The sequence below is a fragment of the Rhizobium sp. Root1220 genome (assembly GCF_001426265.1).
Lineage (GTDB): Bacteria > Pseudomonadota > Alphaproteobacteria > Rhizobiales > Rhizobiaceae > Rhizobium.
The window spans coordinates 1-57,671 of sequence record NZ_LMDG01000006.1 but is presented as its reverse complement, the minus strand read 5'-3'; the positions used below and the strand labels follow the sequence as shown (position 1 = coordinate 57,671).

At 59.2% G+C, this 57,671-nt stretch carries 48 protein-coding genes, 1 tRNA gene and 1 pseudogene (1 of these 50 running past the window's edge); 20 read left to right on the top strand and 30 right to left on the bottom strand.

All coding sequences use genetic code 11. From position 1 onward, the window contains the following. The 3 genes from ettA to ASC90_RS06815 all read right to left on the bottom strand — a co-directional run. On the bottom strand, window positions 1-1,253 hold the 5' portion of the coding sequence (gene ettA, locus ASC90_RS06825) for an energy-dependent translational throttle protein EttA (protein WP_056537314.1). It extends 397 nt beyond the left edge of the window; only the first 1,253 of its 1,650 coding nucleotides appear in the window; the start codon lies at window positions 1,251-1,253; the stop codon falls past the left edge of the window. 136 nt (window positions 1,254-1,389) lie between these two features. Further along, on the bottom strand, window positions 1,390-3,189 hold the full coding sequence (locus ASC90_RS06820) for a hypothetical protein (protein ID WP_056537310.1): 1,800 nt from the start codon (window positions 3,187-3,189) through the stop codon (window positions 1,390-1,392). A gap of 104 nt (window positions 3,190-3,293) precedes the next feature. Next, window positions 3,294-4,028 (bottom strand): ribonuclease, encoded by a 735-nt coding sequence (locus tag ASC90_RS06815; RefSeq protein WP_056537306.1) that lies wholly within the window; start codon window positions 4,026-4,028, stop codon window positions 3,294-3,296. A 158-nt stretch (window positions 4,029-4,186) separates the two neighbouring features. On the opposite strand from ASC90_RS06815, the gene ASC90_RS06810 reads away from it, so the two are divergent. The 4 genes from ASC90_RS06810 to ASC90_RS06795 are packed head-to-tail and all read left to right on the top strand — an operon-like array spanning window position 4,187 to window position 8,969. Then, entirely contained in the window at window positions 4,187-5,116 is a 930-nt protein-coding gene (locus ASC90_RS06810) for an alpha/beta hydrolase (protein ID WP_056537300.1), read from the top strand. A gap of 14 nt (window positions 5,117-5,130) precedes the next feature. Further along, complete coding sequence (locus ASC90_RS06805) at window positions 5,131-6,093, top strand: DMT family transporter (protein WP_056537297.1); 963 nt, start codon at window positions 5,131-5,133, stop codon at window positions 6,091-6,093. An 18-nt stretch (window positions 6,094-6,111) separates the two neighbouring features. After that, window positions 6,112-7,314: a CaiB/BaiF CoA-transferase family protein gene (locus ASC90_RS06800; protein WP_056537294.1), complete on the top strand. Its 1,203-nt coding sequence runs from the start codon at window positions 6,112-6,114 to the stop codon at window positions 7,312-7,314. Next, a complete protein-coding gene (locus ASC90_RS06795; RefSeq protein ID WP_056537291.1) occupies window positions 7,311-8,969 on the top strand; it encodes a thiamine pyrophosphate-binding protein in 1,659 nt (552 codons plus the stop codon). Before ASC90_RS06800 ends, ASC90_RS06795 begins: the two co-directional genes overlap by 4 nt. Window positions 8,970-9,008: 39 nt before the next feature. Here ASC90_RS06795 and ASC90_RS06790 read toward each other — a convergent pair whose 3' ends face one another. The 3 genes from ASC90_RS06790 to ASC90_RS06780 all read right to left on the bottom strand — a co-directional run bounded on the left by ASC90_RS06790 (window position 9,009) and on the right by ASC90_RS06780 (window position 10,668). Beyond that, window positions 9,009-9,350, bottom strand: a complete 342-nt coding sequence (locus ASC90_RS06790; RefSeq protein WP_056537288.1) for a RidA family protein — start codon at window positions 9,348-9,350, stop codon at window positions 9,009-9,011. Window positions 9,351-9,420: 70 nt separating this feature from the next. Continuing rightward, window positions 9,421-9,759, bottom strand: a complete 339-nt coding sequence (locus tag ASC90_RS06785; RefSeq protein WP_056537283.1) for a TIGR01244 family sulfur transferase — start codon at window positions 9,757-9,759, stop codon at window positions 9,421-9,423. Between the two features lie 69 nt (window positions 9,760-9,828). After that, a complete protein-coding gene (locus ASC90_RS06780; protein ID WP_056537281.1) occupies window positions 9,829-10,668 on the bottom strand; it encodes a DUF4432 family protein in 840 nt (279 codons plus the stop codon). Between the two features lie 256 nt (window positions 10,669-10,924). Here ASC90_RS06780 and ASC90_RS06775 point away from each other — a divergent pair, with 256 nt between their 5' ends. Then, window positions 10,925-12,277, top strand: coding sequence for a L,D-transpeptidase (locus ASC90_RS06775; protein WP_056537278.1), 1,353 nt, complete (start codon window positions 10,925-10,927; stop codon window positions 12,275-12,277). Between the two features lie 238 nt (window positions 12,278-12,515). Here the strand turns inward: ASC90_RS06775 and ASC90_RS06770 are convergent, their stop codons facing one another. From ASC90_RS06770 to ASC90_RS06745, 6 genes are all read right to left on the bottom strand, one after another. Next, the gene (locus ASC90_RS06770; RefSeq protein WP_056537274.1) at window positions 12,516-13,229 is read right to left on the bottom strand and encodes a ParA family protein; all 714 of its coding nucleotides are present in this window, start codon (window positions 13,227-13,229) and stop codon (window positions 12,516-12,518) included. 239 nt (window positions 13,230-13,468) lie between these two features. Next, window positions 13,469-14,620, bottom strand: coding sequence for an iron-containing alcohol dehydrogenase (locus ASC90_RS06765; protein WP_056537271.1), 1,152 nt, complete (start codon window positions 14,618-14,620; stop codon window positions 13,469-13,471). After that, complete coding sequence (locus tag ASC90_RS06760) at window positions 14,617-16,002, bottom strand: aldehyde dehydrogenase family protein (RefSeq protein ID WP_056537269.1); 1,386 nt, start codon at window positions 16,000-16,002, stop codon at window positions 14,617-14,619. The genes ASC90_RS06765 and ASC90_RS06760 overlap by 4 nt, the downstream gene beginning before the upstream one ends. Window positions 16,003-16,109: 107 nt before the next feature. Then, complete coding sequence (locus ASC90_RS06755; protein WP_056537267.1) at window positions 16,110-17,477, bottom strand: glutamine synthetase family protein; 1,368 nt, start codon at window positions 17,475-17,477, stop codon at window positions 16,110-16,112. Between the two features lie 149 nt (window positions 17,478-17,626). Then, on the bottom strand, window positions 17,627-19,174 hold the full coding sequence (locus tag ASC90_RS06750; protein WP_056537265.1) for an amino acid permease: 1,548 nt from the start codon (window positions 19,172-19,174) through the stop codon (window positions 17,627-17,629). A 127-nt stretch (window positions 19,175-19,301) separates the two neighbouring features. Beyond that, window positions 19,302-20,072: an N-formylglutamate amidohydrolase gene (locus ASC90_RS06745; RefSeq protein WP_056537262.1), complete on the bottom strand. Its 771-nt coding sequence runs from the start codon at window positions 20,070-20,072 to the stop codon at window positions 19,302-19,304. Window positions 20,073-20,248: 176 nt separating this feature from the next. Between ASC90_RS06745 and ASC90_RS06740 the strand changes: the two genes are divergently transcribed. The 5 genes from ASC90_RS06740 to ASC90_RS06720 all read left to right on the top strand — a co-directional run bounded on the left by ASC90_RS06740 (window position 20,249) and on the right by ASC90_RS06720 (window position 25,233). Next, window positions 20,249-21,121 (top strand): MurR/RpiR family transcriptional regulator, encoded by an 873-nt coding sequence (locus ASC90_RS06740; RefSeq protein WP_056537259.1) that lies wholly within the window; start codon window positions 20,249-20,251, stop codon window positions 21,119-21,121. Between the two features lie 181 nt (window positions 21,122-21,302). Beyond that, window positions 21,303-22,406 carry an ABC transporter substrate-binding protein gene (locus ASC90_RS06735; protein WP_056537256.1) on the top strand — a complete coding sequence of 368 codons (1,104 nt, stop codon included), beginning with the start codon at window positions 21,303-21,305 and terminating at the stop codon, window positions 22,404-22,406. Window positions 22,407-22,478: 72 nt separating this feature from the next. After that, complete coding sequence (locus tag ASC90_RS06730) at window positions 22,479-23,372, top strand: ABC transporter permease subunit (protein ID WP_056537253.1); 894 nt, start codon at window positions 22,479-22,481, stop codon at window positions 23,370-23,372. Then, window positions 23,369-24,157 (top strand): ABC transporter permease, encoded by a 789-nt coding sequence (locus ASC90_RS06725; protein ID WP_056537249.1) that lies wholly within the window; start codon window positions 23,369-23,371, stop codon window positions 24,155-24,157. Before ASC90_RS06730 ends, ASC90_RS06725 begins: the two co-directional genes overlap by 4 nt. Before the next feature lie 14 nt (window positions 24,158-24,171). Further along, window positions 24,172-25,233: an ABC transporter ATP-binding protein gene (locus ASC90_RS06720; RefSeq protein ID WP_056537244.1), complete on the top strand. Its 1,062-nt coding sequence runs from the start codon at window positions 24,172-24,174 to the stop codon at window positions 25,231-25,233. 299 nt (window positions 25,234-25,532) lie between these two features. Here the strand turns inward: ASC90_RS06720 and ASC90_RS06715 are convergent, their stop codons facing one another. From ASC90_RS06715 to ASC90_RS06695, 5 genes are all read right to left on the bottom strand, one after another. Continuing rightward, on the bottom strand, window positions 25,533-26,534 hold the full coding sequence (locus ASC90_RS06715; RefSeq protein WP_056537236.1) for an ABC transporter ATP-binding protein: 1,002 nt from the start codon (window positions 26,532-26,534) through the stop codon (window positions 25,533-25,535). A gap of 12 nt (window positions 26,535-26,546) precedes the next feature. After that, the gene (locus ASC90_RS06710) at window positions 26,547-27,611 is read right to left on the bottom strand and encodes a Gfo/Idh/MocA family oxidoreductase (RefSeq protein WP_056537232.1); all 1,065 of its coding nucleotides are present in this window, start codon (window positions 27,609-27,611) and stop codon (window positions 26,547-26,549) included. Continuing rightward, window positions 27,608-28,450 carry a carbohydrate ABC transporter permease gene (locus tag ASC90_RS06705; protein WP_056537227.1) on the bottom strand — a complete coding sequence of 281 codons (843 nt, stop codon included), beginning with the start codon at window positions 28,448-28,450 and terminating at the stop codon, window positions 27,608-27,610. The genes ASC90_RS06710 and ASC90_RS06705 overlap by 4 nt, the downstream gene beginning before the upstream one ends. Window positions 28,451-28,460: 10 nt before the next feature. Further along, window positions 28,461-29,408, bottom strand: coding sequence for a sugar ABC transporter permease (locus ASC90_RS06700; RefSeq protein WP_056537223.1), 948 nt, complete (start codon window positions 29,406-29,408; stop codon window positions 28,461-28,463). 222 nt (window positions 29,409-29,630) lie between these two features. Further along, window positions 29,631-30,890 carry an ABC transporter substrate-binding protein gene (locus tag ASC90_RS06695; RefSeq protein WP_056537219.1) on the bottom strand — a complete coding sequence of 420 codons (1,260 nt, stop codon included), beginning with the start codon at window positions 30,888-30,890 and terminating at the stop codon, window positions 29,631-29,633. 514 nt (window positions 30,891-31,404) lie between these two features. Between ASC90_RS06695 and ASC90_RS06690 the strand changes: the two genes are divergently transcribed. Genes ASC90_RS06690 through ASC90_RS06680 form a run of 3 tightly spaced genes read left to right on the top strand, consistent with a single transcriptional unit; the run spans window position 31,405 to window position 33,974 of the window. Further along, on the top strand, window positions 31,405-32,289 hold the full coding sequence (locus tag ASC90_RS06690) for a BadF/BadG/BcrA/BcrD ATPase family protein (RefSeq protein ID WP_056537216.1): 885 nt from the start codon (window positions 31,405-31,407) through the stop codon (window positions 32,287-32,289). Beyond that, the gene (locus tag ASC90_RS06685; protein ID WP_056537214.1) at window positions 32,286-33,050 is read left to right on the top strand and encodes a GntR family transcriptional regulator; all 765 of its coding nucleotides are present in this window, start codon (window positions 32,286-32,288) and stop codon (window positions 33,048-33,050) included. The genes ASC90_RS06690 and ASC90_RS06685 overlap by 4 nt, the downstream gene beginning before the upstream one ends. Before the next feature lie 51 nt (window positions 33,051-33,101). Then, on the top strand, window positions 33,102-33,974 hold the full coding sequence (locus ASC90_RS06680; RefSeq protein ID WP_056537496.1) for a hypothetical protein: 873 nt from the start codon (window positions 33,102-33,104) through the stop codon (window positions 33,972-33,974). A gap of 94 nt (window positions 33,975-34,068) precedes the next feature. Here the strand turns inward: ASC90_RS06680 and metH are convergent, their stop codons facing one another. Then, window positions 34,069-37,842 carry a methionine synthase gene (metH, locus tag ASC90_RS06675; RefSeq protein WP_056537211.1) on the bottom strand — a complete coding sequence of 1,258 codons (3,774 nt, stop codon included), beginning with the start codon at window positions 37,840-37,842 and terminating at the stop codon, window positions 34,069-34,071. A gap of 171 nt (window positions 37,843-38,013) precedes the next feature. On the opposite strand from metH, the gene ASC90_RS06670 reads away from it, so the two are divergent. Next, a complete protein-coding gene (locus ASC90_RS06670; protein ID WP_056537208.1) occupies window positions 38,014-39,270 on the top strand; it encodes an AGE family epimerase/isomerase in 1,257 nt (418 codons plus the stop codon). Window positions 39,271-39,364: 94 nt separating this feature from the next. Next, window positions 39,365-40,618, top strand: a complete 1,254-nt coding sequence (locus tag ASC90_RS06665) for a D-arabinono-1,4-lactone oxidase (protein ID WP_056537204.1) — start codon at window positions 39,365-39,367, stop codon at window positions 40,616-40,618. 103 nt (window positions 40,619-40,721) lie between these two features. On the opposite strand, the gene ASC90_RS06660 is transcribed toward ASC90_RS06665, so the two are convergent. The 7 genes from ASC90_RS06660 to ASC90_RS06630 all read right to left on the bottom strand — a co-directional run bounded on the left by ASC90_RS06660 (window position 40,722) and on the right by ASC90_RS06630 (window position 47,018). Continuing rightward, entirely contained in the window at window positions 40,722-41,213 is a 492-nt protein-coding gene (locus ASC90_RS06660; protein ID WP_056537201.1) for a heme-degrading domain-containing protein, read from the bottom strand. A gap of 87 nt (window positions 41,214-41,300) precedes the next feature. Next, a complete protein-coding gene (locus ASC90_RS06655) occupies window positions 41,301-41,912 on the bottom strand; it encodes a flavin reductase family protein (RefSeq protein ID WP_056537198.1) in 612 nt (203 codons plus the stop codon). Window positions 41,913-41,915: 3 nt separating this feature from the next. After that, window positions 41,916-42,656, bottom strand: a complete 741-nt coding sequence (locus ASC90_RS06650) for an aspartate/glutamate racemase family protein (protein ID WP_056537196.1) — start codon at window positions 42,654-42,656, stop codon at window positions 41,916-41,918. Between the two features lie 4 nt (window positions 42,657-42,660). After that, the gene (locus ASC90_RS06645) at window positions 42,661-43,482 is read right to left on the bottom strand and encodes an ABC transporter permease (protein ID WP_056537193.1); all 822 of its coding nucleotides are present in this window, start codon (window positions 43,480-43,482) and stop codon (window positions 42,661-42,663) included. Between the two features lies 1 nt (window position 43,483). After that, complete coding sequence (locus ASC90_RS06640; protein ID WP_056537190.1) at window positions 43,484-44,398, bottom strand: ABC transporter permease; 915 nt, start codon at window positions 44,396-44,398, stop codon at window positions 43,484-43,486. Window positions 44,399-44,607: 209 nt separating this feature from the next. After that, window positions 44,608-45,906, bottom strand: a complete 1,299-nt coding sequence (locus ASC90_RS06635; protein ID WP_056537187.1) for a PotD/PotF family extracellular solute-binding protein — start codon at window positions 45,904-45,906, stop codon at window positions 44,608-44,610. A gap of 29 nt (window positions 45,907-45,935) precedes the next feature. Beyond that, window positions 45,936-47,018 carry an ABC transporter ATP-binding protein gene (locus tag ASC90_RS06630; protein WP_056537186.1) on the bottom strand — a complete coding sequence of 361 codons (1,083 nt, stop codon included), beginning with the start codon at window positions 47,016-47,018 and terminating at the stop codon, window positions 45,936-45,938. Between the two features lie 266 nt (window positions 47,019-47,284). On the opposite strand from ASC90_RS06630, the gene ASC90_RS06625 reads away from it, so the two are divergent. Continuing rightward, a complete protein-coding gene (locus ASC90_RS06625) occupies window positions 47,285-47,998 on the top strand; it encodes a GntR family transcriptional regulator (RefSeq protein WP_056537184.1) in 714 nt (237 codons plus the stop codon). Between the two features lie 115 nt (window positions 47,999-48,113). On the opposite strand, the gene ASC90_RS06620 is transcribed toward ASC90_RS06625, so the two are convergent. Together ASC90_RS06620 and ASC90_RS06615 are read right to left on the bottom strand one after the other, a co-directional pair. After that, the gene (locus ASC90_RS06620; protein WP_056537183.1) at window positions 48,114-48,497 is read right to left on the bottom strand and encodes a hypothetical protein; all 384 of its coding nucleotides are present in this window, start codon (window positions 48,495-48,497) and stop codon (window positions 48,114-48,116) included. A 249-nt stretch (window positions 48,498-48,746) separates the two neighbouring features. Further along, window positions 48,747-49,457 (bottom strand): SIMPL domain-containing protein, encoded by a 711-nt coding sequence (locus ASC90_RS06615; protein ID WP_244480335.1) that lies wholly within the window; start codon window positions 49,455-49,457, stop codon window positions 48,747-48,749. Window positions 49,458-49,648: 191 nt separating this feature from the next. On the opposite strand from ASC90_RS06615, the gene ASC90_RS06610 reads away from it, so the two are divergent. Beyond that, window positions 49,649-49,724 (top strand) — tRNA-Ile (locus tag ASC90_RS06610). Between the two features lie 632 nt (window positions 49,725-50,356). Further along, a complete protein-coding gene (locus ASC90_RS06605) occupies window positions 50,357-50,902 on the top strand; it encodes a hypothetical protein (protein ID WP_056537177.1) in 546 nt (181 codons plus the stop codon). A gap of 192 nt (window positions 50,903-51,094) precedes the next feature. Here ASC90_RS06605 and ASC90_RS06600 read toward each other — a convergent pair whose 3' ends face one another. Next, window positions 51,095-52,198, bottom strand: a complete 1,104-nt coding sequence (locus ASC90_RS06600) for a DUF4139 domain-containing protein (RefSeq protein ID WP_056537174.1) — start codon at window positions 52,196-52,198, stop codon at window positions 51,095-51,097. Between the two features lie 579 nt (window positions 52,199-52,777). Between ASC90_RS06600 and ASC90_RS06595 the strand changes: the two genes are divergently transcribed. After that, window positions 52,778-54,040 (top strand): extracellular solute-binding protein, encoded by a 1,263-nt coding sequence (locus ASC90_RS06595; RefSeq protein ID WP_082519841.1) that lies wholly within the window; start codon window positions 52,778-52,780, stop codon window positions 54,038-54,040. Window positions 54,041-54,435: 395 nt separating this feature from the next. Here the strand turns inward: ASC90_RS06595 and ASC90_RS06590 are convergent. Beyond that, window positions 54,436-55,718, bottom strand: a pseudogene (locus tag ASC90_RS06590) (adenylate/guanylate cyclase domain-containing protein). Window positions 55,719-55,952: 234 nt separating this feature from the next. Continuing rightward, window positions 55,953-56,480: a MarR family transcriptional regulator gene (locus ASC90_RS06585; RefSeq protein WP_056537170.1), complete on the bottom strand. Its 528-nt coding sequence runs from the start codon at window positions 56,478-56,480 to the stop codon at window positions 55,953-55,955. 62 nt (window positions 56,481-56,542) lie between these two features. Here ASC90_RS06585 and ASC90_RS06580 point away from each other — a divergent pair, with 62 nt between their 5' ends. Then, complete coding sequence (locus tag ASC90_RS06580) at window positions 56,543-57,451, top strand: DMT family transporter (RefSeq protein ID WP_056537168.1); 909 nt, start codon at window positions 56,543-56,545, stop codon at window positions 57,449-57,451. Window positions 57,452-57,671 lie beyond the last annotated feature (220 nt).

Below are 57,671 nucleotides of genomic sequence, written 5' to 3'. Positions count from 1 at the left end.
GAGTTCATGTCGAACTTGCCAAGCTTGATGACTTCGGCACCGCCGGAAATTTCTTCCCAGACCGTCTTGCTTCCGTCGAGCGCGTCGCGGCTCTGGTCGACATAACCGAGATGCACGGTCTCGCCGATACGGACAGATCCGGCATCGGGTTTTTCCTGGCCGGTGATCATCTTGAATAGCGTCGTCTTGCCGGCGCCGTTAGGGCCGATGATGCCGACGATGCCGCCCGGTGGCAGCTTGATCGACAGGTCGTTGATCAGCGTGCGGCCTTCAAAGCCCTTGGTGATGCCTTCCATCTCGATAACGACGTTGCCGAGACGCTCAGACACCGGGATGATGATCTGTGCGTCACCGGGACGGATGCCTTCGGCGGCATCGACCAGCTGCTGGTAGGACTTGATACGGGCCTTGGACTTCGACTGACGCGCCTTCGGGCTGGAAGCGATCCATTCCTGTTCGCGCGAGATCGCCTTCTGACGACCGGCTTCTTCGCGGTTTTCCTGCAGCATGCGCTTGGCTTTCGCCTGCAGGTAGGCCGAGTAGTTGCCTTCGTAAGGAATTCCACGGCCGCGGTCGAGCTCGAGGATCCAGCCGGTGACGTTGTCGAGGAAGTAGCGATCGTGGGTGATCATCATCACGGCGCCGGGATAGGCGCGCAGGTGCTTTTCGAGCCACGCGATGGTTTCGGCGTCAAGGTGGTTCGTCGGTTCGTCGAGCAGCAGCAGGTCCGGCTGCGACAAGAGCAGGCGGCAGAGCGCGATACGACGACGCTCACCACCCGACAGCAGCGTCACGTCCGATTCCTTCGGCGGGCAGCGTAGGGCTTCCATCGCCATCTCGACCTGCTGTTCGAGGTCCCAGAGGTTCTGGCTGTCGATGATGTCCTGAAGCTTGGCGCCCTCTTCCGCGGTCTCGTCGGAATAGTTCATCATCAGCTCGTTGTAACGCTCGAGCACGGCGGTCTTGTCGGCTACGCCGACCATGACGTTTTCGAACGCGGTCTTCGTCGGATCGAGATGCGGCTCCTGCTCGAGATAGCCGACGGTCGCACCTTCGGCGAGCCAGGCTTCGCCGGTGAATTCCTTGTCTTGACCGGCGATGATGCGCAGCACGGTCGACTTACCGGCGCCGTTCGGACCGAGAATACCGATCTTGGCATCGGGGTAGAAGGACAGGTTAACGTTTTCGAGGATTTTCTTGGCGCCGTAGGACTTGTTGAGTCCCGACATGTGATAAATGAACTGACGTGCCATTGATGCGTTGCTCCGCGGGGAATTTCAGGTTTGCCGCTATGTAGGCGAATTGGGGCCGAGGAGCAACGCGCGGACGCCAAAAACCCTCGCCTTTTGTAAAGACGGCGCGCGACGACGGAACAGCCGGATGCACGAGCTAACGGAGCTGGGTATGGTCGATCCGAAACAGCTGGAAGTTGGATTTTCCCGGTGGATCGATACGGGTTAGCCCCGGCCAGGATTGCCCTGCGGCTAGCGCAGCGTAGAGCGGTGCCTCCTTCGGATCCACCTGCAGCGGAAAACGGCAAACAGCGACGTAGTCGAAAGGCTCCAGCGCCTGGCGACGAATGGCGGGGTCAGGCGATCGAAATGCTTCGAACATGCGCTTCATTCCAGGCGCAGCACGATGAAACGGCACTGCTCCGACCGAAAATCCGTCGCGCGCGGCAAAAAGGACCGGCAGCGCGATGCCTTGCGGGGCCGCTATGCGCCCCGGCCTGGCGGCGGCCAGGACAGAGAAATCCTGACCGGCGCAATCGCTGGCCGCCATGTAGTCGACCGCATCGAACTCGTGCTGCCCTACAGGAATCGCGAACCAAAGACCGAAGAGGCCGGCCAGTACCGAGACTGCCGCAAACACGGCACGTTTGCTCGCTCTGCGGGAATGGATCATGCTGGCGACGGCCAGCGGCAGGAAGACTGGAGCCAGAGCTATGGGGAAGCGAATATTGCGGGTGATGAAAACTGTAAGAACGAGCGCGCCCGCCACAACAGCAAAGCCAATTGCCGGCCCAACCGATCCGCCCTTGGCCTTTGCCACTATCGCTGGAAAAGCGAGAACCAAGAGGCCGGTCGTCAATGCTATGAGTGCTAGCAGATCATATTGGCCGTTTTGGTAGAAGTAGAAAATGCTGCGCTCCTGCCAGATGCGCGCAAACCAGAGTTCACGTGAAAGCGGGTCAATAATGCCATAGGGACCGGCAAGGCAGGAGGGAAACAGGACGGCGGCCCCCCAACAAACGCCCGACGCCGGAAGAGCCAGCCACAATGCCTTGTGCAATGGCTTGCCATGATCATCGTTGATCAGAGCACATACGGAAAGCACTACGGAAAACGCGACCGCGAGAAAGATATAGGGCGCCGAGAACGCGTCGCATTGCGTGGATATCGCACCGGTCGGGCCGACAAACGCCAACGCCGAAAACAGGATAACGCCGATCATTGCGGCAGACGCCGAGACAATCAAATCGCGAGCCTTCGCTACGCCTGCCACATAGCAAGCGATCAGGCCGGCATATGCGATGGTGACGAACGGAAGGCTTTCGAGACCAATGACCGTCGAGACTCCAGCGCCTGCACCCATCATCAAGCCACCAACTCTATCCCAGCGGACCAATCCCGCGACAGTCATCATCATCGCGATAATCTGCGCATTGTGATGGTCGACGCGGCCCGGCGCGAATTCCAACACACCTATGCTCATGAGCATGGTGATGAGCATGAGCAAAAGCGTATAGGCGAGTTGGGTGAAGGCGTGGCGGGCGATAAGACCGTGCACGGTGGAGGCGACCAGAAAGCAGAAAATGGCCAGCATCATCGGTGGCCAAATGAGGAAGGAAAGCGGGAGGGACGCTTCCAATGAAAGGAAGGGGGAAAGTAGCTTCACAATCAGGACATAGGGTAGGTCCACCAGCCGCGACCAGGGCGAAACATAGGTGTCCGGCGTGGCTATGAAAGGCAAGCTGAGATCAAACCAGCGCCCGTGCGGCGATAGCAGATAGCGAATCTGCAGCTCGCGCATCTGATCGTCGATGTCACCGACAAACAGAATGCCATCTGCAACATCGAACAAGACCATTGCCAGCGCCGTGCAATAGATGATGAGAACGGTGCGAAGCAAAGAGAAGCTGCGCGTGGCAGACTGTCTGTCTCCGGTCAATACCACAGCTGAATCCATGCGATGCCTTGCACCCAATCGCTACAATGCTGAAGAATACGCATCTCGGATTTAATATTGTCCTATGCCAGGCAGGCAAAAGACGACGCGATACTGTCAGGCAATCAGAATCCCGCAGCTTCCACCATGCCCTCGTCGCAGCCAAAGGACGTGCTGCCTGCGCCCTGGATGAGCTGGCGGAGAGCTGCACTCCTATCCTCGGTTGATTCCTTGGAAAGGCCGATCGTCAATTCGCTGATGACCCGGCTGCTGCCTCCACGCCGGCAACTCATTTTGACGCGGTCGCCCGCACCGGCACCGAAGCTCTTGTCGAAAGCGGCCTTGATCTCGCCGGCCGTCAGCGACTTGCCGATGTTGGCGGCGAAAAGCTCGCGGACAGCGGAAGCGTTCAACTCGCTCACAAGGCGAACCGCGGTACCAAAATACTCCTCGGCGCTTATTCCGGCGCACGTGCCGTGCTTGATCCACTCATGCCGTTCAAGGCCGGATTGCGTGCCGGGCATGACCTTGTCCAGCGCCGCTCTGTTTCCCGCGGAAAGCTCGACCGCCGGCAACTCGTTCCAATCGCCTTCCTTGTCCGCCGTTCGCAAACTGTCGGAAACGCCGCAGTAGTCTTTCCGCATCGGCCACAAGCCGTGCAGGGAGAAATTGGAGGCATCGAACCGGTCGTTCGTCTGGCTGGCGCATTCCGGCTTCCGATGGTTGGTTTCGCAGAATGCCGGCTGCCAACTCGCTGCAAGAATGAACACTGTCCGCTGACCGCCGTCCTGGGCATTGGCGATACCGGCCAAGGCGAATGCGACGAATACAAACACTGCGCGAAAAAACCGGTTGCTCATTCTCGCCCCCAAAACCAAGAACAATTCATGAACAACTAATCATGCCGAACCTGTTTCGGCAACCCTCAATCCATAGGGGAAGATATTCCGTCGTATAGAGACCACGGCATGTTGCATTTACCCTGCGATCTGGTCTTTTCGCCGCAACGGAGGAACGAATGTTCGCAGAAACGCAGCGCCTACAGGCAGCGGAAACCTCGCTTGCCTTTCATCATGAGCCGGCAACAGCTGACGCCGGTGGAATACTCGTCATTTCCCATGGGCTGGCGGAGCATTCGAAACGCTATGCCGGCTTCGCGCACGCCATGTCTGCCCGCGGTTACCATGTCTATGCCCACGATCATCGTGGGCATGGCGAAACAAGCGCCTCCGATGCGCCCATCGGCCAGTTTGCCCGGCGTAACGGTGTAGGCCGGGTGCTCGCTGATGTCGCGGCGATGCGCGACCATGCGGTCCAACAGCATCCCGGCTTGCCCGTCGTTCTGTTCGGTCATTCCATGGGCGGCTTGATCGCGCTCAACGCGGCCGTCACCTACCCCGACAAATTCGACGCCCTCGCGATATGGAACTCCAATTTCAATCCGGGGATCGCCGGTCGGGTGGCGCAGGCACTCCTGTTCGCGGAACGTGCGTTGAAGGGCTCCGATGTGCCAAGTGCGCTCCTGCCGAAGCTGACTTTCGAAACATGGGGCAAGGCGATCACCGATCGCCGCACGGATTTCGACTGGTTGTCGCGCAGCCCCGCCGAAGTGGATAAATACATAGCAGACCCCTTGTGCGGCTTCGACGCTTCCGTGTCCCTCTGGCTCGACCTTTTCGAACTGACTTTCCGGGCGCCGCAGCAGGCACAACTCGCCCGCCTTTCGAACCGAACACCGATCCATCTCGTCGGCGGCGGCAGGGATCCGGCAACAGCCAACGGAAAAGCGATCGTTTGGCTTTCAAAGCATTTGAAAGCGGCGGGCTTCTCTCGTATCACCACACAGATATATCAGGATATGCGCCACGAGACACTCAACGAGATTGGCGCCGACGCAGCCATTTCGGCCTTTGCCGATTGGTGTGACGACGCGATCGCGACGTCCTGAGAAGAAGGACCGCAATGAGCAGCAACAGCAACCATGCCCTCTCCGCGACCGCCTCTTCCGAGGTGATGATGGGCATCATGCTGATGTCCGTGTCTGTTCTCGTGTCGCCGATCATCGACATTTTCTCAAAGCTCGCCATCGCCACCATCCCGTCGGCGGAAATCACCGCCGCACGCTTTGCTGTGCAGGCCCTGTGCATGTTGCCGGTCGTGCTGTGGCGGAAGAATCTGGCCGAGATCACCTGGCGACAGAGCTTTTTCCACGCAATCCGCGGCGCCATCATCACTGTCTCGATGATCTCCTTCGTCACCACGTTGAAATACATGGCGGTGGCAGACGCAATTGCGATCTTCTTTGTCGAACCGATCATCCTGACGATCCTCAGCAGCATCTTCCTCAAGGAAGCGATCGGCTGGCGGCGCTACACGGCTTGCGGCGTCGGCTTCTTCGGCGCCGTCCTGATCATCCAGCCGAGCTTTCAGGAGGTCGGCTACGTCGCGCTGCTGCCCGTCGTCAGCGCGTTCTGCATTGCAATTTCGGCAATGATGAACCGCGCGCTTGCCCAGCGTGAGGATCCCTGGGTCATGCAGTTCCACATGGGGCTTTGGGGACTGCTCATCTGTGCCGTTCTGTTGTTCGTCGGCCACGGAAGCGGCTCTGACATTTTCGACCCGGTCATGCCGGACGGGCGCGCGGCTCTTTATCTTGTGGGCGTCGGCGTGACCGCAGCTATTGCCGGCATCCTCGGCGTCTATGCCTATCGCTCGGCGCCCGCCTCGACACTGGCACCCCTGCAGTATTTCGAGATCGTCTCTGCCACCGCCTTCGCCTGGCTGGTGTTTGGCGACTTCCCGGACGCTCTCAAATGGCTCGGCATCTTCATCATAATGGGATCTGGCTTTTACATCATCTGGCGCGAGCGCCGCTTTGCATCCAGACCGGTATCCGATACATCTCAATCGGCGCGAGCACCCTGATGTGACCGTGGGAGGAACATGACGGAGACCTGGCTCAAAAAGCCGCCACTGACCGGCATTCGTGTGATCGAGCTTGCCCGTGTGCTCGCCGGCCCATGGGCAGGCCAGATGCTTGCCGATCTTGGCGCCGACGTCATCAAGGTTGAAAACCCCGACGGCGGCGACGATACCCGGCAGTGGGGACCGCCCTTCGTTGAAGGCGCCGACGGCGAGAACCTCTCTGCCGCCTATTACCATTCCGCCAATCGCGGGAAGCGCTCCATTACGGCCGACCTGAGGAGCGCACAAGATCAGGCGCTGGTGCGCCGCCTTGTTGCCACGGCCGATGTCGTTGTCGAGAATTTTAAGGTCGGCGGGCTTGTCAAATACGGCCTCGACTACGACAGCTTGAAGACGACCAATCCGAAGCTGGTCTATTGCTCGATCACCGGATTCGGGCAGACCGGTCCCTATGCCAGCCTCGCTGGCTACGATTACATCGTGCAGGGCATGTCCGGGTTCATGTCGATAACGGGCGAGCCTGACGGTCAACCGATGAAGGCAGGCGTCGCGATCGCCGACATCTTTACCGGCATCTACGCCGTCTCGGCCATCGAGGCCGCCCTCATCCACGCGCTGAAAACAGGCGAAGGCCAGTTGGTCGATATGGCGCTGCTTGATGTGCAGTCGGCCGTGCTCGCCAACCAGAACATGAACTACCTGGTTTCGGGCCACGCCCCGACGCGGCTGGGAAACGCCCATCCGAACATCTCACCCTACGAGGTCGTTCCGGCATCCGACGGCTATCTCATTCTCGCGATCGGCAACGACGGCCAGTTCCGTCGGCTTTGTGCCATTCTCGGTCTTGAAACCCTGGCAGATGATGGCCGCTTCTCGACAAACAAGGCCCGCGTCGCCAATCGCGACGAGCTGCGTCGGCTGGTTTCGACCGAAACGCTGAAATGGCAGAAGGCCGACTTGCTCAGTGCCTGCGAGACGAATGCCGTTCCGGCAGGCGCGATCAATACGATCGAGGAGATGTTCGCTGATCCGCAAGTCCGGGCACGCGGCCTGCGCATAGACCTCGAGGACGCGGTCGGCACCGTCATTCCCGGTGTGAGGACGCCGGTGATATTGTCGCAGACACCATTGCGCTACGATCGGCCAAGTCCGCGATTGGGAGAGCATCAGGAGGAGGTTCTGGCGGAACTCGCCGAACTGGAGAGGAAGAAGGCATTATGAAAAGAACCGGCGGGGAACTGATCGTCGAGGCACTCAAAGCGAATGGCGTGAAACGCCTCTCCTGCGTGCCCGGCGAGAGTTTCCTCGCCGTTCTCGACGCGCTATACGACAGCGACATCGATGTGGTCGTCTGCCGCCAGGAAGGTGGTGCGGCGATGATGGCAGATGCATGGGGCCGGCTCACCGGCGAGCCCGGCATCTGCATGGTCACGCGCGGCCCGGGCGCCACGAACGCCTCTGCCGGCCTGCATATCGCTCGGCAGGATTCGATTCCGATGATCCTCTTCATCGGCCAGGTTCAGCGTGACGCGCGCGAGCGGGAGGCATTCCAGGAGGTTGAGTTCCGCCGCGCGTTCACCGAATTCGCCAAATGGGTGGGCGAAATCGACGATGCATCCCGCATCCCCGAGTTCGTCACCCGCGCCTTTGCCGTCGCGACCTCCGGCCGTCCCGGTCCCGTCGTCCTGTCACTGCCAGAGGACATGCTGCGCGACGAGGTCGAGGCCCCGCGTGCCAAGCGTTACGCCCGCGTCGAAGCACATCCCGGCAGCAGCCAGATCGATGACCTCTATCTGCGCTTGCTCAAAGCCGAGCACCCGATGGTCATCCTCGGCGGAACTCGTTGGGATGCCGATGCCGTGGCGGACTTCCAAGGCTTCGCCGATAGATTCAAGCTGCCGGTCGGCTGCTCCTTCCGCCGCCAGATGCTGTTCGATCACCTGCACCCGAGCTACGCCGGCGATGTCGGCATTGGCATCAACCCGACGCTCGCCAAGGAGATCAGGGAGAGCGATCTGCTGATCCTGCTCGGCAGCCGCATGTCGGAAATGCCGTCATCGGGCTACACCCTGATTGACATCCCCTATCCGCAGCAGGAACTCGTTCACATCTACCCCGACCCGTCAGAACTCGGCCACCTCTACCGGCCGGAGCTCGCAATCTGTGCCAGCCCGCAGGATTTCGTCGCCGCCCTTGCCGATCTCGAAGCGCCGACACAGGCACGTTGGGCCGAGCGCACCGAGCGCATGCACCAAGCCTACCTCGCCTGGTCCAAACCACCAGAAACCGGCCCCGGTAATGTCCAAATGGGACCGATCATGGAATGGCTCGAGGAAAACACCCGCGCCGACGCTATCTTCACCAACGGCGCCGGCAACTACTCGACCTGGCTGCACCGTTTCCACCGCTTCCGGCAGTTCAACACGCAGGCCGCCCCCACCTCCGGCTCCATGGGCTACGGCCTGCCCGCTGCTGTGGCTGCCAAGCGGCTATTCCCCGAGCGCGAGGTGATCTGCTTTGCCGGTGATGGCTGTTTCTTGATGCATGGGCAGGAGTTCGCAACGGCCGTACGTTACCGCCTGCCAATCATCTCTATCGTGATCAACAACGGCATCTACGGCACGATCCGCATGCATCAGGAGCGCGAATATCCCGGCCGCGTCAGCGGCACCGATCTCACCAACCCGGATTTCGCAGCGCTTGCCCGTGCCTACGGCGGCCACGGCGAAACGGTGGAGAAAACCGAGGACTTCGCCCCTGCCTTCGAGCGCGCCCGCGCCAGCGGCGTTCCCGCGATCATCGAGGTGAAGTTTGATCCGGAAGCGATTACGCCGACGCGCACGTTGTCGCAGATCGCTCAAACAAAAAGCCGGTGAGCGAACCCACCGGCTCTCCAAATCAAGATGGCGACGAACTTAGAGCGCAGCCGTGACGATGAATTCGACCTTGTACTTCGGCGCAGCGAGCTTGGCTTCGCTGGTTGCACGAGCAGGCGGGTTGGCCGGATCGACCCAGGCTTCCCATGCCGCGTTCATTTCAGCGAAATAAGCAATGTCGGAGAGATAGATGATCGTCTGCAGGATCTTCGACTTGCTGGAGCCCGATGCAGCAAGAAGACGGTCGACTTCAGCAAGCGCAGACTTGCACTGATCCGTGACGCTCTCGCCTTCGCCGACCTGGCCAGCGAGGTAAACGGTATTGCCGTGGATGACTGCGCCGCTCATGCGGGCGCCGACGTCGAGGCGCTTGATGCTCATGATGTTCTCCTTGCTATGAAATGAAAGACGCCGCTCAACGCGCGGCGCCTGATGTGATGATCCGCCGAAACTAGGCGCGGATGTGATGGGTCTTCTGATAGATCGCCGTCGAGCGGGCGCCGGAGCGGCAATAGCCGAGCATCGGGCGCGGAAATTCGTCGAGCGCATCGACCATGCCAGCAACAGCTTCTTCCGTCACACCCATAGTCCCGACCGGAACATGCGCGATCTCCAGACCGAGTTCCTTCGCCCGGGCTTCGATCATCGCAAAAGGCGTCTGGTCCATGCTTTCCTGGTCCGGACGATGGCAGACGATCGACTTGAAGCCCAAAGCCTTGATCTCATCGAGCTCCTCGACTGTGATCTGTCCGGAAACCGAATACTCATCATCGATCGGGCGAATGTCCATCGCAAATCCTCCTGAAATCGTGGGCTGCATGACTACGCCGCGGCATGCGCAGCGTCAACCGAGGATCGCTCAAACGAAAGCAAAGCTGAGTCCATACTGACGGCTCTCGCCGGGCTTGAGCATGACGAATTCACCACTTGCCTCGAGTTCCGAACGCGATACCCAGCGATGGGACACCGGCTCGATCCCCAGCACATCCACGGGCGCCTTCTGGTTCCGCCACACCTGCAGATACGGCAGTGTCTCGGCCAGCACGCGCACCCGCAATGTTTTGCCCGCGATTGCCGCGATCGGTCCAAGACGAACTTCGGTAAAGTCGTTTTCACTCGCCGGCGCTTCCACACAGAAAATGCCACCCGGCTCTTCGCCAAAACTCCAGGGGAACCCTCCCCCAGCGAGCATGCCGCCCTCGAGCCGCGCGCCGGCGTCGAGCCATTTTCCGCCGATGTTCATGTGGTACATCAAAAAGGTGGGCACCACCTGATCGCTGGTATTGATCACCTTGTCCTTGAGATGAGCCTCGCCGGTGCGTCCGTCGATGAACCAATGGCGCTCGATCCGCGCCGGCAGCCCCTGCACTGTCGTCAGGTCGATATCTGCGCGGCACTCGGCGTTGCCGTCCACGAATTTCGTCCAGAGAACCTTCGCTGCGTGCCCCGGTGCCGAGCCATGCAACGGATAAACCTTGCCGTCGTCCCGCCCGGCTATCGGCTCCCGATGACGGATATGGTCAGGGCCGCACGTGAAAAGGAAGCCCTCGACCGAGTGCGAGATGCGCAGGTCACCGTCATCGGGGACAGCCTTCTTGGGCGCAATGTCAACGCCCTCGACGACGCACCCGCCGATATCCATCAACGATGCTTCATCCAGCATGAGACGCGGCCCAGTGGCGGCGACAAACTCGATCATAGTCTCGCTTCTCCCATTTTTGTCGGCGGCCGTAGCGTTAGGTTTGGCGTAGCATTTCGTCAATCGCCCATGCGCTTCGGGCGGACCACGAAGCGGGGCTGCAATTTCGTTGGAACCACTTCGCCATCCCAAATGTTTATGGCTAAAGGAGAAATCACAATATTTTTATATTTTATTCAGCACGATCTCATAAATTCCACACTAGCGTCAAAATTCGCAGGTGTGTGTCGAACAGGTCACTGAAGGGTATGAAGACGTGAATCGCTTTGTAAAATCGGGGTTGTCTTGTGCGGTTCTGCTTGCGGCTTTTGCTGCGTCGGTATCGATGGCGGGTGCCCAGCAGGTTTACGGCCATCGACAGTTCGGTATCGTCTTCGTGACGCCCGATGGTGATATTCTCGATTATGTCCCGTCGGGATCGGCCTATGCGCGCGACCGAAGCGGCAATCGGGTCCTCGTCGATTCCTATGGCAATATCGTTGCCACCGAGATGCGTGCGCGCGGCTACTATCCGAGACCACCGTCGCGGGCCGACAATGGCGACACATACTACGGCGACGATCCCTACGGCGACTCGCGCTACGCGGAACGTGGTGCGGTGACCGGCTCGATCCCGCATGGCGGCGCCGTTGATCGCCAGCCGCTCGACGACCAGGGCTTCCCGCCCGCTCCGGACGACTATGCCTCTATAGACCCCTACCAGCAAGCGCCGGAGATGGTTCAGCCAAAGCCTCCTTCGGAACCGGCCATAACACTCAAGAACAAGTCCAAGACTGAGATCGTTGCCCTGCAGGTGTTCCTCGACCGCTCAGGCATATCCCCCGGCGCGATCGATGGCCACATGGGCTCGAATGTAACAAAGGCAATCTACGCCTATCAGCAGATGACAGGCGAGACCCTTGATCCTAACAATACCGACGCAATTCTTGAACAGTTGCGAATGAACGGGGGCTTGCCGGTCATCGGCTACACGATCACGCCAGCGGATGCAGCGGGGCCTTATGTGGCGGAAATTCCCGAGGATTACGCTCACAAGGCCGCTTTGTCGTCGCTTGCCTACACATCCACGACGGAAATGCTGGCGGAGCGCTTCCACATGGACGAAGGCTTCCTGAAGGAGATCAATCCGGGCGTGGATTTCACGGTTCCCGGCACGATCGTCAAAGTGATCAACCCCGGTCAACCAAAGACCGGTGCGGTTGCCCGTATCATTGCCGACAAGGGAAAAAAGCAGATCTTCGCCTATGACAATGCAGGCAACCTGATTGCCGCCTACCCGGCCTCTATCGGCTCCACCGACACCCCCTCACCGTCGGGCACCGTGACTGTCGAGCGCGTTGCCTTCAATCCGGGCTACACCTACAACCCGAAGATCAATTTCCAACAGGGCGCCAACGACAAAATCCTGAATATCCCGCCAGGGCCGAACGGTCCCGTTGGAACGGTCTGGATGGCGCTTTCGAAGCCGACCTACGGCATTCACGGGACGCCGGAACCCTCGAAGATCGGCCGCACACAGAGCCACGGCTGCATCCGCCTGACGAACTGGGACGCTACGGAACTCGCCAAGATGGTGAAGCCCGGTGTCACTGTGGAGTTCGCCGATTGAGGCAAGCCTAACCCTCGTCATCAACTCAACCTGCGGACGGCGGAATTCGGTTCGGGTAGGACCGCTTATGGCAAGAAGGTTCTCGTCGATGACAGCACCCCGCCCGGCCTGACATATCAGGTCGGGCACGGCAGAAACGGCACCGGAATTCCATGCCAGAGAGAATGCATCGCCAGGCCGTCCTGACAAAGCAAAAGCGCCGCGAAACAGCCGCGGCGCTTCTTTCAATTCGCAGGATTTAGGCCGCGTCACGCATCAGCAGACCGGAGAGGCGTACCGCAACCGGAAGCTTCACGGGTAACTTGAGCATCATTTCCTCGACAAAACAGAGCGCGTTCTCACGCGCCTTGTCAAGGTTGCTGACGCGGCTCGGATCCATGGAATGCAACGTGCCACCGCAATCGAACAGATCCCGGAAAGCCGAACGTTCGATGATGGCGGTGTCGAGAACCGGTACGTGGCGTTCGCTGAGCAGCGACTTGACGAGGGAAAGCGCACGGGTCGTCACCATGGAGTTGACGCGTGTCAGGACGACGGAATGCGCGATCTTAATGCCTGCCTTCTCGTCGAGATATTGCAACAGCTCAAGAACCTGCGCGCCGCCGCGCGCGTCCATCGCGCATCCCTGTATGGGGATAAGCACGTGGTCGGAGAGGCCGATCGCCGTGGCGAGGAGCGGATTTCGCGCACCCGGCAGGTCGACGATAAAGTAATCGGTATTCTGTTTGTTTTCGGAGATGTGCAGTGGCAGCGATGCAGAAGTCACAAAATCGATCACCGAAACATTGGGAACATCGCCGGAGATTTCATGCCATCGCGAAATCCAGTGCTGCGGATCGGCATCGAGGATCGTTACCCGGTAACCCTTGTGCGCGAGCTCGGTGGCGAGAAGCAGAACCGCCGTTGTCTTGCCGGCTCCACCCTTGGTGTTTGCAAATGTGATGACTGGCATGTTCGATCCTCGAAGGGAGATGTCGCGAGCCTGTTGTGGCTCTGTCGCACACTGTCAAAATCATCGTGCGTTAACCCATCCTTTCCAAACATGGTTAACAATATCTAAACATGGCCACCGAAATTGCGGCTGACATTTCTTGCAGCCCCGCGAAAATCGAAGAAGCGTGTGCATTCCAGAAACAAAAAAGCCCGGAAAGCCAGAGCTTTCCGGGCGAGTTTTCAGGTCCGCCTTTTGTCTCAGAAGCAATCCTTGAAAAGCATCTTGGTGTTCTCAAGTGTTAACGCCACCGGGTTGCCGCCGGCGCTTGGGTCCTCGATGGCCATCGCCGAAAGCTCGTCGATGCGATCGGGGGTGATTCCCATTGCCGACAGATTCTGCGGTACGCCAAGCTCGGCGCGCAGCCGCAGCACATAATCATAGAAACCGTCGAAACCGCCGGAGATGCCGAGATAGGCCGCCGCCCGCGCGATCTTGTCTTCGATCGCCGAACGGTTGAAGCGAAGTACTGCCGGCATGACGACAGCATTGGTCATGCCGTGGTGGGTGTTGTAGACGGCACCGATGGGATGCGACAACGCGTGGATGGCGCCGAGTCCCTTCTGGAATGCGACCGCGCCCATGGCGGCGGCTGCCATCATGTTGGCGCGGGCTTCAAGATCCGTGCCTTCCTTGTAGGCGCGCGGCAGGTATTCCTTGACCAGCCGCATGCCCTCCAGCGCGATACCGGCAGACATAGGATGGAAGAATGGCGAGGAATAGGCTTCCAGGCAATGCGCGAAGGCATCCATGCCGGTGCCCGCCGTGATGACCTTGGGCATCCCGACCGTCAGTTCCGGATCAGCGATGACGACACCCGGCAGGAACTTCGGATGGAAGATGATCTTCTTCACATGCGTTTCGGAATTGGTGATGACGCTGGCGCGGCCGACTTCCGAGCCGGTGCCCGCCGTCGTCGGCACGGCCACGATCGGCGCGATGCCCTCAACGCTCGCCCGTGTCCACCAATCGCCAATATCCTCGAAGTCCCAGACAGGCCGGGTTTGGCCGGCCATGAAGGCCACGCACTTGCCGAGATCGAGGCCCGAACCGCCGCCGAAGGCGACCACGCCATCGTGGCCGCCATCCTTGAACGCCTTGACGCCCGCGTCGAGGTTCTTTTCATTCGGATTCGGATCGACGTCGGCGAAGATCGCACGGCCGAGACCGGCATCTTCAAGGATGTCGAGCGCGGTCTTGGTGATCGCCATCGACGCAACGCCGCGATCGGTGATCAGCAACGGTTTCTTGATGCCGAGGCTCTTGCAGGCATCCGCCAGTTCCTTGATGCGGCCACGGCCGAGCTTGAAGGCGGTCGGATAGCTCCAGTTGGCTGTGATGTTGCTGCTCATGCTGTGACTTTCTTCAGATGGTAGGATTTCGGACGCGTCAGGTTCTGGAAGCCGATGATCGACAGCGAGCCACCACGGCCGGTTTCCTTGACACCGGTCCAGCACAGCGCCGGATCGAGATAGTCCGCGCGGTTCATGAACACAGTGCCGGTTTCGATCTCGCGACCAAGCCGCCCTGCCCGTTCCGCATCTTGCGTCCAGAGCGATGCCGTCAGCCCATACTGGCTGTCGTTCATCAGGGCGATTGCCTCGTCGTCACTCTTCACCTTCATGATCCCGACGGCCGGACCGAAGGTTTCTTCGCGCATGAAGGCCATCGAGTGGTCGACGTTGACGAGGATTTGTGGGGCCAGATAGGCGCCGCCATCGTCCTGCGGGAACAGCTTGGAATCGACCAGAGCCTTAGCACCCTTGGAGACGGCATCGGCGATCTGCTCGCGCACGACCTTGGCGAAGCGCTTGTGAGCCATCGGCCCGAGCGAGGTTTCCGGATCGAGCGGATTGCCGAGCTTGTAGTTCGATACCCAGGCGACCGACTTCTCGACGAAGCTGTCGTAGAGCGATTCATGCACGTAGATGCGCTCGATGCCGCAGCAGCACTGGCCGGAATTGTAGGTCGCGCCGTCCATCAGCGTATCGACAGCCGCATCGAGGTCGGCATCTCCCATGACGTAGCCCGGATCCTTGCCGCCAAGCTCGAGACCAAGCCCGGTAAACGTGCCGGCCGCCGCACGCTCCATCGAGCGTCCGCCTTCGACCGAACCGGTGAAGTTGACGAAATTGAAGCTGCCGGCGGCGATCAGCGCCGATGTCGTCTCGTGATCGAGGAACACGTTCTGGAAAACATCTTCGGGAACACCCGCCTCGACGAAGGCCTGAACCAGCCGCTCGCCGACCACAAGGGTCTGCGAAGCATGCTTGAGAACAACCGTATTGCCAGCCATCAGCGCCGGCGCGATCGTATTGATCGCTGTCATGTAGGGATAGTTCCACGGCGCCACGACGAAGACCACACCATGGGCCTCGCGCTCGATGCGGCGCTCGAACTTGTCGCTTTCCTCGACAACAAGCGGCGCCAGCGCATCGGCTGCGATCGAGGCGACGTAGTTGGATCGCTCGTTGAAGCCCTTGTACTCGCCTCCGTAGCGGATCGGTCGGCCCATCTGCCAGGCAAGCTCCGGCACGACGACATCGGACATCTCGTTCAACCGCGCGGCGCCCTTCAGCACCAACTGAACGCGGTCCTCGAGCGGCCGCTTCGCCCAGGACTTCTGCGCCTTGCGTGCACGCGCCACGACTTCCTTCGCGGCGTCCAGCGACAGTGCCGGACGCTCGGCGTAGACCGATCCATCGATCGGCGAAATGCATTGGATCATTCCCATGATCACCTTCCTATCTTTTCGCGAGCCGAAACCGGCCGCACCCTGCAAACAATCTCGCAAGATATGGAGATCGTATGACGGGATGCGGACGCTCTTGGCTACGCCTATTATGCTCTTTCGAAACCGCGCGCCACTTCCCAGTCGGTGATGCGACGATCGTACTCTTCCTGCTCCCATTCGGCAGCGCGGGTGTAGTGATCGATGACGTCATCGCCGAAGGCGTTGCGCAGCATCTTCGACTTGGTCATCGTCGTCGTCGCAGCCCGCAACGTCCGCGGAATTTCCCGAACGCGTCGTGCGCCGTAGGCGTCGCCGACGAACGGTGCTTCGAGTTCCATCTTGTTCTCGATGCCATTGATGCCTGCGGCGAGCAGCGCGGCGAAAGCGAGATACGGATTAAGGTCGGAGCCGCCGACGCGGCACTCGATACGGATCGCCTTGGTGCCATCGCCGCACAGACGGTAGCCGGCAGTGCGGTTGTCCTTGCTCCAGATCGCCTTGGTCGGCGCGAATGTCCCGGCCATGAAGCGCTTGTAAGAATTGATATAGGGCGCCAGAAAATAGGTGATTTCGCTGGCATGCGCGAGAAGGCCGGCAATGTAGTTTTCCATCAGCGGCGACATGCCGTATTTGCCATTGTCGTCGGCAAACAACGAGGTCTTGCCGTCCGCGCTCCAAAGCGACTGATGGACATGCGACGAACTGCCCGCGGCATTGTAGTGCCACTTTGCTAGAAACGTGATTGCCTTGCCCTTCGACCAGGCAATCTCCTTGCAGCCGTTCTTGATGATAGCATGACGATCGGCCATGGTGAGTGCATCGGCATAGCGAACGTTGATTTCCTCCTGGCCGGCGGACGCCTCGCCCTTGGAATTCTCAACGGGAATGCCCGCGCCCTGAAGCCCGGTACGGATCGCCCGCATGACCTCCTCTTCCTTGGTCGTCTGGAAGATGTGGTAGTCCTCGTTGTAGGCGCTGGCGAGTTTCAGGTTCCGGTAGCCGGACGTGTGCGCGGATTCATAGGTCTGATCGAACAGGAAGAATTCCAGCTCCGAAGCCATGAAGGCCTTCATGCCCATGTCCTCGAGCCGCTTGACCTGCTTCTTCAGAATCGCGCGCGGCGAATGCGGCACTTCTTCATGGGTGTGGTGGTCAAGCAGGTCGCAGAGCACAAGCGCCGTACCCTCTAGCCATGGAATGCGGCGCAGCGTCGAAAGGTCCGGCTTCATGGTATAATCGCCATAGCCCTTTTCCCAGCTCGTCGCCTTGTAGCCGGAGACGGTTTCCATCTCCATGTCGGTGGCAACGAGATAGTTGCAGCTATGCGTTTCCTTCCACGCGCTCTCGAGGAAGTATTCGGCCTGGAAGCGCTTGCCCATCAAGCGGCCCTGCATGTCCACCTGGCATGCCAGAACCGTATCGATGCGCCCGTCAGCAACATCCTGCTTGAGATCGTCGAGAGTATAGATGCTCATATTGAATCCGCCTGAATCTTGAACTGGAAAATATCGGGCCAACGAAAGGGCATGCGTGAAACTCACCAGCTTCCCCCGATGCGTTTTCGTTGATCCGGGAAACGGGGCCGCGATGGCGGCCCCGCGGTTTTACAGAAGTGAGCTCGAGCCTAGCCTTCGCCAACGGCTTTCTCGGCAGCTGCAATCTCTGCTTGCCGACGTGCGACCTCATCGCCGATCGGCGGACCCTTGAAGCGACGGCTTTCGAAGCCGAACCACACGATCGCCGTCAGCACCAGGAAGCCCACGGTGATGTATAGCGCCCACTCGTTCGGCGGCTGAACGCCGAGCACGAAGATCAGGATCATCGCAAGTATCGAGAGAACCGAGAACAGCTTGAACATCCCTTCGCCGATGTTCCACGGACCCATCTTATCCCACTTCGACGTACCCCACGCGAAAAGGCCGAGCGTGATCGGGATCGCGAAAGAGAAGAACAGGAAGATGACCGTGCACGACACGACGATCGTGTAAACCGGCGTATCACCGATAGAGACGAGCGACGAACCCCAGACGAACAGAACCGCGAGGATCGAACCCGTCCAGATCGCAGCAACCGGCGTACGATACTTCGGGCTGACCTTGGCCAGCGCCTTGGATGCCGGCAGGCCACCGTCACGCGAGAAGGCGAAGATCATGCGCGAAACCGAGGTGACGGTCGCCAGGCCGCACAACCACTGGCTGACCAGGATCGCGAAATAGAGCAGATCCTTGACGACAGGATTGACCTGGCTGTCCATCGCCCAGAAGAACACGTTCCAGCCCTGCTTGGCGGCATCGTCCATGCTTGGCAGCATCATGACGAACGAGCAAAGCATGATGTAGCCGAAGAGCGCCGACCACAGCACGGACGAAACCATGCCGCGCGGCACGGAATGAGCGGCTTTCACCGTTTCCTCCGACGTATGGGCCGACGCGTCGTAGCCGGTGATGGTGTAGATCGGCAGCAGCAGACCGAGCAGGAACACCCAGGCGCCCGACGTTTCCGGCCAGACGTTGCCGCCCGCTTCGCCGGAATAGTTGGCGAAGGTGAAGAGACGTGCAAAATCGTAGGACGGCGCGGCCAGCAAGCAGACCGCGGCCAGAACGATAGCCGTTGCGAAGATCAGATAACCCGAAAAATCGGTGAGTTTCGCAGTCAGACCGATCCCCATGTGGTTCACGAGCGCCTGCGCGCCGGTGATGATCACCAGGAAGATGATACGGACGGTCGTGGTGTCCGCGAGCCCGAAATAGGTCGTGCCGAAGGAGCCCATGAAGAAGTAGTAGGTACCGACGTTGATGGCGCCGAGAACTGTGACAAGGCCGAGCAGGTTAAACCAGGCGGTCACCCAGCCGGTAAAGCGATTGCCGAGGATCGACCCCCAGTGGTAGAGGCCGCCAGCCGTCGGGTAAGCCGAGCTGATCTGAGCCATCGCCACGGCAAACACCAGCGAGACGAAGCAACCGAGCGGCCAGCCGATGCCGATCGCCGCACCGCCGGCGCCGGCGGTCGCCTGTGCCAGCGAGTTGATCCCGCCGGAAAGGATGCAAATGATGGAAAACGAGACAGCAAAGTTCGAGAACGAGCTCATGCGTCGTTCCAGCTCCTGAGCATAGCCCATGGAGTGTAGGACATGCACATCCTGTTTCTTGTCGAGTTCCGAGTAATCGGACATGACTTCCCCCTGTTTAGCGATCAGCCGCGGAATTGCGGAAGATCGTCCAGTGCCAAAAGTGCCCGTGACGTTTTCGCCTACGGGCGGATCGCAGTTAAACTGCTCCCTGGGGTCTTATCTTTCGTTGTCAGGCGTCCAGGCTTTGCTGGATGAGCCCTGTCAGATAGCCGGCCACGACCCCTTGGCCGGCTTGGTCTGAGATGAGGTCGTTGCGGACCTCGATCATTACGTTGTGTAGCCCGTTCGAAAGCCCATGCAGGATGAGCGTGTGCGTCACGCCATCTGCCGGGCCATAGGGCTCGTTGCGTTCGATTTTATAGAGAGGCGAGCCGGCGGCGGCCGTCAGCATGCCATCGGCAAACCGGCTGTCTTCGTCATGCAGGATACCGATCTCCACGGCACGCTGCTTGCCGTGGTAGATGGGAGTGAAGCTGTGGACTGTTGCGATCACGGTGTCCTGCGCCCTCGCCTTGCGGTCGCGAATCAGCGCCCGGATAGCATCGTGGAAAGGAACATACAACGCTTCAGTCCGCGCGTGGCGCTCTTCTGCGCTAAGCTGCCTGTTGCCGGGAACATCGTAGACTTCACTCTTCTCGGGCATGGCGCCAGGAGCGTCCGGAGGCCTGTTGCAATCGTAGATCAACCGCGAAAACCTCTGGTAGATCAGCGTCGCATCGAGCGCCTCGGAGATTCCACGGGCAACTGCCAAAGCGCCGGGATCCCATGCAATGTGGCTTTTCAGGGCGTCATCGGAAAGGCCAAGCGTGCCGAAGCGTTCGGGCAGAGCGTTGGAGGCATGCTCGCAGACGACAAGCAACGAACTCTTGCCGTTCGGTCGTTCGACCGCAACGCATTCCCCATCCGCTTTGCTAAGCACCTCGAACTGAGCAGGCACCACAGGCGCATCCCGACCGTTAATAAATCATTTATAAGAAAAGAATTCTTCAGCTTTGCCGCCCTGTCAAGCGCGCACTGAAATTTTCTTTTCATGACAACTGTTGACATGGATTGTGACAGCGTTGTTAACTTTGAGTGGGAAAGTGGCACAAGACCAATCCCGGGGAGCAAGATCGCGTGACTGCTGCGTCGAAGACCGTTTCGGACGTAATCCACTCGCATTTTGGCATGCTGACGCGCGCCGAGAAGCAGTTGGCTGAGAGCCTGTTGGACAACTACCCGGTCTCCGGACTAGGGAGTATCACTACTATTGCCGAAAACGCCGGCGTATCGACGCCGACAGTCGTGCGCATGGTCCAGAAACTTGGCTTTAAGGGATATCCCGACTTCCAGTCACACCTGCATCAGGAAGTCGAGGCGACGATATCGAACCCCATCGCCAAGCATGACCGCTGGGCATCGAATGCGCCCGGCACGCATATCCTCAACCGCTTCGCCGATGCCATCATGGGCAATCTGCGCCAGACGCTGAGCGGCCTGGACACCGCGACTTTCGACAGCGTCGCCGCGCTGCTTTCTGACCGGAAACGCGGCCTTTATTTCGTAGGCGGACGCATCACCGGTGCGCTTGCCGAGTATTTTTTCACGCACATGCAAGTGATCCGTCCGAACACCGCCCTGCTGTCATCGAACTCCAGCAGCTGGCCGCAATATGTTCTGAACATGAACCCCGGCGATTTGCTGATCATTTTCGACATCCGCCGCTACGAGCAGGAGATGGTGAGCCTTGCGACTGCCGCAAGGAAGAGTGGTGCCGAAATCATCGTCTTCACCGATCAGTGGGCTTCGCCCGCAGCCAAGCTCGCTCGCCATACGTTCCGGGTGCAGATCGAGGCGCCGTCTGCCTGGGATTCCTCTGTCGTCACTCTCTTCATCGTCGAAGCGCTGATCGAGGCCGTCCAGAACTCGACCTGGGACGCGACGAAAGAACGCATGAAAACCCTTGAAGGCCTGTTCGAACAGACCAGGCTTTTCCGCAAACTTGGTTAGGAGGAACAAGTACAACAAAATAATGACGGCGCGGATTCGAATGAAAAATGTGTCGCAAACGAAACATCCTCGCCAAAGTCCTGCGATACAAAGAAAATTAACGTCATCCATCTGTCATAATAGCTTCATGTAACGTCAGTAACAGCATCGCCAGACACTGAAAACCAGAAGGAGAACAACAGTGATCTCTAATATTTCTAGACTGCTCTCGCTTTCTACTGCAATTGTTGTCGCCTCAACCGCAATCGCGGCCGCCGAGCCTAGCGCCGAACTGATCGCTGCCGCCAAGAAGGAAGGCACACTCACGACCATCGCTCTTCCGCACGACTGGTGCGGCTACGGCGACGTCATTGCCGGCTTCAAGGCCAAGTACGGCCTCGAAGTCAACGAACTGAACCCGGACGCTGGTTCGGGCGATGAAATCGAAGCAATCAAGGCCAACAAGGGCAACACCGGCCCTCAGGCTCCCGACGTCATCGACGTCGGCCTTTCCTTCGGCCCATCTGCGAAGGCCGATGGCCTGATCCAGCCTTACAAGGTTTCGACCTGGGATTCCATTCCGGACAGCGCCAAGGATGCCGACGGCTTCTGGTACGGCGACTACTACGGCGTTCTCTCCTTCGTCGTGAACAAGGACATCGTCAAGGACGCACCGAAGGACTGGGCCGATCTGAAGAAGTCGGACTTCGCCAACAGCATCGCTCTTGCCGGTGATCCGCGCGCTTCGAACCAGGCTGTTCAGGCTGTCTACGCAGCCGGTATCGCAGCTGGCGAAAAGGATGCGGCCAAGGCCGGTGAAGCTGGTCTCGCCTACTTCGCCGAACTCAACAAGGCAGGCAACCTCGTTCCTGTTATCGGCAAGTCCGCTTCGCTCGCTCAGGGCTCGACCCCGATCGTCATCGCATGGGACTACAACGGCCTTTCCTGGCGCGACACCCTGAAGGGCAACCCGCCGGTTGACGTCGTCGTTCCGGCTTCGGGCGTCGTGGCTGGCGTTTACGTGCAGGCGATCTCCGCTTTCGCGCCTCACCCGAATGCTGCCAAGCTCTGGATGGAATACCTCTATTCGGACGAAGGTCAGCTCGGTTGGCTGAAGGGCTATTGCCACCCGATCCGCTTCAACGACCTGGCGAAGAACAAGAAGATCCCACAGGAGCTTCTCGACAAGCTGCCGCCGGCTGCCGCCTATGAAAAGGCAGTATTCCCGACGCTCGACGAACAGGCTGCCGGCAAGACCGCCATCACCGGCAAGTGGGACAGCGTTGTTGGCGCAAACGTCAAGTAATAGCTGACGCAAGACCTCTCCGCCTTACGGGCGGGGAGGTTCCTTTTTGTTGCCCCGATAAGGCGGTCGTCTATGAGCTCTGTTTCAACACCCGTGGCCAACACCACGTCCCTGATAAATCGCGACAGGGTCATCGACTGGCTTGGCATCGCGCCGTTCATGATCTTTGCGGGAATGTTCCTCATCATACCGACGCTTTATCTGGTCGCGGGTGCATTCCTGACGCCTGAAGGCGACCTGACGCTCAGGAACATTGCCGACCTGTTCACGCCGACGATCCTCAGTGCATACTGGGTCAGTATCAAGGTGTCGGTCGCGTCGGCTCTCGGCGGCGCGCTTATCGGCTTCTTTCTCGCCTGGGCGGTCGTTCTCGGCGGTCTTCCGAACTGGGTCCGCTCCGGTCTTCTGACCTTCTCCGGTGTTGCGTCCAATTTCGCGGGCGTACCGCTCGCCTTCGCCTTCCTCGCAACGCTCGGTCGCACAGGTCTCATCACCGTCCTGATGCGCGATTGGTTCGGCTTCAATCTCTATTCGACCGGCTTCAATCTGCTGAGCTTCTTCGGATTGACCCTCACCTACATGTACTTCCAGATTCCATTGATGGTGCTGATCCTGACGCCCGCGCTCGACGGCATGAAGAAGGAGTGGAGGGAAGCCGCGTCCATTCTCGGCGCCACCAATGGCCAGTACTGGCGCATGGTCGCCTTCCCGATCCTCTGGCCGAGCCTGATGGGCACGACGTTGCTTCTCTTCGCCAACGCCTTCGGCGCCATCGCGACCGCTTATGCCCTGACCGGCAGTTCGCTGAATATCGTACCGATCCTCCTCTATGCGCAAATCCGCGGCGACGTGCTCCACAACGCCAACCTCGGCTATGCTCTGGCGCTCGGCATGATCGTCATCACCGGCCTTTCGAACCTCCTCTACATCCTGCTGCGCATGCGCGCTGAACGGTGGCAAAAATGAAGACTTCACGCCTTGGCGCCTGGATCGCCGTCGCGATCGGCGCTGCCTACTTCGTACTGCCGCTGATCGCCACGATCGAGTTCTCGCTGCGCATGCGCCGCGGTGCGTACAGCTTTGATGCTTACGCTTCGGTCTTCTCCGAGCCGCAGTTCCGCGAGACCTTTGGCTACTCGATGCTGATGGCGCTGCTGACGATCATCTTCGGCATGCTGCTCGTCGTGCCCACCGCCTACTGGGTTCGCCTGCGCCTGCCGCAGATTCGCCCCGTCGTCGAATTCATCACGCTGCTGCCGCTGGTCATCCCGGCGATCGTCATCGTCTTCGGCTACCTCAGAATGTACAATTCGTCGTCGGTCCTGCCGCTGACGGGCTCGACTATGGGCACGAACGTCCTGCTCGTCCTCGCCTACATCACGCTGTCCCTGCCCTACATGTACCGTGCCGTCGACACCGCCATGCGCGCAATCGACGTCCGCACGCTGACGGAAGCGGCGGAAAGCCTTGGGGCGAGCTGGACCACCATTATGTTTAAGTGCATTTTCCCGAACGTGATGAGCGGGGTACTCTCCGGCGCCTTCATCACGCTGGCGATCGTCATGGGGGAATTCACGATGGCTGCACTGCTCAATCGTCCGGCGTTCGGTCCCTACCTGCAGCTGGTCGGCGCCAATCGCGCCTACGAGCCATCGGCGCTGGCGGTCATTGCCTTCTCCATCACCTGGCTCAGCATGGGCCTCCTCCAACTCGTCTCCCGCTTTCACAGAGCCGCTCCGGCCAAGTCGTAAGGTATCTGGTTTTCATGGCTTTCCTCGAACTCGCAAACCTCAAGAAATCCTTCGGCAACACTCAGGTCGTGCATGACTTCAACATGCAGATCGAGAAGGGTGAATTCATTTCGTTCCTTGGCCCGTCGGGCTGTGGCAAGACGACGGTCCTGCGCATGATCGCCGGATTTGAAACGCCGACCGCCGGCCGCATCGCCATCGGTGGCAAGGAGCAAGGCAACCTCAAGCCGAACAAGCGCAACATCGGCATGGTCTTTCAGGCCTATGCGCTGTTTCCGAACATGAGCGTGCATGACAACGTCGCCTTCGGCCTGAAGGTCGCAGGCGCTCAGCCTGCGGAAATCGATGCCCGCGTGAAGGAAATGCTCGGCCTCATAAAACTTGATCATCTGGCCGATCGTTACCCCTACCAGCTTTCAGGGGGCCAGCAGCAGCGCGTGGCTCTTGCGCGTGCGCTTGCCGTGAAACCGCAGGTACTGCTGCTCGACGAACCATTGTCGGCGCTCGATGCCAAGATCCGCGTTTCGCTGCGCGAAGAAATCCGCTCCATCCAGCAAAAGCTCGGTATCACGACGGTGTTCGTGACCCACGACCAGGAAGAAGCGTTGTCGATCTCCGACCGGATCGTCGTCATGAATGCCGGCCGCGCCGACCAGATCGGCACGCCCTTCGAAATCTACAACACACCGGCAACCCGATTTGTCGCGTCCTTCGTTGGGACGCTGAACCTGATTGAGGCCAAGGTGGTCGATCCGGCTGCGAACCGTATCCAGATCGGCGACCAAGGCGTGACGCTGAAGCAATCCGTCGCCGCCTATAGTGCCGGCGAGATGGTCTCGCTTGCACTGCGCCCCGAAGCCGGTTCACTGTCGGATAGCGTCAAGAGCGATACGGCGCTGACTGGCGAGGTGGTATCCGCCCACTTCCTCGGCTCCGTCATTCGCACGCGCATGAATGTCGGTGGCAACGTCATTTCCTTCGACATGTTTAACAGCCCGGGCTCGACCCCGCCCGCTGCAGGCGAGACGGTCACGTTGCGGTTCATGGCAGCTGACTTGCTGGTCATCAGGGACTGAACCTGTCGGGAGACTTATTGAAAAGGCGCTGGAGATTCCGGCGCCTTTTCGTTTAGGCACCTGGTTCAGGTAGAGTCAGCCATCATCAGGCACGGCGTTTCATCTGCAAAAAAGTGCTTGAAATGCCGGTCCCGATCGACCACGGCGGGAACGAACGTCCACGCAAAGTCAGCATTATGTCTCCGACCACCATGACCCAGTAACCGGCCCCTCGCCGTCCGAGGTCGGAACATCACCACAATGTTCCGGCCTCGCAGTGTATCAGCCCAGCTCGATGGCTGGGCTCTGTGCTAGCCAAGCTAGCGGATTGCCTGGCCGTTGGCATCGAAGCGATGCATGTGCGCCAGATCAGGCGTCGCATAGACGATTTCGTCCGGCTCATACTGATGCTCTCCGAAGAGCCGCGCCGTTAATAGGCCGCACTGGTCGGATTCCAGATAGAGGATGGTATCGGCACCAAGATGCTCGACATGCACGACCTTGGCTTTCCAGGTCCCCTGATCTCGTGACAGCGTCAGATGCTCCGGCCGAACACCAACTGTCTTGGCCTCGGTATCGGCCACCTTGTCGGCCGGGATGAAATTCATCATCGGTGAGCCGATGAACCCCGCGACGAAGACATTCGCGGGACGATTGTAGAGCTCCATCGGCGAGCCGACCTGCTCGATCGCGCCGGCGTTCAACACCACGATCTTGTCGGCAAGCGTCATCGCCTCGACCTGATCGTGGGTGACGTAGATCATCGTCGCCTTGAGACTGCGGTGCAGGCGGGCAATTTCCAGACGAGTCTGGACGCGCAGGGCTGCATCGAGATTCGACAACGGCTCGTCGAACAGGAAGAGCTCCGGCTCGCGCACGATGGCGCGGCCGATGGCAACGCGCTGGCGCTGGCCGCCGGAGAGTTCCGCCGGGCGCCGCGCCAGATAGGGTGCAAGCGACAGCATCGACGAGGCTTTGGTCACGCGCGTCTCGATCTCCTCCTTCGGCGTTCCAGCCTGCTTGAGGCCAAGGCTCATGTTGTCCTTGACGGTCAAATGCGGATAGAGCGCATAGGATTGGAACACCATCGCTATCCCGCGCTTGGCCGGGGGCGTCAGCGTCTCGTCGCGACCGTTGATGATCACGGCGCCCGAGGTTACGTCCTCAAGGCCGGCAATGCTTCGCAGCAAGGTCGATTTCCCGCAGCCAGACGGGCCGACGAAGATGACGAACTCGCCGTCCTTGACTTCGAGGTCGATCCCCTTGAGCACGTCATGCGTACCGTAGGTCTTGCGGATGGATTTGAGCTGAAGCGATCCCACTAGTCGTATTCCTTACAGTTTGACCGGTTGCCCGGTACGCACGCTTTCGTCGGCGGCGAGGCAGATGCGCAGTGAAGCCACGGCATCCTCCATATGACGGTTGAGGTCGAGATCCTCGCGAACAGCCTTCAGCATGAAGGCCTGTTCCCGGTCACAGAGCTCCTGGTGGCCGGGTTCTCCCGCCATCGTCATGTCCTGGTCCGGCTTGATGAATTTGCCGTTCGGTCCGGTCTCGGCGGTATGGAGACGAATGACCGAGGTCTTGGTATGCGCGTCGATATCGTCGGATTTAGCGTTCGGATCCATGACGATCGAAACCGCGCCCTTCGGCGACATGATGTCCTTCACGAAGAATGCCGTCTCCGAGATCATTGGCCCCCAGCCGGCCTCGTACCAGCCGACGGATGCATCCTCGAACAAGACCTGCAGCTGGCCGTAGTTGTACATCCCCGGCGCAACCTCGTCAGAAAGCCGAACACCCATTCCTCGCACCTCGATCGGCTTGGCATCGGTGATCTGGCACATGACGTCGACGTAGTGCACGCCGCAATCGACGATCGGCGAGGTCGTCTGCATCAGAGATTTGTGCGTCTCCCACGTTGGGCCGCTCGATTGCTGATTGAGGTTCATGCGGAACACATATGGCGGGCCAAGTTTGCGAGCTTCCTCGATCAGTTTGATCCAGGACGGGTGATGGCGAAGGATGTAGCCGATCACCAGCTTGCCTCCCGCAGCCTTTGCGCCCGCAACAACGCGCTCGGCATCGGCCACGGTCGTCGCCAGCGGCTTTTCCACGAAGACATCGCAACCAGCTTCGAAGGCTGCAACGGCATAGTCCGCGTGACTGTCCGAATAGGTACAGACGGCACAGAGATCAGGCTTCAGCTCGGCAAGCGCCGCCTTGAAATCGGAATGGATCGCGTAGCCTTGAAGCTCCGGCGGCAGTTGCGGCTTCGAGCGGTTGACAAGCCCGACGATTTGGAAGCCCGGATTGTTGTGATAGGCGAGTGCATGGCTGCGCCCCATGTTGCCGAGCCCTGCGACAAGAACGCGGATTGGCTTGTCCGATGCACTCACTTGACTGCTCCTGAGGTGATGCCGCGGATAAGCTGCCGCGAGAAGATGACGTAGAGCACCAGGATCGGCAGGATCGCCAGTGACAGAGCCGCAAGCACCGCGTTCCAGTTGGTCACGAACTGGCCGATGAAGATCTGCGACCCCAGCGTCACGGTTTTCGTTGCCTCCGACGGCGCCAGGATCAGCGGGAACCAAAGGTCGTTCCAGATCGGGATCATTGTGAATACGGCGACCGTTGCCATTGCCGGACGTACGAGCGGCAGCACAAGGCGGAAGAAGATGGCGTATTCGGACAACCCGTCGATACGCCCTGCATTCTTCAGGTCGTCGGACACCGTGCGCATGAACTCCGAGAGAATAAAGATCGCCAGCGGAATCCCTTGCGCGGTGTAGACGAGGATCAGTGCCGTCAGCGTATTGACGAGGCCGGCCGCGACCATTCCCTGCAGGATTGCAACCGTGCCGAGGCGGATCGGGATCATGATGCCGATTGCCATGTAGAGGCCCATCAGTGTGTTGCCGCGAAAACGGTATTCCGACAGGGCGAAAGCGGCCATGGCGCCGAACAGCAACACCAGGAAGATAGCCATGATGGTCACGATGAAACTGTTCTGGAAGTAGACCGCGAAGTCACCCTGACCGAGTACGGTGTTGTAGCCGACAAGACTGAAGGTCGAAGGCGTCGGTATCTGCATCGGCGAACGAAAGATCGCGTTGCGGTCCTTGAACGAGTTGATGATGGTCAGGAACACCGGAAAGATAGCAACCAGCGTATAGCCGGCCAAGGCCAGGTGAATGAGGCCGGTGCGGATGGGGGATGTGCGTGCTCTGTTCGACATGACACACTCCTCAGAACTGGTACCGGCGCATGCGCCGCTGGATGGCGAAAAGGTAGAACGAGACGCCGGCGAGGATAATCAGAAACATGACGGTCGCGATCGTCGCACCCATCGAGCGGTCGCCGAGCTGCAGCTGGAACCCGAAGAAGGTACGATAAAGCAGCGTCCCCAGGATGTCCGTCGACATGTCAGGCCCGGCAAGCGCACCTTGAACTGTATAAATCAGGTCGAACGCATTGAAATTGCCAACGAAAGTCAGGATGGAGATGATACCAATCGCCGGCAGGATCAGGGGCAGCTTGATCTTCCAGAACTGCGCCCATCCGGTGATGCCATCACACTCGGCGGCCTCGATCACCTCTTCGGGAATACTCAGAAGCGCTGCGTAGATCAGCATCATGGGGATGCCGATATACTGCCAGTTGGAAATCAGTGACACGGCAATCAGCGCCGGGCCGGACTGGCCAAGCCAGGGAGCGAAGAGGGACTTCATGCCGACGAGGCTCATCAGCCACGGCGCGACACCCCAGATCGGCGACAGGATCAGCTTCCAGATGAAGCCGACGATGACGAACGAAAGAAGCGTCGGCAGGAATATCGCGGTGCGATAAAAGGCGACGAAACGCAGACGCGGCGTAGACAGGAGCGCGGCCAGCGCAACACCAATCGGATTCTGCACGCACATATGGACGGCAAAGAAGATCAGATTGTTGACGAGGGCATTCCAGAAGTCGCGAGCCCAGCGAGCGTCGCCGAAGAGAACCTTATAGTTGGCAAAACCGACGAAGGTCGTCGTTCCATCGACCGTATTGTAGAGCGAGAGCCGAAGAGTTTCGATCAGCGGCAGGACCATGATCGCCGAATAGACGACGATTGCGGGGAGAAGAAATACGCCGATATGCCAGCGCACCGGGCGCTTGATGGGCACCACATCGACAGGGTGTTCAGCTACGCTCATGGCTTTTGCCTGTTCTTATTGGCTGAGCCAGGGGCGCAGCGCAGGTGGAATTTGGGATGGCAACAAGGAAACCCTATCTGCCTGCCAGGCACCATCTCCGAAGGACAATGCACGGCAACCTCCCGCTCAACGCCGGCGAGGCGCATGCGCCTTCTCCCCGCGCGGGGAGAAGGCTGTCGCGATGGCAATCAGAGGCTCAAAGCCGTCGATCGCCGCTTATCACTACTTGCCTGGCTTGTACCAGCCGTCGAGGCCCTTCTGGAGCTTCTCGGCGGCAACCTGCGGCGTGTCGGTGCCGTTGATGACGTTCGCCGACTCAATCCATGTCTCGTTTTCGAGGTTCGGCGTGCCGCGGCCCAGAATCTGGTAGGTCGAGCGGATTGTCGACTTGTACGGGCCGCGCCAGGAAACGAATTCCTGAGCCAGCGGATCGCTCATCTTGACCGGGTTGGAGTTCAGGCTGAAGAATCCTGGCAGCGAGTTCGCGTAGATGTCGGCGAATTCGGCCGAAGCGACCCAGCTCAGGAGCTTCTTGGCTTCTTCCGGATGCGCGCTCTTGGCGTTCAGCGCGACACCGATATCCGGGTGGTCGGAGATGTAGCCCTGATCGCCGGCCTTCGGAACCGGCGGCGGGAAGGCACCCATCTTGAACTGGGCTTGGCTGTTGAACAGCGCAATTTCCCAGGAGCCTGCCGGGTAGATGGCGGCGCGGCCGAGCGTGAAGAGGTTCTGACTATCCGAATAGGTCTGGGCTTCGAAGCCGTCACCAAGGTAGGGCTTCCACTTGGCAAGTTCCTCATACGGCTTGACCCAGTCTGCGTCGGTCAGCTTCTGCTTGCCCTCGATCAGCGCAGTACGGCCGTCTTCACCCTTCCAGTAGTTCGGACCGATGTTCTGGTAGCCCATGGTTGCGGCTTCCCAGAGATCCTTCGTGCCCATGGCGAGCGGGATGTAGGTGCCGTCTGCCTTGATCTTCTCGAGCGCTGCGAAGAACTCGTCTTCCGTCTTCGGAACCGAAATGCCGAGCTTGTCGAAGGCATCCTTGTTGTAGATGAAGCCGTGGATAACCGACGCCATCGGTACGCAGAACGTGGTCTTGCTGTCATCGGTGGACCAGGCAGCCTTGGCGACCGGCGTGAAGTTCTCCATACCCGGCAAGTCGTTCAAGCTCGTCAGATTGCCCGCCTTGAAGAGCGCCAGCGACTTGTCGAACGGGCGGCAGGTGATGATATCACCAGCGCTGCCGGCATCGATCTTGGCAGCCGTTGCAGCGTCATACTCGGTTGGCGCGGTCGGCGAGAACACGACTTTGATGCCCGGGTTCTTGGCTTCGAATGCCGGGATGATCTTTTCCTGCCAGATCTGCAGGTCGTCGTTACGCCAGCTTTCGACGGTCAGCGTGACGTCGGCTGCGTGCGCAATCCCAACGGACGTGAGCAGGCTCGAAGCCAGCAGGAAGCTTTTCAGAGCAGTGTTTTTCATTTCCCTCTCCTGTTCTAAGCGCCGGGAGGCGCAATTCTTGGTCTGAAACAAGCAACGGCGTGCCTGGGGCAACGACCAATGCTCCTTGGAGCCGCCAGTTTTTGCCGGCCCCTAAAGCTCTTTCGACACGAGACGATCGCCCGTCGGTCGAACAACACACGGACATACGCGCATCCGAGGCAACAATCTCAAAGGAAACCGATAACGAAGAACGACAACTGAACATCAAAGCTCATGCGGCCGAATGCGTTTTACATCGAGAGGCCCGACTTATCTTGCTGTCGGTTTGGTGCTGCTCAATGTGCTGTTCCCTTTGCCGGGAATTAAGTCCAAAAAAATACCAATTGTCCAGCCAATTTTAACTTGTGGTACCGATAAAATTCACCAAATGATTTTTATCGCGATAAATCAATGAATTAGAAATGGCGCCATTTTGATCAGTTATCTCTTGGTAAATGGTATTTTTTTGGTATTGTAAGAAAAACCAAGGGGAACAAGCAAATCTGGTGGTCTAATGACAGAACTTGCTATCGGCATTGATGGCGGCGGGTCGAGTTGCCGCGCAGCGGTGATAGACGCATCGGGACGGGTTCACGGACGGGGGACCGCCGGCCCGGCAAATATTCTGTCCGATATCGACAACTCCCTGATCAACATCGTGTCATCGGCGCGAAACGCTCTGGCTGACGCTGGTCTTTCCCCTGAAACCGTTTCCAGAATCTCCGCTCTGGTTGGCGTCGCTGGCGCCAACGTCGGGGACTACGGACGGCGCATCGAGCTTGCGCTGCCATTTGCCAGATGCCGCGTCGTCACCGATGCGTCCACCGCGCTCCAAGGCGCGCTTGGCGATTCCGACGGCATCATCGGTGCTTTCGGCACTGGCTCGGTCTACAATGCCCGACGCAAAGGCACGCTTCGCGGCATCGGCGGTTGGGGGCTTGTTGTCGGGGACCAGGCAAGCGGTGCTCGCCTTGGCCGCGATCTACTTGAAAACGCCCTGCTGGCGCACGACCGTGTTCGCTCCTCCTCGCCGCTCACCGAACGATTGATGGCGGAATACGATAACGATCCCGAGCGGGTCGTAGAATTCGCCCATGTATCCCGCCCGAAGGATTTCGCCCGCTATGCGCCGCTGGTCTTCGAATACGCCGCGAACAATGACCCAGTTGCTTCGGGGATTGTACAGAATGCCGCGCGCTCGATCTGCGAAAGTCTGGACGCGCTGCTGTGGGCCGAATGCCCGGCAATCTGCCTGCTCGGCGGCCTTGCGGCGGCCTATCGTCCATGGATCGCCGAACACCACAGAGTCCTGCTGCGAGAGCCGAAGGGTGATGTCCTGCAAGGCGCGACGGACCTCGCCGTCAAATTTCTGCGTGAGCAAGAGAGAGGCGCCGCATGACTGACGATTTCGCCAGTATCCTCTCATCTGAGAGGCTCCAGGCCGGTGGCAGCGGCCCACTCTATGTCAAGTTGCGACGCACGCTTGAGGAGGCGATCCGAACGGGCTCGCTTGGTCACGGTGACGCCCTTCCGCCCGAGCGCGACATTGCCGAGTTCGCGACCGTAAGCCGTGTGACAGTCCGAAAGGCCATCGACGAACTGGTTTCCGATGGCCTGCTGGTCCGTCGGCACGGCTCTGGCACCTTCGTTACCAAGCCTGTATCGCGAGTCGAACAGCGCCTCTCGCAATTGACCTCGTTTACCGAAGATATGGCCCGCCGCGGGATGACCTCGCGCTCCGAATGGCTGCACAAGGGCATCCACACTCCCTCACCCGACGAAATGATGATCCTCGGCCTCGCGACGGACGTGAAGGTTTCCCGGCTCAGCCGTCTCCGCATTGCCGACAACCAGCCGCTGGCCATTGAAAATGCAAGTGTGTCAGGCGAGTTTCTGCCGGACCCGTTCGTCGTCACGACTTCGCTTTATGCGGAACTGGAGCGTCATCAGGTGCGTCCCGTTCGCGCCGTTCAGAGAATTTCCGCGACGAACATGAAAGAGGAAGATGCGCGCCTTCTCGGTGTTTCGGTCGGCGCCGCGGGGCTGTCGATCGAACGCATTTCCTATCTTGGTTCCGGGCGCGCGGTGGAATTCACCCGCTCGCTGTATCGCGGAGATGCATATGATTTCGTGGCGGAATTGACGATCGGCACCCCGTGAGCAATGGTCGCGATTGAACAGCAGGGCGGCTGAGGCTATTGCTGTTGCATGATGACGATTGAACCAGGAATCTTGATTCTCGACGCCGTCTCCGATCCAGGCAATCCGGAAAAACCGAACGACGACCGCTTCGGTCACAACCAGGCCTGTGCCTTTGTGATCGACGGCGCCACCGGTCTCGGCGACCGCCAATTCGTGGATGTGTACGGAAGCGACGCCGCCTGGATCGCAGCGCGCTTCGCCGATGGTTTTCAGCGGCAGATCACCCGCGATACCGAGATATCGAGTGTTGCCCGCACAGTTTCGGTAGAGGCACGAAAAGCTTTTCTCGACAGCAACCCCCATGTACCGCGCTACGCCTGGCCGCTTTCCGCTTTTGCCATGCTGCATGCAACACACACAGGTTTCACGTTTTTCGGGTTGGGCGATTCCTGCATTTTCCTTCTGCAGGAAGATGGTTCGGCAAGCTTCCATACGGCGATCCCGGATGCCTTCGCCCGAGAGCAGGCCAACGCGCAAAGCCATATTGCCCGCACCGGCGGCATCACCAGGGGCGGCGGCGCGCTCGGCAATGCCGAGACACTGGCCGCACTGCGACGGCATCGCGAAAGCCAAAATACGGTCGGCGGCATCTGGACGCTTGGCCTCGTACCTGAAGCAGCCGATCATCTCGTATCGGAAACGCTTCCCGTGAAAGGCAAGGCACACGCCATCATCTGCAGCGACGGCTTCGCAGACCTGGTCGTTCTTTACGCGGCCTATGATGCGGCAAGCCTGGTGCGTACCGCACTCGACAAGGGGCTGGCACCGATGATCGAGGAGCTGCGTCGCCTCGAACGACAAACTGACCCAGAAGGCCTTCGCTACCCACGCTTCAAGCAGAGCGACGACACGACCGCGATCGTGGTCGAACTGACGGCCTGATCAGCCATTGTTTTCGATTGAGGATTAAGGCTTTGGGCGCAGACCTTGAATCGCATTATCGAGACCTTGGATCAGATCATGAAGACGCGAGCCGTTAGGCCGCGTCCTCCACGTCCTCACGCGGCTTGGCAGGAACGTAGTTGAGCACAGGCCCGAGCCAACGCTCGACTTCCCGGATTTCCATGCCCTTTCGGGCCGCATAATCCTCAACCTGGTCACGCTCGACCTTTGCCACGCCGAAGTAATAGGACTCGGGATGACCAATGTAGATGCCCGAGACGGATGAGCCCGGCCACATCGCGTAGCTTTCCGTCAGCGTCACGCCGGCGGCTTTCTCCGCATCGAGCAAACGGAACAACGTCGCCTTCTCCGTATGGTCGGGCTGTGCCGGATAGCCGGGCGCCGGACGGATACCGCCATATTCCTCAGTGATCAGTTGGTCCTTGCTGAACGCTTCATCCTTGGCATAGCCCCAGTACTGGCGACGAACCTCTTCGTGCATGCGCTCGGCGAAAGCCTCGGCGAAGCGGTCGGCAAGCGCCTTTACCAGAATGGACGAGTAGTCGTCATTGGAACGCTCGAAGCGCTCGGCAATCGCCACCTCCTCGATACCGGCAGTGACGACGAAACCGCCGACATAGTCCTGAACGCCGCTGTCTACAGGTGCCACGAAGTCCGAAAGCGCCACATTCGGGCGACCATCGCGCTTCGACAGCTGCTGACGCAGTGTGTAGAAAGTCGCCAGCTCCTGCCTGCGGGCATCATCCGTGAAGAGCTTGATGTCGTCGCCGACAGCGCCAGCCGGCCAGAAGCCGATGACGGCTCGCGGCCGGAACCATTTCTCGTCGATGATCTTCTTCAGCATCGCCTGTGCATCGGCCCAGAGAGCCCGCGCTGCCTCACCCTGCTTCTCGTCCTCGAGAATGGCAGGGTAACGGCCACGCAACTCCCAGGTCTGGAAGAACGGCGTCCAGTCGATATACTCGGCCAGCGTCGCCAGATCGTAGTCCTCGAACACCTTCGTGCCGAGGAAGCTGGGTTTGCCGGGTGTGTAGGCAGACCAGTCGACCTTCTGCGCATTTTCGCGGGCACGCGCCAGCGGCAGACGGACCTTCTCCGCTTCGCTGCGCGCGTGGGCGGCTGCGACCTTGGCGTACTCGGCGCGGATATCATTCACATAGCCATCACGCGCATCCGGCGACAGCAGCGACGACACAACGCCGACGGCGCGGCTGGCGTCGGTCACATAAACCGTCTGCCCCTTGGCGTAACCCGGATGGATCTTCACTGCCGTATGCACGCGACTGGTGGTGGCGCCACCTATCAGCAGCGGCAGGTCCAGCCCCTGGCGCTCCATCTCAGCCGCTACATGCACCATCTCGTCGAGCGACGGCGTAATAAGGCCGGAGAGACCGATGATATCGACCTTTTCGGCAACCGCTGTCTCCAGAATCTTCGTCGCCGGCACCATAACGCCAAGATCGATGATCTCATAGTTATTGCAGGCCAGCACGACGCCGACGATATTCTTGCCGATGTCGTGCACATCGCCCTTGACCGTCGCCATCAGGATCTTGCCCGCGGACTTGCGTTGCTCGCCGCCAGAGAGACGCTTTTCCTCTTCCATATATGGAAGAAGAACAGCGACGGCCTGTTTCATGACACGGGCGGATTTCACGACCTGCGGCAGAAACATCTTGCCCGAGCCGAACAGATCTCCGACAACGTTCATGCCGGCCATGAGCGGCCCTTCGATGACATGCAACGGCCTGGCGGCCTGCAGGCGGGCTTCCTCGGTATCGGCCTCGATATATTCGGTAATTCCGTTGACCAGCGCATGCTCAAGACGCTTCTCGACGCTCCATTCGCGCCACGACAGGTCCTGCACGCGACCCTCCCGGGCGGCGCCGCCACGGAATTTCTCCGCAACCTCAAGCAGGCGTTCGGTGCCGTCGGCGCGACGGTTCAGGACGACGTCCTCGCAGGCCTCGCGCAACTCCGCGTCGATGTTGTCGTAGACGGCCAACTGGCCGGCATTGACGATCCCCATGTCCATGCCCGCCTGAATGGCGTGGTAGAGGAACACGGCATGCATGGCTTCGCGCACCGGCTCATTGCCGCGGAACGAGAAGGACAGGTTGGAGACGCCGCCTGAAATATGCACCAGCGGCATGCGCTGACGGATCGTCCGCGTCGCCTCGATGAAGTCGACGCCGTAATTGTTGTGCTCTTCGATACCGGTCGCGACCGCGAAGACGTTCGGGTCGAATATGATATCCTCAGGCGGGAAACCCGCCTTCTCGGTAAGGATCTTGTAGGCGCGCGAGCAAATCTCGACCTTGCGATCGTAGGTATCGGCCTGCCCGGTTTCGTCGAAGGCCATGACGACAACGGCCGCGCCATAGGCATGCAGCAGCTTCGCCTGGGCAAGGAAATTCTCCTCGCCTTCCTTCAGCGAGATCGAGTTGACGATCGACTTGCCCTGGACGCGCTTCAGGCCGGACTCGATGATCGAGAACTTCGACGAGTCGATCATCACAGGCACGCGTGCGATATCAGGCTCAGCAGCGATCAGATTGAGGAACTCGACCATCGCCTTTTCGGAATCGATCAGGCCTTCGTCCATGTTGATATCGATGATCTGGGCGCCGTTCTCCACCTGATCACGAGCGACATCCAGCGCTGCCGTGTAATCGGCGTTGGTGATCAGCTTGCGGAACCTTGCAGAACCGGTGACATTGGTGCGCTCACCGACATTGACGAATGGAATGTCTTTCGTCAGCTCGAATGGTTCGAGGCCCGACAGCGACATAAACGGCCGATGTTCCGGAATCGGGCGCGGCTTGTACTTGGCAACCACTTCGGCAATCGCCTTGATATGCTCCGGCGTCGAGCCGCAGCAGCCGCCGACGATGTTGACAAGGCCTTCGCGAGCAAATTCATCGATCTGCGCCGCCATCAGTTCCGGCGTCTCGTCATACTGGCCGAATTCGTTCGGCAGGCCTGCATTCGGATAGGCGCAGATAAACGTATCGGCGACACCCGAAAGCTCCTGCAGGTGCGGACGCATGGCGTTGGCGCCGAGGGCGCAGTTGAGACCGATCGTGAACGGGTTGGAGTGGCGTACCGAATTCCAGAAGGCGGACGGCGTCTGGCCCGACAGCGTGCGGCCCGAGAGATCGGTGATCGTGCCGGAGATCATGACCGGCAGGCGGATGCCTTTTGCCTCGAAGCGCTCCTCGCAGGCGAAAATGGCTGCCTTGGCGTTCAGCGTGTCGAAGATCGTCTCGATGAGGATGATATCGGCGCCACCGTCGATAAGCCCGTCAATCTGCTCGCCGTAGGCAATGCGCAGATCGTCAAAGCTGACGGCACGGAAACCGGGGTTGTTCACATCTGGAGAGATGGAGGCGGTGCGGTTCGTCGGGCCGATGGCGCCCGCCACGAAACGGCGGCGACCGTCCTCGCGCTCGGCGCGCTCGGCCGCCCGGCGGACGATCTCGGCACCTTCCTTGTTAAGCGCATAGACCTCGCCTTCCATCGCGTAGTCGGCCTGCGCAATTCGGGTGGAGGAGAAGGTGTTGGTTTCGAGAATATCCGCGCCGGCCTTGGCGTATTTGTAGTGAATTTCTTCGATCGCATCCGGCTGGCTCAGGATCAGAAGATCGTTATTACCCTTCTGATGACAGGCGCAACCGATGAACCGGTCGCCGCGGAAATGATCTTCATCATAGCCCAGCCCCTGAATCTGTGTGCCCATGGCGCCGTCAAGAACGAGGATGCGTTCGCTGGCGGCTTTCCTCAGCGCCGCGAACACTTCACTGCCGTCGCGCTTCGCCCCTTCGGGACCAAAGAGAGTATCAAACACGGGCGGACTCCTTGACGTCGTTACAGACCAGCGCTTCAAATCACATAAAGATATCTTTATGTCAATATATGGATCTCAATTCCGCTTCTGACAACCTTGGCGGATGACAGACTCGGGCGGCCCCTATATAGGCGTTTGCGAAGGCATTGTGCACGAAATCGGAGGAGTATCATGGCACCTGCAATTGGCGACGCCACGCTCGGAAACTGGACCACTCGCACCTATCATCGCGATTGGCTCCTCGCGCAGGCAAATGCTCTGTTCGATTTCTTCCAGCACGATTCCATCAATCCCAAGGGCGGATTCTACGATCTGGACGATACCGGCAAGCCGCTCGACGCCGAGGGGCAGGTTCGTGGCATCCATATCGCCGCTCGCGCCGTCCACTGTTTCTCGATCGGCACCCTCCTCGGTCGCCCGGGCGCTACCGATGTCGTTGATCACGGCATGCAGTACATCTGGAACCATCATCGCGATACGACCAATGGCGGTTACTTCTGGTCGCTGAACAATGACGGTCCGGTCGATTCCAGCAAGCAGGGCTATGGTCACGCCTTCGTGCTGCTTGCCGCATCCTCGGCCAAGACCATCGGCCATCCGCTGGCCGATGGCATGATCGCCGATGTCACGGAAGTCCTGAACACGAAGTTTTGGGAAACCCGCCACGGCGCCATAGCCGAGGAATTCAACGCGGATTGGTCGCCGATCGACGGCGGCACCTATCGTGGCCAGAACTCCAACATGCACCTGACGGAAGCCCTGATGGCCGCATTCGAGGCTACCGGCGACAGATCTTACCTCGACAAGGCCGAAAGCATTGCCGACCTAGTCATCCGCCGCGCTGCCGGCTCGGTCGACTGGCGCGTCGGCGAGCATTTCAACGCCAATTGGGTTCTCGACAAGACTTATCGCGGCAACGAGATGTTCCGCCCGTCTGGCACCACGCCCGGCCACTGGCTGGAATGGACGCGCCTGCTGCTGCAGCTCTGGTCGCTTGGCGGACGGAAGCAAAGCTGGCTGCCGGATGCAGCCAAGGCGTTGTTCGCGCAATCGATGCTGCTCGGCTGGGACACCGCAAGGGGTGGCTTCTTCTACACGCTCGACTGGGAAGACGCGCCCGCGAAGCGCGAAAAACTGTGGTGGCCCGCCTGCGAGGGTGCTGGTGCTGCCCACTACCTTAACCAACACCTGCCGAGCGATTTCCACGAGGAAAGCTACCGCAAGATCTGGAACGTTATCGAGCGCTGCTTCGTCGACCACAAGAACGGCGGTTGGCACGAAGAACTGACCGAAGACCTCGCTCCCGCCCACACGATCTTTCCGGGCAAGGGCGACATCTACCACGCCCTGCAGGCGTGCCTGATCCCCCTCTTCCCGGCAACCGGCAGCCTGACCAAGGTCATCGCCGAGGCCGGGGGGAAAGTCTGATCCAGCGTCGGGCGCGCCATCTCGACGGCGCCCCGCTTGTCACTGACGCGGGCAGCGTTACCCCAAGCTGACAAGATTCGGAGAGTTCGGTTTTATGAGACAGGGTCCCACGACCAATTGGGCGAAGAGCTTCCGCTACAGCTTTCAAGGTTGCTACTATCCCTCGTCCGTGGAGGCGGTTTGCGAGATCGTCTCGCGATCATCAAAGATAAAGGTCGTCGGATCAGGGCACTCGTTCAATGCAATTGGCGATGGCCAAGTTGCATTGTCGCTTGCCGAGTTGCCGATCAACCCCATTGTCGAGGATGACGGAACGCGGGTTACCGTGGGAGGTCATTGCACCTATGGGGAGCTTGCGACTTTCCTGAATCGTCATCGGCTCGCCATCCACAACCTCGCATCCTTGCCTCACATCTCGATTGCTGGAGCAATTGCGACGGCAACGCATGGGTCGGGCAACTTAAACGGCAATCTTGCGACGGCGGTCTCCTGTCTCGAGTTTATTGCCGGTGACGGCCGCGTCGTAAGGATAGCACGTGGCGATGTCGATTTTCCGGGAATGGTTGTGCATCTGGGCGCGCTTGGCGTCGTCACGCGCGTGACGCTTGACGTTCAGCCGGAGTTTGAGGTCGCGCAATCTGTCTACGAAGGGCTGGCCTGGGACCGGTTGCTGGACAACCTCGATGATATCATGGCCGCGGGCTATAGCGTCAGTGTGTTCACTCAGTGGGGTGAAAAGGCTGGATCAATCTGGTTGAAGCGAAAGGCCCCGGCCGACGAGTGGCCAGCCACCTTTCACGGTGCAATGCGTGCGACTGCCAACAGGCATCCGATAAGCGGTCTCGATTCGCAAAATTTCACCGAGCAACTCGGGCAATACGGCCGGTGGTCCGACAGGCTCCCGCACTTCAAGATGGGCTTCACCCCCAGCAGCGGCGAAGAGATACAATCCGAGTACCATGTTTCCAGGAAAGATGGGGCGGCGGCGATCCGGGCACTCCTGTCGATCCGCGATAAATTTGTCCATCTGGTGCAAGCGGGGGAATTCCGGACAGTTGCCGCCGACCAGTTTTGGCTCAGCCCTCAATATCATCGCGACACCGTATCGATCCACTTCACCTGGATTCGGGATCAGGACGCAGTGAATACGGCCGCAAGGCACATCGAGCAGATACTGTCGCCTTTCAATGCCCTGCCGCACTGGGGAAAGGTCTTCACAAGCCGCGATGTTGGCGCCAGCTATGAGAGGCTGTCGAATTTTCGCCGGCTTCGAAACGGCATGGATCCGGAACGGAAATTCTCGAATCCCTGGTTGGAAGACGTCGTTCTTGGCCGAGGCGAAAGATAACCGCACGCTTGAGCCTGCTGTCGCCGCTAGCGTCGAACCGTCCGCCCATGTCCACCCCGTGGCGGATCTGGCGTGTCAAAAGGCACGCCAGATGATGCCGGTTTCACGCCAATCGCAGCGCGTCGAGATCCTTCGCCAGCATCAACGCCAGCGCCTCGACCGCCAGATTGTGATCATCGCGCTGCGGCAGGCCCGAGACCGTCACCGAACCGATGCAGCCCGTTCCCTTGACGTTGATCGGGAAGCTGCCGCCATGCGGCGCGTAGTCGGCGTCGGCAAGGCCGTTGTCGGCGACCGTCTTTCCCTTGGCTTTCAGATCGAGCCCGATCGCGTAACTGCTCTTGAAGTAGCGCAGCACCAGATTGCGTTTGCGTCTTACCCATTGGACGTTGTCGGGTGTCACGCCCGGAAGTGCCGCATAGAAAACAGGCATCGAGTGGAGCATGATGTCGATGGCAATGCCGAGCTTGCGCTCGGTTCCCAATTCCTGCAGCAACTTGCCGAGCTGCCACGCCGTCACTAGGTCGAATGCGTCAAAACTGAGTACTTTTTCCTGCTCGGCGATCCGCTTCAGATCATCCTCGACCGTCGTCATCTCTGCTTCCTCTCCTGCCATGCTTTCAATTGACCATTCGCAAGCAAGGCGGGAAAGTAAAGCGAAATCGTGACGATAGGCGTGCCGTTAAAGTTTCGGCGTCAGCATCTCGAAGCGGTCGCGGATCGTGGAACAGGTGTCGCCGCCGAGGCGTGCAATCGCATCGACCTCGGCCGGATCGACACGTAGACTTTCGGGATCGACGACACCATCACGATAGTGGGCATAGACGATCTCTCCCATGATGATCTGTCGTGATTTGCCGAGCTCCAGCGTCACATGCCGCTTGCATTCGAAGGCAGCCGGCGCCTCAGCGATCCAGGGGGACGCGACCTTCGTTCCCGGCATCGCGGTCAATCCCGCTACTTTCAGTTCGTCGACGCCGCGCGGATATTTGGAGCCGCAAATATGCATCGCTTCGGCAATCGCGAACGAGACGATATTGACGGTGAAGACCTCCGTCATGCGGATGTTATGCCCGGTATCCTTGAAGGACATGTCAGGATTGTTTTCCACCCCGAGTGCCAGGATCGGCGGGTCGGCGGAGAGGCAATTGAAGAAGCTGAACGGGGCTGCATTGATGCGGCCATGCTCGTCCACCGTCGTCACGAGTGCGATAGGCCGCGGAATGACCGTCCCAATCATCAGCTTGTAGCGCTCGCGTTCGGAAAGCGTCTCGAAGTCGAAGGAGACTGACATGGTTCAGCCCGCTGCCTGCATGGGCGCAAAGCCACTCATTTCCCCGACGAACGGCTTGACGAGCGGCGAGGCATAGGAACCCCGCTTGCTGGTCTTCAGCCCCAGCGACACCAGCGCCTCGGCCTGCTTGACGGCAGCCGCAACGCCATCGACGACAGGAACGCCGTAGATCTCCTGCAGTTCGCGCGCCAGATCGGTCATGCCGGCGCAACCGAGCACGATCGCTTCGGCGCCATCCTCGGACAGCGCCCGCTCTATCTCGGCGCGAAGCTTGCCGATCGCGCCGGAGGCCTCATCCTCCAACTCGAGCACCGGAATGTCGGAAGCGCGCACCTTCGCCCGGTCACCCATGCCGTAGCGACGCACCAGATTGTCGATCAGCACCCGCGAGCGCTCCAGCGTCGTTACCACGGTAAAGCGCTGCGCCAGGAAGCCGGCCGTTGCCACTGCGGATTCGCAGAGCCCGAGGACGGGCACGTCGCAAAAACTGCGTGCCGCTTCGAGCCCCGTGTCATCGAAGCAGGCGATGACGGCAGCATCATATGTGCCTGCCCGGTCCTTCAGTTCGGCCAGCAGGCCGGGAATGGCTAGCGCTCCGTCATAGTGCCCCTCGATTGAAACGGGCCCCATGCGGGAGGTTGCGGCGATGACCTCCGTTCCAGTAGCGGCGACCAACCGGGCGGCGGCGGCCGCCTTGTCGGTCATGGTGGCCGTCGTATTCGGATTGACGATGAGAATGCGCATGAGATCAGCTTATCTTTGCCTGGCGTCCGCGCAGCATCATCATGATACCGAGCGCGACGAGAATGATGGTGAAGGAGAACAGTGTCGTGACAGTGCCAAGCGCATAGAGCACCGGCGTCGTGACGTTGGTGGTCATCCCGTAGATTTCCAGCGGCAGCGTGTTGTAGCTGCCCGAGGTCATCAGCGTGCGCGCGAATTCGTCGTAGGACAGGGTAAAGCCGAACAGGCCGACGCCGATCAGGCTGGGCGCGATCATCGGCAGCACCACATGCGCAAATGTCTGCCAGGCCGATGCGCCAAGATCGCGTGCGGCTTCTTCGTAAGCGGGCGAGAAGCGGTTAAAGACCGCAAACATGATCAGCACGCCGAACGGTAGCGTCCAGGTGAGATGCGCGCCAAAGGCCGAGGAATACCAGGCAGGCCGCAAACCACCCTGCTGGAACACCACGCCGATGCCGAGCGAAATAATGATCGACGGCACCACGAGGCTGGCGACGGTGGCGTAGAACAGCACTGTCGCCCCTCGAAACCGCCGGCGGAAGGCAAGCCCCGCCAGCAGCGACACCACGACGGTGACGACCATCACCATGAAGCCGAGCGTAAACGAGCGCCGGAACGACGCGCCGAAATCGCCAACCGCCTGCTTTTCGAACAGGTTGTAGAACCAGTGCACGGAAACGCCGTTGAGCGGAAAGGTCAAACCGCCATCCGCCCCCTGGAAGGAGAGGATCAGGATCGCCGACAGCGGCCCGTAGAGGAATAGCACGAAGACGATGAAGAAGGCGGCGAGAACGTAGAATTCCCAGGTGCGCTTTTCGTGCCCCATCTCAAAGCTCCTTGCGAATATCGACGACGCGCAAAATGGCGGCAACCATCATCAGCACGACGATCAGAAGCACCACGGCATTGGCCGCAGCCGCGGGATATTGCAGCAGCGACATCTGGTTCTTCATCATCAGCGCCACGGACGCGCTCTGCCCGCCGGACATCACCTGCACCGTTGAGAAGTCGGCCATCACGAGCGTCACGACAAAGATCGAGCCGATGGCGATACCGGGCTTGGCCAGCGGAATGACCACGTTCCAGAGAATCTGCCAGCCGCTGGCGCCGGCATCGCGCGCCGCCTCGAACAGCGAGCGATCGATGCGCATCAGCGTGTTGAAGATCGGCGTCACCATGAACAGCGTGTAGAGGTGCACCATGGCCAGAACCACGGCGAAATCGGAATAAAGCAACCATTCGATCGGCTGCGGCACGATCCCCATATTCACCAGCGCCGAGTTGATCAGACCGTTGCGGCCGAGTACAGGGATCCAGGAGATCATGCGAATGATGTTCGACGTCATGAACGGCACCGTGCAGACCAAGAACAGGATCATCTGCGTCGACGTGCGCCTGATATGGAAGGCAAGGAAGTAGGCGACCCAGAAGCCGATAAAGACGGTCAGTGTCCAGACGATCACGGTGAATTTCAGCGTGTTCAGATAGGTCTTCCAGGTGACCCAGGAACCGAGCGTCTCGGTATAGTTCATCGTCAGGAAAGCCGGGTACAAACCGGCGAAGTCATAATCCCAGAAGCTGACGATGACGATCATCATGATCGGCAGCACGAAGAAGAAACCGAGGATCAGGATAAGCGGTGTCGCCTGAATATAGGACGCGACCCAAGGCGGAAGCCGGAAGCTGCCTGAGCGAACCCGTCCAACCTTCTCGTCTGCCTGTGCTGAAGCAATCGTCGCCATCTGCCATCCTCTCGGATTTGCCTTGAATAAAGAAAGCGAGAGGGATCGGAAGACCCCTCCCCAGCCCTCCCCCACAGGGGAGGGAGTTTCTCCGTTGCACCCTCCCCAACGGAGAGGGTTTCCTTGCCGCAACGCTCACGCTCCCTCCCCCTTGCGGGGAGGGTTTGGGAAGGGGAAAGCGGCAGCCGCCGTAGCGGACTTTCCCCGCCTTAAGCCGCGATGAACTCGTTCCAGCGGCGGACCATGTAGCGGTCTTCGTCCATGACGGAGTTCCAGCATGCCACGTGGCCCATACGCTCTTCGAACGAACCGCCATCGCGAACCGCACCGGCCTTCTCCATGACCTTGCCTTCCGGCGACATCACATCGCCCTGCGCAGCCTTGCCTTCGATCCAGTAGCCCCACTCGTCGGCTGTCATGAACTTCTTTGCAGTGTCCATGCAGGCGGAATAGTAACCCTGGCGGTTGAGGTAACCACCGACCCAGCCGGACGTATACCAGTTGATGTACTCGTATGCCGCGTCGAGCTCGGCACCCTTGAGGTGCGAAGCAAGGCCGAGACCGCCGCCCCACGAACGGTAGCCTTCCTTCAGCGGCTGGTATTTGCAGGCGATGCCCTTGGAGCGGACGGCGGCGACGGCCGGCGACCACATCGACTGGATCACAACTTCGCCCGACGACATCAGGTTGACCGATTCATCGAAGCTCTTCCAGAAGGCGCGGAACTGGCCGTCCTGCTTTGCCTTGATCAGGAAGTCGATCGTCTTGTCGATCTCTTCCTTGGTCATGTTGCCCTTGTCGGCATACTTGATGTTGCCCATGGCTTCCATGATCATCGCCGCATCCATGATGCCGATCGACGGAATGTTCAGGATCGAGGTCTTGCCCTTGAACTTCGGGTCCATGATATCGGCCCAGGTGGTGATCTCGCGACCAACCAGATCAGGACGGATGCCGAGCGTGTCTGCATTGTAGATCGTCGGCATCATGGTGAAGAACTCGGTCTCGCTCTTGGCGAAAGTCTTCGCATCGGCGCTTTCGACGTAACCGACCGTATGCGGTGCGGTACCCTGCGCAATGACGCTGTCTGCCTTCAGCTTGCCGTTCTTGAAGAGCGGAACGACCTGGTCGTAATACTTCAGCTTCTTGACATCCATCGGCTGGATAACGCCGGTCGGATAGACCTTCTTCAGGATCCAGTATTCGATGTCGGCGACGTCGTAGCTGTCAGGCTGAGTGACGGCGCGCTGGGCGGCGGCGTCGGAATCGGTCGCCGTCATCTCGAGCGTGATGCCGAGGTCCTTCTTGCACTGCTCTGCAATGGCGTTGATGTTGGAAACGCCGGTGCCGAACTGGCGAAGCGTGATGTTCGACTGGGCCCAGATAGTCGGGAAGCCGGTGATCAGTCCGGAGCCGGCAATCGCGCCGGCCGCCGCGGCGCCCGTCTTCAACAGGCTGCGACGGGAAATCCCCGCTTCCGTCTTGGTCGTCTTCTTTTCAGTTGTCATGTTAGTTCCCCTTCTTTTGGTGGTGAGGTTCATGCACGGCCGAGGAGGACCGCGTCCTCAAGGGCCCAACTCAGAGACACCGCATCGCCGACCGATACGGGTTTGGCGAAGTAATCGCCGTCACTCGCGATGACTGTGAAGTCGTCACTGCCCGCGCCAGCCACGGTGATCTTCACCGAGGCGCCGCGATATTCGATGTTGGAGACGACGCCGTTGAAGCCGAGCGTCTTGTCGGAAGCGGTATCGAGGCGCACCCGGTCGGTGCGGACGCCGATGTCGACGGGTTCGCCGGCAAGCCTGCCCTCGCCCCGCACCGAGAATGTCTGACCACCCGGCGCCTCGAGCGTCAGAACGCCATTGCCAACGGATGCCACACGGCCGGACAGAACATTGTGATCACCCATGAAGCGCGCCACGAAGGCGGTTGCCGGCTCCTCGAACACCTTGCGCGGCGTTGCCGCCTGCTCGATCTTGCCGTCGTTCATGATGACGATGATATCGGCCAGCGCCATCGCCTCTTCCTGGCTGTGCGTCACATGCACGAAGGTGATGCCGAGCGTCTTCTGCAGCTTCTTCAATTCTGCGCGCATACGGATTTTCAGGAACGGATCGAGCGCCGAAAGCGGCTCGTCGAGCAGCAGCGCCTCCGGATCGGTGATCAGCGCGCGCGCCAGTGCGACACGCTGCTGCTGACCACCGGAAAGCTGTGCCGGACGCCGTGTTGCATAGGCTTCCATCTGCATCAGCTTCAACATCTCAAGCGCCTTGGCGCGGCGCTCGTCCTTCTCGACGCCTTTCATCTTCAGACTGAAGGCGACGTTGTCGATCAGGTCGAGATGCGGAAACAGGGCGTAGGACTGGAACATCATCGCCGTGCCGCGCCTGGCCGGCGGAAAATCGGTAACGACGGTATTGCCGAGACGGATATCCCCCGACGAGATACTCTCATGCCCGGCGATCATGCGCAGCGTCGAGGTCTTGCCGCAGCCGGAAGGCCCGAGGAAACAGCAATAGGAGCCAGCCGGTATTTTCAGGCTGATCGCATGCACGGCAGTGGTCGCGCCATACACCTTGGAAACGGATGCTATATCGATCTCTGCCGCTTTCGACATCGTGTCTTCCCCTGTTTGAGAAAGACAATGCATCTGCCGTGCCAGTTGCTAATCGGCACATCAGCCCCTTGCAAAACATGCACTTACGGGAAAAGATAACACGCGGGCGCTTTTTTCATCAAACAAAATCCTGCATACCAAATAGGCTATCGTTCGCAATTCGTGCAAAAAATCGTATACAATATAGTCGCACTTTGCTCGCAAATTCCATTTAACTTTCAGCGCGAAGCCGGATATCATCGTGGCGTTGTAAGGTATCCGCTTTCATGAACTCAGCCGCAAACGCCCATGAGGCTCCAGACGTTTCATCCGAAATTGGAACTCAGAAAATCCGTGACGCTATTCGCGACGCGATCGTCGAACGGCGCCTCTCGCCGGGAACCAAGCTTTCAGAGAACGACGTCGGCAGTCTCTTCAATGTCAGCCGCACTCTGGCGAGGGCGGCGCTACAGGCGCTTTCCTATGAAGGCCTTGTCAGCGTCGAGAAAAATCGTGGCGCATTTGTCGCGTATCCATCGCCTGAGGAAGCGCGGCAGATCTTTGCCGCCCGCCGCTTGGTCGAGCCGGGCATTCTGCGCGACGCCGCCGCACGGATAACCCCGTCGCAGATCCAGCATCTCAAGCAGTTGCTGATTGAGGAGGGCCGCCTGATGAGCGAGCGCGGGCAGACGGCCCGGCGCGCCGAAATCAAGGCTTCCGGCGATTTTCATCTGACGCTCGCTGCAATATCGGGCAATGCCATCATGCAGCGGTTCATGGACGAGCTCGTTGCCCGCTCGTCCCTGGCGATCGCACTTTACGGCCAGTCAACGGTGTCAAGCTGCGGACACTCGGAACACGGCGACATCATCGCGGCCGTCGAGCGCAACGATCTTGAGCAGGCATGCCATCTGATGGTGCATCACATCGCGCACATCGAGGCAGATCTCGATCTAAGGGAGCGCAAGAGCGTCGGACTGAAGGAAGCGTTCGAGCTTTAGTCAACGATAACGCAGGTGATGTCGTAAACTTGATTTGGTGCGCCTGCATTCAGCGGTCGCAGCTGGCAACCATCGCAGGGGAATTGGATCGCGGCACGGGGCCGCGATCCAGACATCAGCCACGCGGGCTGATCTCATCCTGTCGCGCGGCAACCGCGACGATCTCCGGGGTTCCATTGGCAAGAAGACGCTTGCGAACGAGAACACCCATGACGCGCGCTGCTGTCGAGAAACTCATTCGGTCAAGCGGTCCCTCGCCTTCCCATGGCTTGGTGAGGCGCTCGGTCACGGCGCCGACGATGTTCATCGGAACGATATCGTCGCATTGACGCATCGCCTCGAAGACCTGGCTGATGGGAACAACCCGAGCTTCGAATGTTACCAGCGGTTCGGTGAGTTCCGCATCCCATTCTTCGAAGGCGTAGAGCGCTTCGCGGAAGAGTTCCTGAAGGGTGAACGGGGCGTGCCCATTGTGAAGTGGCGGCAAGGCATTCGTCATGTCTGTCTCCTCTTGTGGGGATATTGCCAATTCCTCCTCTTCGGCCGGCAGCAACGCGGGAAACAGAACTCAGAGCTCCCGTACGGGCCGAATAACACGATCAATGTTATAGTGTAATATACGTGTGATAAAGCCCTTTATCCCCCGCAGGCGGCGCCCGCCTGAACACCGAACAAATAAGCCGTTGATATTCCAAAGAATACCAACGGCCCATAGCAGTCAAATTAAGTTATCGAGCGCGCGTAAAGCTCACTGGGCGATGGCAAAAGTCACGTTGACGGTGACGTTGTAGCTCGTTTCGCCGCCCTGAATCGGCACGGCTGCATCGGCTGCTTCCTTCATCATCGCAGCCCGGTAAACCGGCACCGGCTGCGGGCGCGGCGAGGTTTCGCTAATCTCGATGACGCGACCGAGCTTCACTTCGGCTGCCTCTGCAAGCGTCTTAGCCTTCTTGATCGCGTTGGCTACCGCACTCTTGCGCGCATCTTCCATTGCGCCTTCCGGCTTGTCATTGGTGAACTGTATGTCACCGCCCTGGTTGACCCCGAGCGTTACCGACTGATCGATGATCGCACCGAGCTTGGAAAGATCCCGGACGCGCACGCTGAGTGAGTTCGACACCTGATAGCCGATGAGCTGCGGCTGTTGCGGCTGGCCGTCATTGTTCTGAGGATAGCTGTATTGCGGCTGGACCGAAAAACCGGACGTCTGGAGATCACGCTCGGCAATGCCTGCCTTCTTCAAGGCAGCAAGCACTTCGTTCATCGACTTGTTGTTATCATCGAGCGCCTCGCGTGCGGTCTTCGCCTGCTTGACGACGGATAGATTGAGCACCGCCATATCCGGCGCCACGCTTGCCTGTCCCTCGCCGGCCACGGAAATCACCGCTTCGCGCGGCTGCGAATCGGCAGCAAGCACCGGCAAGGCCGTCAACGCGGATGTCGAAAATCCCAGCAGCAGGCCGAAAGCGATGGTTTTGGTTTTTGGAAACACCCTGTTTCACTCCCCGATTGTGATTTGCGGCTATCGTCTTGACGTTTGATTGTGAAGCTATTGCGGCAGTCCCTTGTGAGCGCCCGGAAATTACGCTAGAGCGAAACCGCCCCGGCGAACCATTGCGCCGGACGCACAGCGACGCTCCACGGTCGCCCGGGCCTGTAGCTCAATGGTTAGAGCCGGCGGCTCATAACCGCTTGGTTGGGGGTTCGAGTCCCTCCGGGCCCACCATTTATTTCAGGGGTTGCTACCGTCCCGCCCGTTCCGACAGAAACCTCGGGGCGGCGGACTGCTATCTTCCACCGTCAGCTCCACACTCCAATTATAGTATATTGCTTTATTCAATCAATGCCTTGCAGGAAAAGACAAGTCAGCAAGTATGATGAGCGCGCCGAAGACGATGGCAACCGGCTACGAACCGGACGTCCTTCCGTTCGGGTCCATTGCGAATCTCCAGACAGATACAGGGACAGCGATCTGACTACATTCGGTCAGCAAAATTTGGGCATCGTTCTGGGCAGCAAACACTCGCAAGATCGTCGGACCCGCCGCTCCCTCGCCGTCCGAGTTGCCTGGCGACACGTCGTTTATGAGGTATGAGACGTACGAACTAGGTCGGATCGGGGGACGGCGGCAGTGTGATTGGGGTTGCTGCGTCGGGTGCACCCGAATTTCCTATGAGTATTAGTTAGCTTAGAACAAGGTTTGCCTAGCGTCAATGTTTTGGGCCTAGTGGGTCGTAGCTTTGGGACCAGGGGGCGGAGTTCGAAGCTCTCCACTCCGACCACCGCCTTCCCCTATTCAGCGAGGTTTTCGGGTGTCCACGAAGACTGCGGATATCTATCTCCGCCACATCTTACGCAGTGCCCCATCGATACGGGGCCCGAGCCGAAAGCATCTCTTCGCTTTGGAGATCAAACAAACGCGCGCTTGATCCTGCGCTTCTGCTCGGCAAGGTCGAACGCGTTGAAGTTTACGATAACGTTGAAAACTTCGCGACAGTCAGCAATTCCAACGGTGCCACCCTGACCGCGATGCCACAGAGGGAATTTCTGACTAGCTGGGATGCGATGAAAATCATCACGTCTGATCTTGCCGGTGCTGCTGCCGAGGACCTGATCTTCGGCCATCTATCAAACTGGTCGACAGGAAGTCGAGACAGCGATTTCGCCAAAGCGACCATCTTGGCGATCAAAATGGTGACTGAATATGGATTTGGAAATTCCTTATATTTCCTACCAGGCTCTGTGGACGTCACGTCGCCAAGCACGCTTTGGGGAGATTTGACGCTCCGGGACGACGTCACAGAAATCCTTCATGAGCAATACCAGCGAGCGCGGGATGCTCAACGGTCTCAAGCCGAACTTATTGGCGCTTTCAGATGCGCTGGTGAAGCAAAAAAGTCTTAGCGCTGCAGAGCGGGCGCGGCACTTGCCAGGGGCACGAAAGACCGCAATGCCAAAACGCGCCGGAATACAGAGCCGTCGTAGGCACTAAGTCCTCGAAGCATTAGGAAACGTCGCAAAGTCATCGCGCGGTGGGCATTGCTTTGCCATTGGAGATGCACGGAAATGAGAGCACGGATCGTCAGCGACACTCACTCAGCGCCAATGGATGCTCTCCTGGGAAAATCTCTTCGAATTCCAGACGCAGATATCTGCATCTGCGCGGGTGACATCACGAATTCCATCTCGGAAAGCATCGTTGTCGGTTTGCTCCGCAGCTGCCATTGCAAAAGGCGCTGCCGCAGGTGCCGGTTGAGCCTCAAGATATGCACTCTGGTCTTGTGCCATCAACGAACCGGCTTGGTTGCGGGCTGCCCCTTGCTTGACCATCGATGCCCGTGCCTTTGAAAGGGTGACTGCACCCGTGTCAACGGGAACCTCCGTGCGGCTACGCATAAAGTGCTGGTGAAGCGCCTGTCTAAGGGTTACTGGCTTGCCTGAGGACAAGGTAACAGCGACATCGATCCAGTCTTCACCGGTGGCATTCTCAAATATAGCCCATGCCTGCAAGCGCACTGTCCCATCCTTGCCGGTCACAAGTCGATAAGATGTCTTCCAGATTGGAGCTGGAACGACATAAGAGATGTCGACATTGCGTGCGGCCTGCCCATCGAGCTTAAGGGTTATCGTGCGAGCGCCATCGGTATTGCCCTTGGCAACGACGTCAATTGCTGTCTTGAGTTTTGCCTTGATAGAGTCGTCGAGAATCTCAACCTTCGTCCCCGGAACTGGGACCATTGCAATCTCGCCGCCATCGGTCATCAGGGAAAGCTGCCAGGACTTCGTTTCCTTCTCACCTTCGGTGGCGGTTACGCCGAGCACTACGCCTTCTTTTTCACCTGCCCTGACCCTGGTACCCTTGATAGCGTCCAGTAGCCTGGGCATCGATGTCAGGTCGGCAGGCTTGAAGGGAAGCGTCCGAAAAGTCTCATCTAGTGGGTTCGGTCCCGCGAGCGACAGCCCTTTGACATGACCTTTGGCGTCCCTGACGATCAACGACTTCAAGACATCATCGACCTGGTCGAGCGGAACCTCGATGGTGATCTCGGAGTCGTTGCCGACTTCGGCCGAGCGGACGATTTCCGCTAGGCCGCCTGAGGAAAGCGTCACTGCCTTCACCGGACCGTTGACGGCTGCAAAGGCGGTGCTTGAAATGAGGGCAACAAAAAGGGTTGGAAGAACACGTTTGGTGATGTTCATTGAAGCTCCCCGGCTGTGTGGCTTAAGCGCCCAGGAGGTCTCGCCTGCCAACTGTCTATTATCGCTGTAACTTTTGGCGTAAATTGAGGCCACGCGCAACCGCTTCGCTCAATGAAGGTTAGCCCCTTCAATGCTTCCCAGTTCTCGTCTTCCCAAGTTCTTTTGATGCAGTTCTTGAACACCAGCGGGATGTGCGCCAGGCTGGCACGAGCATACTCAACTAAATTCCGGATAAAACGGACGATCTCGCAGAATGAACGCGCCGACCTAATCCAATGTAAAATGTTTCAAGCACTTGGTAAGACTTCAATTGCAAGCACTACCGGCAGTAAGCATCTGCCCGGAATTAGGTAGCAGATGCCACCAGATTCTCGGCTACTCATCGCCGCAGCTTAGTTGCAGATATCTACGCGTCACTCGTGCGGCCGCCTGTCGCGCTGCCCCGTGATATGCCATACTGGCTCAGAGGACGTCGCAAACCCACTGCTCGCTCCCACCCTCAAAGCCGCAGATCAATACCGAGAAGGTTCGACGCGGAAGAACTTGTATCGAACGCAAGTCGACGGAGGAAAACGAACCATGAAACATGGATCAGGAGGCGAACACACAACGAGGGTTGAAGCTCCCGCTGGTAAGCGGACGATAAGCCGCCGCGATGCGCTCAAGGCGGCAGGTTTGGTTGGAGCCGCCATATCGACGGGTGCCGTGTCGGTTCGCGATGCCTTGGCATCTGCCAACGCGATGGAAGACCTAGTTGCGTCCGCCAAGGCTGAAGGGCAGCTTACCGTCATCGGGTTGCCGCGCGACTGGGGCGCATACGGCGTCTTAATCGACAGGTTCAAGGCGAGGTACGGTCTGACAATCAACGAACTTCGGCCCAATGCCAGCTCAGCCGAGCAGATAGAGACGATCAAGGCGGGGCGAGGCAAGACCGACCCCCGAACCCCGGACATAGTCGACCTTGGCATGTCCTTCGCCTCATCGGCAAAGGAAGACGGCTTGTTGCAACCGTACAAAGTGTCAACGTGGGACACGATTCCGGATTCAGCCAAGGATGCACAGGGGTATTGGTATGGCGGCTTTTACGGGGCCCTTGCGTTCGAAATCAACGCTGACCTGGTCACCAGAATGCCTCGGGATTGGGCCGATCTTGCCGCGCCGGATTATAAGAACTCGGTCGGCCTCGTTGGCAGTATTTCGTCAAATCAAGCGGTCCAGAGCGTGTTCGCCGCAGGCTTGTCGGCGGTGGGCTACGTCGAAGGAGCCGCTGATCAGGGTCTGAAGTTCTTCGCCGATCTCCATGCGAGGGGCAATTTCGTTCCCATCATTGGCTCTGTCAACTCGCTTGCTGACGGTCGTACGCCGATACTTATTCGCTGGGACTACCTTGCACTGCGTGACCAGGAGTACCTGAACGGGACAACGAGGATCGAAGTTATACGGCCAAGGAGCGCCGTAGTTGCGGGTGTCTACGTCCAGGCGGTCAGCGCCTATGCTCCGCATCCAAACGCCGCTCGCCTATGGATGGAGTATCTTTATTCAGACGAGGGGCAGCTCGCCTGGTTGAAAGGCCATTGTTATCCGATCCGGTTCGCGAACCTCGTGCGCCGTGGATTGGCACCTACCGATTGGCGCGGAGGGCTCCGACATCCCGTCCACGAGGGGTACGATGTCGACCCGATATTTCCCACTCTCAAGGATCAGGAGAGAGCGAGAGACATCATTACCAACGGCTGGGACGATATCGTTGGCGTCAAGGTACGCTGCGTGCCTTCTCAGGGGCACCTCGGCCCGATGTCCTTCAACAACATGGAAGCGCCCGTTCCTCAGCAACCAATTTGAGGTCAGCGACGGCCTCGCGCCAATGCAACTGCACAAGGCGATGCCGACCATTTGTCGATGAAGGCCAGCTTCATGGGGCGCTGTTGAGCGACCTCGTGCGGTTGGTCACAGAAGCGGGAAGGTCGGTGCGTAGCGCTGATTGTTGGCTCGAATTGACGAGACCAGCGGTTGAGGTACAGGTGAATTAATGATCAATTTATGCTCGTGTTGGTGGCCGTTGCTACCTAATTCCGCATCTGCCTCGATCCTGACACGTGCCTGACGCTAATGGCATCAACATCCTCGCTGGTTCGCACGCGATGCTGGCTCTGCAGTTTCATCGGATCATGGCTAAACACGCGATCATCCTGAAGAAGCAAACCGTCGCGCACAAGGGCCGCGTCAATGACGGCAGGTCAATAAAGGGGGCTGTAAACGCTAACGGGCTTCTCTAAGCCTCGCAGCGAATGGGGTCCAAGATCGACAAATCCCTTTGGGGAACCAAGTATTTTCACGAACTCGGATGAAAGCAGCACAGGCCGTTTGATCACCTTGGTAAGTTCTTCCAAGCGCGACGCGACATTGACCGCCGGGCCGATCGCCGTGAAATCGAGACGCTTTCGCGATCCAATGTTACCATACATGACGTCACCAACATGCACGCCTACGCCGTAACGCAACGCTGGTTTGCCGCTCTCCGCCAACTGGCCATTCAAAGCACCTATTCGCTGCCTACGCCGTAACGCAACGCTGGTTTGCCGCTCTCCGCCAACTGGCCATTCAAAGCACCTATTCGCTGCCTTCCCTCATCGATAGCTTGGAGAAGATCTTCGCACGCATTGGGGTTGCTCAGCGGGAAAATAGCCAGAAGCCCATCGCCCATAAACTTCAGTATTTCACCGCCACGGGCCTCGACGGGATCGCACAGCGCATCAAAATAGCGGTTGAGAATGTCGATGATATCATCGCGGGGCCACAGGTCTGATAGCGCGGTGAAATCGCGTAGGTCACAAATCATAATGGCGGCACTGACCGTCTTACCGCTGCCTCGCGTCGTGGCTCCCGCGAGTATCTCCGCACTCGCATGGGGGCCGACGTAAGTCTCCAGGAGTGTCCGAGCCATCGCATTTTTCATTCGGATTTCACTTGCCAGCGCGAGCGCGGGTAGCAAGTCCTTCAAATAGTTGATCTCGTATTCAGAAAATCCTTCAGATTTTTTTGTCGCAAACGTTACGACGTGTCGCTTTCCCCACGTATGCTGGATCGGCCAGGCCACGTAATCAGTGAAACCGTCATGCCGAAGCTCTTCAAAAAGCGGGTATCGGACGACGTCCGCGTTACTCGCAACAAGGCGCTGCCGCACTTCCGATGCGCCATTATAGATTTCAGTTGCTGGTCTTCGAAGAAACAGTTCGGTGGTATCGACATCGTAGTCGAAGGTATCGACGTGCGCTTCTTCGACCCCGGGTTGCCATAAAATTCGGGCACCCTGCCATTGCGGGTGCTGAATCCTTAGGTGAAGCGACGACCTCGCGACGGGCACCCCCTCGCCCACCAAACGCTCGCACATCTCCACCAGCAAGTTGTCGAGAAAGCGTTGAGAACTCGTCTCGTTCATAAGCCAATCGAGGACGCCGCGACGCTCACTTGGCCATATGCCACCGCTCATGCGTGATGGAAGGTGCGAAATCGTGGTCATCAGAATCCTCCTCGGTTACGCATCTTAAGGTCGTTGCCAAGGACGAGGAAGAAAATACAACAGCGATTGAACGCCTCACCGAACGCCTTTTTTAGCTACACGCTCTTCTGGCCCGCGCCCGAGCGCCGATCCCCCATCAATGGGCGCTCCTCGAAGCGTCCATGAAGGTCCGCTCCCGACCCCCATTTGGACGGCTTAGACGCTTTCAAGTCGCCCCAAAGGCCGCCGTTCCTCCTAAACGCCCTTCCGCTCAAGCGAGGCTGCGAGACGCCGTAGCAAATTCGCGAGTTGGCATTGCTCGTCATCCGGCAAGCCCCGCAGTAGCTCCGCTTCGAGAGCCATGTCTTCCCGAAAGGCCGCCTCCGCCTTGTGTTGTCCGACGTCGGTCAGCTCCACTAAAAGACTGCGCCCGTCACCTTCGGCGGATCGCCGAGCAATAAGACCTGCTAGAGCAAGCTTGTTCAGTCGATGCGTCACACCACCCGAGGACACCATCATCGATCGAAATAGTTCCGTTGGCCGTAACCGATACGGCGGGCCTGCGCGAAGCAGCGTAAAAAGGACATCGGCTTCCCCGGCATCCAGCCCATGAGACGACAGCACCGCATCGATCTGCGGCCGTACCATAAGGGTCAGGAGGCGGGCACGACCGAGGACGCTCATGCCCCGTGTGTCCACGTCCGGCAGTTCGCGAGCCCACTGATCGCGCCGATCATCGACGCCGTCGCGCGCTTCCTCTACAGAGCGATTTTGTCTTGACATTAAGATACCTCAGTGTTTGTCTTTGCGCCAAGATACCTGATAAAGTCGGAGGCGCAACCGCTATGCTGCAAGCCCAAACTCACAGCGAGACAACGAACCGACTTCTGCCCTTGCTGTTGCTAGTATCATGCGGATTCATGTTCGCGTCCAAAATTATGGTCTCGAAGGCGGCTCTCGATACGGGAGCCGATCCGTACCAACTCGGGGTGGTCGGCAATCTTGGCGCGGGCCTTCTCCTTTCGATCTGGCTCGTCGCTAGGAGGGAAAGAATCTCCCTTGAACGTCGCAGCATGGGGCTCTATCTGGCGCTGGGCATAACCTCCGTAGCGCTTCCGACCGTATTGTCCTTCTTCATCGTGAACCGGGTCGGACCCGCCTACACGGCGACCGTCTATTCTTTGTCTCCACTTCTCACCATGAGCTTCGCCGCTGGCCTTGGTATCGAGCGATTGACGGTCCGACGATCCATTGGCATCGGCATTGGCCTTTTGGGAATGGTCGCGCTGGTACAGCAGCAGTTGGCATCGATCGACTTTACTCAGACTGCCTGGGTCGTCATTGGCCTTCTGATCCCTGCCTGCGCCGCGCTCGGCAACATCATTCGATCCGCCTTCTGGCCAAAGGGCGCGTCTGCCCTGGCTTTCGCCTGTGCTACCCTGTTCACGTCGAGCTTAGTGATGGCAGCGCTCGCGCCCGTATTTGCATTCCCGAGCCAATGGCGGTTTGACGATCCGGGCGTGGCCACGTGGCTGGGCGGCTATCTTCTGGTCTCGGCCCTATCCTACGTTCTCAACTTCCGTTTGCAGGGCATCGCAGGCCCAGTCGTCTTCAGCCAGATCGGCTATTGGGGCACTGGCTTCGGTATACTTCTCGCCGCTGCTTTGTTCGGTGACGTGCTGACCGCGCTGTCGCTGATTGGTCTCGCTGCAATCATCGTGGGCGGCATCGTCGCCAACCGGCACCCCCACTGATTATTGGCAGCGAAACTGTCTACCACAGAAAAGCCGACCGTCGCCTCTCCACCCCATCTCAGACAAACCCAACCCCGTCCAGCAATGACCGAACTGCCGTTAGCGGTCATTGAGCGATTTCCGCTTCGCGCCGATACTGTTGAAAAACTATTGGTGGTGAGAATCTCATCTGTCCCCTTAGAAATTAGCGTCCGTGACACGAACCGCCCGCCGAGATATC

Bases quoted from the DNA above. Each gene is read 5' to 3' on its own strand.
- ASC90_RS06820 (WP_056537310.1), bottom strand. From the start codon at position 3,189: ATGGATTCAGCTGTGGTATTGACCGGAGACAGACAGTCTGCCACGCGC.
- ASC90_RS06815 (WP_056537306.1), bottom strand. From the start codon at position 4,028: ATGAGCAACCGGTTTTTTCGCGCAGTGTTTGTATTCGTCGCATTCGCC.
- ASC90_RS06810 (WP_056537300.1), top strand. From the start codon at position 4,187: ATGTTCGCAGAAACGCAGCGCCTACAGGCAGCGGAAACCTCGCTTGCC.
- ASC90_RS06805 (WP_056537297.1), top strand. From the start codon at position 5,131: ATGAGCAGCAACAGCAACCATGCCCTCTCCGCGACCGCCTCTTCCGAG.
- ASC90_RS06800 (WP_056537294.1), top strand. From the start codon at position 6,112: ATGACGGAGACCTGGCTCAAAAAGCCGCCACTGACCGGCATTCGTGTG.
- ASC90_RS06795 (WP_056537291.1), top strand. From the start codon at position 7,311: ATGAAAAGAACCGGCGGGGAACTGATCGTCGAGGCACTCAAAGCGAAT.
- ASC90_RS06790 (WP_056537288.1), bottom strand. From the start codon at position 9,350: ATGAGCATCAAGCGCCTCGACGTCGGCGCCCGCATGAGCGGCGCAGTC.
- ASC90_RS06785 (WP_056537283.1), bottom strand. From the start codon at position 9,759: ATGGACATTCGCCCGATCGATGATGAGTATTCGGTTTCCGGACAGATC.
- ASC90_RS06780 (WP_056537281.1), bottom strand. From the start codon at position 10,668: ATGATCGAGTTTGTCGCCGCCACTGGGCCGCGTCTCATGCTGGATGAA.
- ASC90_RS06770 (WP_056537274.1), bottom strand. From the start codon at position 13,229: ATGCCAGTCATCACATTTGCAAACACCAAGGGTGGAGCCGGCAAGACA.
- ASC90_RS06765 (WP_056537271.1), bottom strand. From the start codon at position 14,620: ATGAGCAGCAACATCACAGCCAACTGGAGCTATCCGACCGCCTTCAAG.
- ASC90_RS06760 (WP_056537269.1), bottom strand. From the start codon at position 16,002: ATGGGAATGATCCAATGCATTTCGCCGATCGATGGATCGGTCTACGCC.
- ASC90_RS06755 (WP_056537267.1), bottom strand. From the start codon at position 17,477: ATGAGCATCTATACTCTCGACGATCTCAAGCAGGATGTTGCTGACGGG.
- ASC90_RS06750 (WP_056537265.1), bottom strand. From the start codon at position 19,174: ATGTCCGATTACTCGGAACTCGACAAGAAACAGGATGTGCATGTCCTA.
- ASC90_RS06730 (WP_056537253.1), top strand. From the start codon at position 22,479: ATGAGCTCTGTTTCAACACCCGTGGCCAACACCACGTCCCTGATAAAT.
- ASC90_RS06725 (WP_056537249.1), top strand. From the start codon at position 23,369: ATGAAGACTTCACGCCTTGGCGCCTGGATCGCCGTCGCGATCGGCGCT.
- ASC90_RS06720 (WP_056537244.1), top strand. From the start codon at position 24,172: ATGGCTTTCCTCGAACTCGCAAACCTCAAGAAATCCTTCGGCAACACT.
- ASC90_RS06705 (WP_056537227.1), bottom strand. From the start codon at position 28,450: ATGTCGAACAGAGCACGCACATCCCCCATCCGCACCGGCCTCATTCAC.
- ASC90_RS06700 (WP_056537223.1), bottom strand. From the start codon at position 29,408: ATGAGCGTAGCTGAACACCCTGTCGATGTGGTGCCCATCAAGCGCCCG.
- ASC90_RS06695 (WP_056537219.1), bottom strand. From the start codon at position 30,890: ATGAAAAACACTGCTCTGAAAAGCTTCCTGCTGGCTTCGAGCCTGCTC.
- ASC90_RS06690 (WP_056537216.1), top strand. From the start codon at position 31,405: ATGACAGAACTTGCTATCGGCATTGATGGCGGCGGGTCGAGTTGCCGC.
- ASC90_RS06685 (WP_056537214.1), top strand. From the start codon at position 32,286: ATGACTGACGATTTCGCCAGTATCCTCTCATCTGAGAGGCTCCAGGCC.
- ASC90_RS06680 (WP_056537496.1), top strand. From the start codon at position 33,102: ATGACGATTGAACCAGGAATCTTGATTCTCGACGCCGTCTCCGATCCA.
- ASC90_RS06670 (WP_056537208.1), top strand. From the start codon at position 38,014: ATGGCACCTGCAATTGGCGACGCCACGCTCGGAAACTGGACCACTCGC.
- ASC90_RS06665 (WP_056537204.1), top strand. From the start codon at position 39,365: ATGAGACAGGGTCCCACGACCAATTGGGCGAAGAGCTTCCGCTACAGC.
- ASC90_RS06660 (WP_056537201.1), bottom strand. From the start codon at position 41,213: ATGACGACGGTCGAGGATGATCTGAAGCGGATCGCCGAGCAGGAAAAA.
- ASC90_RS06655 (WP_056537198.1), bottom strand. From the start codon at position 41,912: ATGTCAGTCTCCTTCGACTTCGAGACGCTTTCCGAACGCGAGCGCTAC.
- ASC90_RS06650 (WP_056537196.1), bottom strand. From the start codon at position 42,656: ATGCGCATTCTCATCGTCAATCCGAATACGACGGCCACCATGACCGAC.
- ASC90_RS06645 (WP_056537193.1), bottom strand. From the start codon at position 43,482: ATGGGGCACGAAAAGCGCACCTGGGAATTCTACGTTCTCGCCGCCTTC.
- ASC90_RS06640 (WP_056537190.1), bottom strand. From the start codon at position 44,398: ATGGCGACGATTGCTTCAGCACAGGCAGACGAGAAGGTTGGACGGGTT.
- ASC90_RS06635 (WP_056537187.1), bottom strand. From the start codon at position 45,906: ATGACAACTGAAAAGAAGACGACCAAGACGGAAGCGGGGATTTCCCGT.
- ASC90_RS06630 (WP_056537186.1), bottom strand. From the start codon at position 47,018: ATGTCGAAAGCGGCAGAGATCGATATAGCATCCGTTTCCAAGGTGTAT.
- ASC90_RS06625 (WP_056537184.1), top strand. From the start codon at position 47,285: ATGAACTCAGCCGCAAACGCCCATGAGGCTCCAGACGTTTCATCCGAA.
- ASC90_RS06620 (WP_056537183.1), bottom strand. From the start codon at position 48,497: ATGACGAATGCCTTGCCGCCACTTCACAATGGGCACGCCCCGTTCACC.
- ASC90_RS06600 (WP_056537174.1), bottom strand. From the start codon at position 52,198: ATGAACATCACCAAACGTGTTCTTCCAACCCTTTTTGTTGCCCTCATT.
- ASC90_RS06595 (WP_082519841.1), top strand. From the start codon at position 52,778: ATGAAACATGGATCAGGAGGCGAACACACAACGAGGGTTGAAGCTCCC.
- ASC90_RS06585 (WP_056537170.1), bottom strand. From the start codon at position 56,480: ATGTCAAGACAAAATCGCTCTGTAGAGGAAGCGCGCGACGGCGTCGAT.
- ASC90_RS06580 (WP_056537168.1), top strand. From the start codon at position 56,543: ATGCTGCAAGCCCAAACTCACAGCGAGACAACGAACCGACTTCTGCCC.